60 protein-coding genes and 1 riboswitch (1 of these 61 only partly in view) are annotated in these 56,585 nt (G+C 68.1%); of the genes, 38 read left to right on the top strand and 22 right to left on the bottom strand.

The window, feature by feature from the left end:
- Positions 1–56 precede the first annotated feature (56 nt).
- The 3 genes from A5727_RS03230 to A5727_RS03220 all read right to left on the bottom strand — a co-directional run bounded on the left by A5727_RS03230 (position 57) and on the right by A5727_RS03220 (position 3,566).
- Positions 57–1,376, bottom strand: a complete 1,320-nt coding sequence (locus A5727_RS03230) for an MFS transporter (protein ID WP_068244344.1) — start codon at positions 1,374–1,376, stop codon at positions 57–59.
- Between the two features lie 62 nt (positions 1,377–1,438).
- Complete coding sequence (locus A5727_RS03225) at positions 1,439–1,813, bottom strand: hypothetical protein (RefSeq protein ID WP_068244341.1); 375 nt, start codon at positions 1,811–1,813, stop codon at positions 1,439–1,441.
- A gap of 31 nt (positions 1,814–1,844) precedes the next feature.
- Positions 1,845–3,566 carry an N-acyl-D-amino-acid deacylase family protein gene (locus tag A5727_RS03220; RefSeq protein WP_068244338.1) on the bottom strand — a complete coding sequence of 574 codons (1,722 nt, stop codon included), beginning with the start codon at positions 3,564–3,566 and terminating at the stop codon, positions 1,845–1,847.
- A 22-nt stretch (positions 3,567–3,588) separates the two neighbouring features.
- Here A5727_RS03220 and A5727_RS03215 point away from each other — a divergent pair, with 22 nt between their 5' ends.
- Positions 3,589–3,981 carry a VOC family protein gene (locus A5727_RS03215; protein WP_068244396.1) on the top strand — a complete coding sequence of 131 codons (393 nt, stop codon included), beginning with the start codon at positions 3,589–3,591 and terminating at the stop codon, positions 3,979–3,981.
- 19 nt (positions 3,982–4,000) lie between these two features.
- Positions 4,001–4,510, top strand: coding sequence for a mycothiol transferase (locus tag A5727_RS03210; protein ID WP_068244335.1), 510 nt, complete (start codon positions 4,001–4,003; stop codon positions 4,508–4,510).
- A gap of 8 nt (positions 4,511–4,518) precedes the next feature.
- Here A5727_RS03210 and mbtM read toward each other — a convergent pair whose 3' ends face one another.
- Together mbtM and A5727_RS03200 are read right to left on the bottom strand one after the other, a co-directional pair.
- A complete protein-coding gene (gene mbtM, locus A5727_RS03205) occupies positions 4,519–6,093 on the bottom strand; it encodes a long-chain-fatty acid--ACP ligase MbtM (RefSeq protein ID WP_068244332.1) in 1,575 nt (524 codons plus the stop codon).
- Positions 6,090–6,416, bottom strand: a complete 327-nt coding sequence (locus tag A5727_RS03200) for an acyl carrier protein (protein ID WP_286150014.1) — start codon at positions 6,414–6,416, stop codon at positions 6,090–6,092. Before A5727_RS03200 ends, mbtM begins: the two co-directional genes overlap by 4 nt.
- A gap of 417 nt (positions 6,417–6,833) precedes the next feature.
- Here A5727_RS03200 and ppk2 point away from each other — a divergent pair, with 417 nt between their 5' ends.
- Both ppk2 and A5727_RS03190 read left to right on the top strand, forming a co-directional pair.
- A complete protein-coding gene (ppk2, locus tag A5727_RS03195; protein WP_157521192.1) occupies positions 6,834–7,694 on the top strand; it encodes a polyphosphate kinase 2 in 861 nt (286 codons plus the stop codon).
- Positions 7,695–7,725: 31 nt separating this feature from the next.
- Positions 7,726–8,577, top strand: coding sequence for a hypothetical protein (locus tag A5727_RS03190; protein ID WP_068244326.1), 852 nt, complete (start codon positions 7,726–7,728; stop codon positions 8,575–8,577).
- 50 nt (positions 8,578–8,627) lie between these two features.
- Here A5727_RS03190 and A5727_RS03185 read toward each other — a convergent pair whose 3' ends face one another.
- The 4 genes from A5727_RS03185 to A5727_RS03170 form a co-directional block, all read right to left on the bottom strand.
- Positions 8,628–8,969 (bottom strand): hypothetical protein, encoded by a 342-nt coding sequence (locus A5727_RS03185; RefSeq protein ID WP_068244323.1) that lies wholly within the window; start codon positions 8,967–8,969, stop codon positions 8,628–8,630.
- A 37-nt stretch (positions 8,970–9,006) separates the two neighbouring features.
- Entirely contained in the window at positions 9,007–10,518 is a 1,512-nt protein-coding gene (locus tag A5727_RS03180) for a putative alpha/beta hydrolase (protein ID WP_068244320.1), read from the bottom strand.
- Positions 10,497–10,823, bottom strand: coding sequence for a DUF2563 family protein (locus A5727_RS03175; protein WP_068244317.1), 327 nt, complete (start codon positions 10,821–10,823; stop codon positions 10,497–10,499). The genes A5727_RS03180 and A5727_RS03175 overlap by 22 nt, the downstream gene beginning before the upstream one ends.
- Positions 10,824–10,884: 61 nt before the next feature.
- Positions 10,885–12,903: a prolyl oligopeptidase family serine peptidase gene (locus A5727_RS03170; protein ID WP_068244314.1), complete on the bottom strand. Its 2,019-nt coding sequence runs from the start codon at positions 12,901–12,903 to the stop codon at positions 10,885–10,887.
- Between the two features lie 35 nt (positions 12,904–12,938).
- Between A5727_RS03170 and A5727_RS03165 the strand changes: the two genes are divergently transcribed.
- The 5 genes from A5727_RS03165 (at position 12,939) to A5727_RS03145 (ending at position 16,660) form a co-directional block, all read left to right on the top strand.
- On the top strand, positions 12,939–13,430 hold the full coding sequence (locus tag A5727_RS03165) for a DUF779 domain-containing protein (RefSeq protein ID WP_068244311.1): 492 nt from the start codon (positions 12,939–12,941) through the stop codon (positions 13,428–13,430).
- A gap of 62 nt (positions 13,431–13,492) precedes the next feature.
- Positions 13,493–13,771, top strand: a complete 279-nt coding sequence (locus A5727_RS03160) for a putative holin (RefSeq protein WP_068244308.1) — start codon at positions 13,493–13,495, stop codon at positions 13,769–13,771.
- Positions 13,764–14,300 carry a hypothetical protein gene (locus A5727_RS03155; RefSeq protein WP_231991935.1) on the top strand — a complete coding sequence of 179 codons (537 nt, stop codon included), beginning with the start codon at positions 13,764–13,766 and terminating at the stop codon, positions 14,298–14,300. The genes A5727_RS03160 and A5727_RS03155 overlap by 8 nt, the downstream gene beginning before the upstream one ends.
- 57 nt (positions 14,301–14,357) lie before the next feature.
- Complete coding sequence (gene lpdA / locus A5727_RS03150) at positions 14,358–15,752, top strand: dihydrolipoyl dehydrogenase (RefSeq protein ID WP_068244302.1); 1,395 nt, start codon at positions 14,358–14,360, stop codon at positions 15,750–15,752.
- On the top strand, positions 15,752–16,660 hold the full coding sequence (locus tag A5727_RS03145; RefSeq protein ID WP_068244300.1) for a hypothetical protein: 909 nt from the start codon (positions 15,752–15,754) through the stop codon (positions 16,658–16,660). Before lpdA ends, A5727_RS03145 begins: the two co-directional genes overlap by 1 nt.
- A gap of 8 nt (positions 16,661–16,668) precedes the next feature.
- Here A5727_RS03145 and A5727_RS03140 read toward each other — a convergent pair whose 3' ends face one another.
- Both A5727_RS03140 and ramB read right to left on the bottom strand, forming a co-directional pair.
- Positions 16,669–17,217: a carboxymuconolactone decarboxylase family protein gene (locus tag A5727_RS03140; RefSeq protein WP_068244297.1), complete on the bottom strand. Its 549-nt coding sequence runs from the start codon at positions 17,215–17,217 to the stop codon at positions 16,669–16,671.
- Between the two features lie 22 nt (positions 17,218–17,239).
- Entirely contained in the window at positions 17,240–18,655 is a 1,416-nt protein-coding gene (ramB, locus tag A5727_RS03135; protein WP_068244293.1) for an acetate metabolism transcriptional regulator RamB, read from the bottom strand.
- Positions 18,656–18,791: 136 nt separating this feature from the next.
- Here ramB and A5727_RS03130 point away from each other — a divergent pair, with 136 nt between their 5' ends.
- The 4 genes from A5727_RS03130 (at position 18,792) to A5727_RS03115 (ending at position 23,191) form a co-directional block, all read left to right on the top strand.
- Complete coding sequence (locus A5727_RS03130) at positions 18,792–19,613, top strand: acyl-[acyl-carrier-protein] thioesterase (protein WP_068244290.1); 822 nt, start codon at positions 18,792–18,794, stop codon at positions 19,611–19,613.
- A 294-nt stretch (positions 19,614–19,907) separates the two neighbouring features.
- Positions 19,908–21,194, top strand: coding sequence for an isocitrate lyase (aceA, locus tag A5727_RS03125; RefSeq protein ID WP_068244287.1), 1,287 nt, complete (start codon positions 19,908–19,910; stop codon positions 21,192–21,194).
- A gap of 88 nt (positions 21,195–21,282) precedes the next feature.
- Positions 21,283–22,146: a 3-hydroxybutyryl-CoA dehydrogenase gene (locus A5727_RS03120; protein WP_286150013.1), complete on the top strand. Its 864-nt coding sequence runs from the start codon at positions 21,283–21,285 to the stop codon at positions 22,144–22,146.
- A 169-nt stretch (positions 22,147–22,315) separates the two neighbouring features.
- A complete protein-coding gene (locus tag A5727_RS03115) occupies positions 22,316–23,191 on the top strand; it encodes a cyclopropane mycolic acid synthase family methyltransferase (RefSeq protein ID WP_068244284.1) in 876 nt (291 codons plus the stop codon).
- Between the two features lie 54 nt (positions 23,192–23,245).
- On the opposite strand, the gene A5727_RS03110 is transcribed toward A5727_RS03115, so the two are convergent.
- Positions 23,246–24,103 (bottom strand): polyphosphate kinase 2 family protein, encoded by an 858-nt coding sequence (locus A5727_RS03110; protein ID WP_068244281.1) that lies wholly within the window; start codon positions 24,101–24,103, stop codon positions 23,246–23,248.
- A gap of 24 nt (positions 24,104–24,127) precedes the next feature.
- On the bottom strand, positions 24,128–24,829 hold the full coding sequence (locus tag A5727_RS03105; RefSeq protein WP_068244278.1) for a TetR/AcrR family transcriptional regulator: 702 nt from the start codon (positions 24,827–24,829) through the stop codon (positions 24,128–24,130).
- A 208-nt stretch (positions 24,830–25,037) separates the two neighbouring features.
- Here A5727_RS03105 and A5727_RS03100 point away from each other — a divergent pair, with 208 nt between their 5' ends.
- The 6 genes from A5727_RS03100 (at position 25,038) to deoC (ending at position 29,004) form a co-directional block, all read left to right on the top strand.
- Positions 25,038–26,336, top strand: a complete 1,299-nt coding sequence (locus A5727_RS03100) for a DUF445 domain-containing protein (protein WP_068244386.1) — start codon at positions 25,038–25,040, stop codon at positions 26,334–26,336.
- Between the two features lie 94 nt (positions 26,337–26,430).
- A complete protein-coding gene (locus A5727_RS03095; protein WP_068244275.1) occupies positions 26,431–26,847 on the top strand; it encodes a helix-turn-helix domain-containing protein in 417 nt (138 codons plus the stop codon).
- 60 nt (positions 26,848–26,907) lie between these two features.
- Entirely contained in the window at positions 26,908–27,555 is a 648-nt protein-coding gene (locus tag A5727_RS03090) for a heparin-binding hemagglutinin (RefSeq protein ID WP_068244272.1), read from the top strand.
- Between the two features lie 67 nt (positions 27,556–27,622).
- Positions 27,623–27,907 (top strand): DUF2516 family protein, encoded by a 285-nt coding sequence (locus tag A5727_RS03085; RefSeq protein ID WP_068244269.1) that lies wholly within the window; start codon positions 27,623–27,625, stop codon positions 27,905–27,907.
- A gap of 5 nt (positions 27,908–27,912) precedes the next feature.
- A complete protein-coding gene (locus tag A5727_RS03080; protein WP_068244265.1) occupies positions 27,913–28,311 on the top strand; it encodes a DUF2599 domain-containing protein in 399 nt (132 codons plus the stop codon).
- 9 nt (positions 28,312–28,320) lie between these two features.
- Positions 28,321–29,004 carry a deoxyribose-phosphate aldolase gene (deoC, locus tag A5727_RS03075; protein WP_068244262.1) on the top strand — a complete coding sequence of 228 codons (684 nt, stop codon included), beginning with the start codon at positions 28,321–28,323 and terminating at the stop codon, positions 29,002–29,004.
- Between the two features lie 9 nt (positions 29,005–29,013).
- Here the strand turns inward: deoC and A5727_RS03070 are convergent, their stop codons facing one another.
- The 3 genes from A5727_RS03070 to A5727_RS03060 are packed head-to-tail and all read right to left on the bottom strand — an operon-like array spanning position 29,014 to position 33,231.
- A complete protein-coding gene (locus A5727_RS03070; protein ID WP_068244259.1) occupies positions 29,014–31,374 on the bottom strand; it encodes an arylsulfatase in 2,361 nt (786 codons plus the stop codon).
- Positions 31,375–31,429: 55 nt separating this feature from the next.
- Complete coding sequence (locus tag A5727_RS03065; protein ID WP_231991934.1) at positions 31,430–32,419, bottom strand: LmeA family phospholipid-binding protein; 990 nt, start codon at positions 32,417–32,419, stop codon at positions 31,430–31,432.
- Complete coding sequence (locus A5727_RS03060; RefSeq protein WP_068244257.1) at positions 32,416–33,231, bottom strand: carbon-nitrogen hydrolase family protein; 816 nt, start codon at positions 33,229–33,231, stop codon at positions 32,416–32,418. Before A5727_RS03060 ends, A5727_RS03065 begins: the two co-directional genes overlap by 4 nt.
- Positions 33,232–33,621: 390 nt before the next feature.
- On the opposite strand from A5727_RS03060, the gene A5727_RS03055 reads away from it, so the two are divergent.
- Positions 33,622–34,947 (top strand): hypothetical protein, encoded by a 1,326-nt coding sequence (locus A5727_RS03055; RefSeq protein ID WP_068244254.1) that lies wholly within the window; start codon positions 33,622–33,624, stop codon positions 34,945–34,947.
- Positions 34,948–35,135: 188 nt separating this feature from the next.
- Here the strand turns inward: A5727_RS03055 and A5727_RS03050 are convergent, their stop codons facing one another.
- Positions 35,136–35,651 carry a MarR family winged helix-turn-helix transcriptional regulator gene (locus A5727_RS03050; protein ID WP_068244250.1) on the bottom strand — a complete coding sequence of 172 codons (516 nt, stop codon included), beginning with the start codon at positions 35,649–35,651 and terminating at the stop codon, positions 35,136–35,138.
- A 274-nt stretch (positions 35,652–35,925) separates the two neighbouring features.
- Positions 35,926–36,031: riboswitch (guanidine-I (ykkC/yxkD leader) on the top strand.
- 30 nt (positions 36,032–36,061) lie between these two features.
- On the opposite strand from A5727_RS03050, the gene A5727_RS03045 reads away from it, so the two are divergent.
- Positions 36,062–37,597 carry a high affinity choline transporter 1 gene (locus A5727_RS03045; protein ID WP_068244247.1) on the top strand — a complete coding sequence of 512 codons (1,536 nt, stop codon included), beginning with the start codon at positions 36,062–36,064 and terminating at the stop codon, positions 37,595–37,597.
- A gap of 73 nt (positions 37,598–37,670) precedes the next feature.
- On the opposite strand, the gene A5727_RS03040 is transcribed toward A5727_RS03045, so the two are convergent.
- The 3 genes from A5727_RS03040 to A5727_RS03030 are packed head-to-tail and all read right to left on the bottom strand — an operon-like array spanning position 37,671 to position 39,502.
- Complete coding sequence (locus tag A5727_RS03040; protein ID WP_068244244.1) at positions 37,671–38,444, bottom strand: class I SAM-dependent methyltransferase; 774 nt, start codon at positions 38,442–38,444, stop codon at positions 37,671–37,673.
- Between the two features lie 29 nt (positions 38,445–38,473).
- Complete coding sequence (locus tag A5727_RS03035) at positions 38,474–38,986, bottom strand: DUF2505 domain-containing protein (RefSeq protein WP_197507569.1); 513 nt, start codon at positions 38,984–38,986, stop codon at positions 38,474–38,476.
- 12 nt (positions 38,987–38,998) lie between these two features.
- A complete protein-coding gene (locus A5727_RS03030; protein ID WP_068244238.1) occupies positions 38,999–39,502 on the bottom strand; it encodes a DUF2505 domain-containing protein in 504 nt (167 codons plus the stop codon).
- A gap of 26 nt (positions 39,503–39,528) precedes the next feature.
- Between A5727_RS03030 and A5727_RS03025 the strand changes: the two genes are divergently transcribed.
- Both A5727_RS03025 and A5727_RS03020 read left to right on the top strand, forming a co-directional pair.
- Complete coding sequence (locus tag A5727_RS03025; protein WP_068244236.1) at positions 39,529–40,599, top strand: UDP-N-acetylmuramate dehydrogenase; 1,071 nt, start codon at positions 39,529–39,531, stop codon at positions 40,597–40,599.
- A gap of 48 nt (positions 40,600–40,647) precedes the next feature.
- Positions 40,648–41,961, top strand: coding sequence for a L,D-transpeptidase (locus A5727_RS03020; RefSeq protein ID WP_068244233.1), 1,314 nt, complete (start codon positions 40,648–40,650; stop codon positions 41,959–41,961).
- On the opposite strand, the gene A5727_RS03015 is transcribed toward A5727_RS03020, so the two are convergent.
- Complete coding sequence (locus A5727_RS03015; protein ID WP_068244230.1) at positions 41,942–42,688, bottom strand: SDR family NAD(P)-dependent oxidoreductase; 747 nt, start codon at positions 42,686–42,688, stop codon at positions 41,942–41,944. The two genes, A5727_RS03020 and A5727_RS03015, sit on opposite strands and share 20 nt — an antisense overlap.
- 230 nt (positions 42,689–42,918) lie before the next feature.
- Here A5727_RS03015 and A5727_RS03010 point away from each other — a divergent pair, with 230 nt between their 5' ends.
- The 7 genes from A5727_RS03010 (at position 42,919) to A5727_RS02980 (ending at position 49,640) form a co-directional block, all read left to right on the top strand.
- Complete coding sequence (locus tag A5727_RS03010) at positions 42,919–44,121, top strand: ROK family protein (RefSeq protein ID WP_502687648.1); 1,203 nt, start codon at positions 42,919–42,921, stop codon at positions 44,119–44,121.
- 56 nt (positions 44,122–44,177) lie between these two features.
- Entirely contained in the window at positions 44,178–45,479 is a 1,302-nt protein-coding gene (mshA, locus tag A5727_RS03005; protein WP_068244223.1) for a D-inositol-3-phosphate glycosyltransferase, read from the top strand.
- On the top strand, positions 45,476–45,976 hold the full coding sequence (locus tag A5727_RS03000; RefSeq protein ID WP_068244220.1) for a type III secretion system chaperone family protein: 501 nt from the start codon (positions 45,476–45,478) through the stop codon (positions 45,974–45,976). Before mshA ends, A5727_RS03000 begins: the two co-directional genes overlap by 4 nt.
- A 55-nt stretch (positions 45,977–46,031) precedes the next feature.
- Complete coding sequence (locus tag A5727_RS02995; RefSeq protein ID WP_068244217.1) at positions 46,032–46,787, top strand: phosphoglyceromutase; 756 nt, start codon at positions 46,032–46,034, stop codon at positions 46,785–46,787.
- Between the two features lie 140 nt (positions 46,788–46,927).
- Positions 46,928–48,112 carry a sensor histidine kinase gene (locus tag A5727_RS02990; protein WP_068244213.1) on the top strand — a complete coding sequence of 395 codons (1,185 nt, stop codon included), beginning with the start codon at positions 46,928–46,930 and terminating at the stop codon, positions 48,110–48,112.
- Between the two features lie 30 nt (positions 48,113–48,142).
- Positions 48,143–48,829: a winged helix-turn-helix domain-containing protein gene (locus A5727_RS02985; protein ID WP_068244210.1), complete on the top strand. Its 687-nt coding sequence runs from the start codon at positions 48,143–48,145 to the stop codon at positions 48,827–48,829.
- Positions 48,830–48,968: 139 nt separating this feature from the next.
- A complete protein-coding gene (locus A5727_RS02980) occupies positions 48,969–49,640 on the top strand; it encodes a class I SAM-dependent methyltransferase (RefSeq protein WP_068244207.1) in 672 nt (223 codons plus the stop codon).
- 3 nt (positions 49,641–49,643) lie between these two features.
- On the opposite strand, the gene A5727_RS02975 is transcribed toward A5727_RS02980, so the two are convergent.
- Positions 49,644–50,423: a DUF3109 family protein gene (locus A5727_RS02975; RefSeq protein ID WP_197507568.1), complete on the bottom strand. Its 780-nt coding sequence runs from the start codon at positions 50,421–50,423 to the stop codon at positions 49,644–49,646.
- Between the two features lie 110 nt (positions 50,424–50,533).
- Here A5727_RS02975 and A5727_RS02970 point away from each other — a divergent pair, with 110 nt between their 5' ends.
- The 8 genes from A5727_RS02970 to A5727_RS02940 form a co-directional block, all read left to right on the top strand.
- Positions 50,534–51,538, top strand: a complete 1,005-nt coding sequence (locus A5727_RS02970) for a Ppx/GppA family phosphatase (RefSeq protein ID WP_068244204.1) — start codon at positions 50,534–50,536, stop codon at positions 51,536–51,538.
- Positions 51,535–52,647, top strand: a complete 1,113-nt coding sequence (locus A5727_RS02965; protein ID WP_068244201.1) for an Rv0497 family membrane protein — start codon at positions 51,535–51,537, stop codon at positions 52,645–52,647. Before A5727_RS02970 ends, A5727_RS02965 begins: the two co-directional genes overlap by 4 nt.
- Before the next feature lie 14 nt (positions 52,648–52,661).
- Complete coding sequence (locus A5727_RS02960) at positions 52,662–53,507, top strand: sugar phosphate isomerase/epimerase family protein (protein WP_068244198.1); 846 nt, start codon at positions 52,662–52,664, stop codon at positions 53,505–53,507.
- A complete protein-coding gene (locus A5727_RS02955; protein WP_068244195.1) occupies positions 53,504–54,337 on the top strand; it encodes a thioesterase family protein in 834 nt (277 codons plus the stop codon). The genes A5727_RS02960 and A5727_RS02955 overlap by 4 nt, the downstream gene beginning before the upstream one ends.
- A gap of 53 nt (positions 54,338–54,390) precedes the next feature.
- Complete coding sequence (gene proC, locus A5727_RS02950) at positions 54,391–55,311, top strand: pyrroline-5-carboxylate reductase (RefSeq protein ID WP_286150012.1); 921 nt, start codon at positions 54,391–54,393, stop codon at positions 55,309–55,311.
- A gap of 150 nt (positions 55,312–55,461) precedes the next feature.
- Positions 55,462–55,710, top strand: a complete 249-nt coding sequence (locus tag A5727_RS02945) for a cell division/environmental response transcriptional regulator (protein ID WP_068244189.1) — start codon at positions 55,462–55,464, stop codon at positions 55,708–55,710.
- Positions 55,711–55,867: 157 nt separating this feature from the next.
- Complete coding sequence (locus tag A5727_RS26795) at positions 55,868–55,969, top strand: 30S ribosomal protein bS22 (RefSeq protein WP_003402602.1); 102 nt, start codon at positions 55,868–55,870, stop codon at positions 55,967–55,969.
- 96 nt (positions 55,970–56,065) lie between these two features.
- Positions 56,066–56,585 carry the beginning of an SDR family oxidoreductase gene (locus tag A5727_RS02940; RefSeq protein ID WP_068244186.1) on the top strand. The gene runs 551 nt beyond the window's last position, so 520 of the gene's 1,071 nt are visible here — the first part of the coding sequence; it begins with the start codon at positions 56,066–56,068; its stop codon lies beyond the right edge, outside the window.

Raw genomic sequence — 56,585 nt, 5'->3', positions numbered from 1 at the left:
GTCGAAAGGCCTGCGAAAGCGCACAGGACTTCAGCCATGGCGCCTGCCCGGTCTGATTACAGCTCGGCCAGGGGCCTGGGCCGCAGCGCCAACGTCGCGGCCACACTGATCACGGCCGTCGCCACCAGGTAGCCGCACGCGATCCACGGTGCACCGCCGCCCGCGGCGATCAGTGCCGTCAGGATCATCGGCGTGATCCCGGAGGCGAACACGCCCGACAGCTGATACACCGTCGACAACCCGGTGTAGCGGATACGAGCCGGGAACAGCGACGCGTACAGCGTGCCCTGGGCGCCGTAGAACAGCGCGTGGATGACGCCGAAGACCAGCAGCATCCCGATCGCGTACAGCCAGAGGTTCTTGGTGCCGAACAGCGCGAACACCGGGAACACCGCGACCCCGTAGGCCGCGATGCCCGCGACGTAGACGCGCTTGGGGCTGAACCTGTCGGCCAGCAGACCGGACACCGGCAGCAGCGCGGCCATCAGAAGGGCCGCGGCGGTGACGGCGATCAGGACGGGGACCTTCTCCAGCTTGAGCGTGCTGGTCGCGTAGGCGATCGCGAAGACGCCCCAGGTGTTGAACGCCGCCCCCTCGCCCCAACGTGACAGCATGCCGAGCACCGTGGAGCGCAGGGCCGGCGGCCGGAACACCTCACGCAGAGGCACGGCGGCCCGGTCGTCTGTGTCGCGCACCTTCTCGAAGGACGGCGTCTCGGTCGCCTTCAGCCGCACCACCACGCCGAAGATCACCAGCACGATGCTGAACAGGAACGCGATCCGCCATCCGTAGGTCAGGAACGCGTCGTCGGGCAGGGCGATCTGCAGCAGGGCGAAAACGCCGGTGCCCAAAGCCAATCCGAGTGCCAGCCCCACCTGCGGGATGCTGCCGAACAGGCCGCGACGCCGCGCGGGACCGTGCTCGACGGCCAGCAGCACCGCACCGGCCCATTCGCCGCCGAGGGCGAAGCCCTGCACGATGCGCAACAGCAGCAGCAGGATGGGTGCCAGCACGCCGATCTGCGCCGCGGTCGGCAGCACACCCATCAGGGCCGTCGCACCGCCCATCAGCAGCATCGTCATGGCCAGCGTCTTCTTGCGGCCGATCCGGTCGCCGATGTGGCCGAACACGAAGCCGCCGATCGGGCGCACCACGAAGCCCACCGCGAACGTCGCGAACGACAGCATCGTGCCGACGAACGTCGACTGATCCGGGAAGAAGGCGTGGTTGAACACCAGGCTCGCGGCCGTGGCGTAGAGGAAGAAGTCGTACCACTCGATGGTCGTCCCGACCAGGCTGGCCCACAGCGCGGTGCGGGCCTGAGCGGAGACGGGGGCGGAGGGGTCGGGTTCGACCGCGGTCGTGGTTACAGACACGTGGATCGAGTAAGCCGAACTCCGCGCATCATCGCCAGGGTTACGCGCAGCGTGATCCGAACTCAGTCCCTGACGGGCAGGCAGTCATGCAGGTGCCCTTTGGCCGCGGCCGCCGACTGCGGGGCGGCACGGCGGTGCAGCACGGCGCGGGCCGGCACGACCCGCAACCCCGTGTCGGAGACCTCGGCCTGCCCGTCGACGATCAACGAGTAGCCCCCGGCATCGGCGGGTGGCCAGATCACCGTGACGGCGGTGTGCGCCCCCGCGTTGCGCCGGGTGGTGTCGCCCACCGTCCCGACGTCGAGGGCCCCGTCCACCAGGACGGGGGAGACCGCCACGGTGTGCGCGCGGAAGTCGTCACCGACGGTGATCAGATACCCGAAGGGAAAGTCGGCCAGGGTGTCAGCCAGCTTGTCCACATCCACCTTGACGCTCATGAGCCGAGGATACGTCTGCGCCGTGAAGGGGTCACGCAGCCGGCGCGGGCTGCCTGCCCCGCACCAGACGGCCCGGGCGCGCCTCGGTGGGCACGCCGTGCTCGGCGATCACCTGTCCCGAGACGACGGTCGCGACGTAGCCGTCGGCGGTCTGATCCAGCCGGCGTCCACCGGCGGGCAGGTCGCTGACGACCACGGGGCGATGCAGGCGCAGGGCCTCGGCGTCGATGACGTTGAGATCGGCCTTGTAGCCGACGGCGATTCGGCCGCGATCGGCAAGCCCGGCCACCCGGGCCGGCGCCGAGGTGAGTTCACGGACGGCGTCGACCACCGACATGCGGCCGTGGGAGCGGTCGCGCACCCAGTGGGTCAGCAGATACGTCGGGAACGACGCGTCGCAGATCATGCCGTAGTGCGCGCCGCCGTCGCCCAGGCCCAGCACGACGTCGTCGCGGCGCAGCAGTTCGGCCACAGTGTCCAGAGAGCCGTCGCGGAAGTTGGCCAGCGTCACCAGCAGCATGGCGTGGCCCTCGTCGTCGAGGACCCGGTCGTAGGCCTCCTCGAGCGGGCTGACGCCGCGGGCGCGGGCGCGGGCCCCGATGCTGTCGGCCGGGTCGGGTTCGTAGTTCGGCTGCTCGCCCAGCGGGAACATCCAGTCCCACAACTGTGCGGCGAACATCAGCGGATGGCCGGCGCCGGGGGAGTCGGCCAGAATGCGTTGGCGCACTTCGGGTCTGCGCATCTGGGCGACCCGCTCGGCCAGCGGCAGGTGCGCGATCTCCTGATAGGACGGGTACAGCACGAAGGGGTTGCCCGACAGCTCCAGACCCAGCACCAGGCCGATGGGGCGCGGGAAGATCTGGGCGGTGATGTCACCCCCGTTTGCATTGGCCTTCTCGACCATGGTCAGTGCGTCGAGGAAGTATGGTTCGCCCGCGTTGCCGATCGCCAGCGTGAACGTGACGGGCAGACCGACGTCGGTGGCGACGTCGAAGACGGTCTGCAGAACCGGCTCGTAGTCGCCGGCCACCAGGTCGGGGACGAACTGGATCAGACCGCCGCCGGCGTCGCGGACACCGCGGGCGATCGCCTCGATCTCGGCCTGGTCGGCGTCGTAACTCGGGATCGGCTTGCCGCTGATGGTCTTGTGCAGCGTGAACCGCGACGACGCGAAGCCCAGCGCACCGACCTCGACGGCCTCGGCGGCCAGCTTGCGCATCTGCGAAAGGTCCTCAGGGGTGGCGGGTTCGCGGTCGACGCCGCGCTGGCCCATGACATACACCCGCAGCGGCGAGTGCGGCAGGAGGGCTGCCACATCGATGTCCCGCTGCCGCGACGCCACGGCGTCGAGGAACTCGGGGAAGGTCTCCCACGTCCACGGAAGGCCGTCGACCATCACCACACCGGGGATGTCCTCGACGCCGGCCATCACGTCGACGAGCACGTCGTGGTCGGACGGGCGGCACGGCGCGAAGCCGACGCCGCAGTTGCCCATGATCGCGGTGGTGACGCCATGCGCCGACGACGGGGTCAGCCGGTCGCTCCAGATGGCCTGGCCGTCGTAATGCGTGTGCAGATCGACGAAGCCGGGGGTGACCAGCAGACCGGTCGCGTCGATCTCCCGGGCGCCTGCCTGATCGACCGTGCCGACGGCGGCGATGACGCCGTCGGCAACGGCAACGTCACCGACGAACGGAGGACTGCCGACACCGTCGACGATGGTGCCGTTTCGGATGATCAGATCGAACGTCATACGTCGAATGTACGGTGGCGACATGATCGATCACCTGGGAATCAACTGTGCGGACTGGTCCGCGTCGCAGGAGTTCTACGACAAGGTGCTGGGGGTGCTGGGCTTCACGCGCCAGCTTGACCACGGCGTGGCCGTCGGCTACGGACGTGACGGCCATCCCGCGTTCTGGATCGCCGATGCCGCGGCGGGCGAGACCAGGGGACAGTCCAATCGCGAGGTGCACATCGCGTTCGTCGCCGACAGCCCCGAAAGCGTGCAGACCTTCTTCCGCACCGCGCTCGCACTCGGGGCCGAACCGCTGCATGAACCGCGTCTGTGGCCCGAATACCACCCGAACTACTACGGGGCGTTCGTGCGCGATCCCGACGGCAACAATGTCGAAGCCGTTTTCCATGGCGGGGGTCCCGCGCAGTAGCCCGGCGTAGCGTCGAGGCATGGCCACCAACGAAGCAGTTCAAGAACTTCTCCGCGACTTCTTCACGCGCCTGATCGAACACGTCGACGAGTTGACCGAGGACCTGTCCGAGGCCCAGGCGACCTACCGGCCCACCCCGGACGCCAACACGATCGCGTGGCTGATCTGGCACAGCGCGCGGGTTCAGGATGCGCAGGTCGCCGACATCGCCGGGGTCGATCAGGTGTGGACCAGCGAGGGCTGGGTGGACCGCTTCGGCCTCGACCTGCCCCGCGACGACACCGGCTACGGTCACTCCGCCGACGATGTGGCCAAGGTGGTGGTCGTGGCCGAACTGCTCGCGGGCTACCAACACGCCGTGCACGCCATGACGCTGGACTACGTGACGACTCTGACCGATGAGGAGTTGGCCCGCATCGTGGACCGCAACTGGGACCCACCGGTCACGGCATCAGCCCGCCTGGTCAGCATCATCGACGACTGCGCCCAGCATCTGGGGCAGGCCGCCTACGTGCGCGGCCTCCTTTAGCACTGAACTCAACCTGCCAAGGTGCGTTGCACCTCGAGGCGGCGCAGCTTGCCCGACGACGTTCGCGGCAGCGTCCCGGGTTCGACGAACAGCACCTTGGCCGGCAGCACGCCGCACTCCGAAGCGACCCTGCGCACCAGGTTGATTCGGGTCTCCTCCTCGTCGCCGCCCCGGAACTCCGCGGCGATGAACAGGCCCGGACGCGACGAGTTGGCCGTGCCGACCGCCACCACGCCACCGGCCCGCACGCCCGGCACCTGACCGGCGATCCGCTCGATCTCACTGGGGAACACATTGCGGCCCGCGATGTGGATGAGTTCCTTGACGCGTCCGCACACCACGAGCCCGTTGGGCGTGAGATACCCGAGATCGCCTGTGCGGAACCAGTCCTCGCGGTGAATCGGTGGTGATTCGAGGTAGCCGTCCATCATCGACGCGCCGCGGATCTCGACCTCGCCGACATCGCGGCCCACGGCCTCGGACACCGGGATGTCGACGGGGCGGATGCGCACCTCGATGCCGGGAATGGGTTGGCCCAGGATGGCGTGCCGACGCATCCGGCCCCCGTCGTGGGGCGCGTCGACGTCGACCTCGTCGAACTGCAGGCCGTCGCCTGGGCGCGTGATCGACACCGCGCACGTCGACTCGGCCATGCCGTAGGCCGGGCACATCGAGCGGGCCTCAAAACCGAACCTGGACATTGCGTCGCCGAATCGCTGCATACCGGCGCAGTCGACGGGCTCGCCCCCGTTGAGCGCGAATCGAACTGCGCTCAAGTCGGTTTCGGGAAGACGGCTGGCGTATCTGCCCAGCACGCTGAACGCGAAGTTCGGCGCGGCGGTCAGGGTGGCGTGACTGGTTCCAAGCCAGGTGAGCCAGCGGAACGGCAGCGCTGAGAACGCCGACGTCGGCGCCTGCCACATCGGCAACCCCGAGAGCGCGCACGTGAGCAGGAACGTCAAACCCATGTCGTGGTACAGCGGCAGCCAGGAACAGCCGACGTCACGGATCGGGTTGACCGCGATGCGCTCAGTGATGCCCGTGAGGTTGGCCAGGACGGCCTCCGCGGACAGGCACGCTGTCTTGGGTGTTCCGGTCGAACCCGCGGTGCCCTGCAGGATGGCGGGGCGACGGGTGTCGGACGGGGACAGTGACGTCGACCGGCGAGGAGGTGCTGCGGCACTGAGGTCGTGCACCGGCCCGGCGCCGACACCCCGCAGGTCACGCAGACGTTCCCCGTGACTGAACACCGTTGATACGCCGATGTTCTGGCATCGCTGCAGGGTTGCGGTGGCCCACTGGGCTGGGTCGGCACCGCGCACCGGACCGGGCAGCAGCGCCACGCTGGCTCCGGCCAGCCATCCACCGAATATCGCCGCGAGCAGTTCCACGGTCGGCTCGCCCACCAGTGCGATGGCGTCCGCCGCACCGGTGTCGTGGACGGACTCAGCGAAATTCTCTGCGCGGCAGTGCACCTCGCCCCACGGATGGGTGCGCCAGGTTTCCCCGTCGGAGTCGAGCACATACAGATCATGCGCGGAGGACGTCATCGCCGCCGACATCCGTCGCATCAGTACGCTCATCGGCGCCCTCGGCTTGTCGAGATCCTCTGCGTGAGCGCGTCATCGAGCTCGCCGATGGTGTCGACGCAGTGAAGTTCCGCTTCGGTCAGTGTGATGCCCCACCTGTCCTCGATCGCCACCGCCACGATTGCCAACGCGATCCAGTCGAGCCCCATATCGCTGACCAGGCGTGACTGGCGGTGAATCCGCGCCGAGTCGATATGCAGTTCGTGACAGAGGATTTCGACCATTCCGGTGCTCACCGTCAGATGTCCAAGGGGGTCCATGCCGGCGGACGCTACTGGGGATCCCGGGCGACGACCAGAGGTTCCTCGGCGCGACATCGCCGACAGCGAAGTGGTTCGCGGTGCTCGTAGGTGGCCTGGGCGTGTCGACATCGGCGGGCTGGAGGTTCACGAACACGGCCGGCGCGCGTGCGGCGGAGCCCCGAAACCAGACATGTGTAATGCCGCGGTCTCGAGAATGTCGCAATTGCCGGTCATTGCCGCGGGGTGAGGGGCGGGCGAGGTCATGAGCATTTCGTCCGGCGACCTCCACGGCGATTGCAAAGGTCAGGCGTTGGTCGCAGCGGCGTGACGCCACTGTTGAACTACGGCGCGTCGTCGAAGGGCCTGAGCAGAGCGGGGCGACCGTCGTCGCAGTCCCGGTGCACGACGCCGAAGCGCACATTCAGCAACAGAAAAACTTGATGTTCATCCTCTGGACAACCTCGCGTGCCCAGGCGCCGTTACCGTGTGCCGGTGCTGCACGTCGATCCCAGCCTCAGGTACACCGTCCGCGACGATGACGACGACGATCCGGTGCTTCTGCAGCCGGGTGGCGAGATTGTCGACACCTGGCGGGAGAACTACCCCTACGACGAGCGGATGAAGCGCACCGATTACGAGGAGCAGAAGCGTCTGCTCCAGATCGAACTGCTCAAGCTGCAGAAGCATGCTCAGAGTCAGGGAGATCGGCACGTCATCGTGTTCGAAGGCCGTGACGCGGCGGGCAAGGGCGGCACGATCAAGCGGTTCACCGAGCATCTCAACCCGCGCGGGGCGCGAGTCGTGGCACTGGAGAAGCCCACCGAGAAGGAGCGGACTCAGTGGTACTTCCAGCGTTACGTCGAGCATCTGCCTGCGGCCGGGGAGATCGTGCTCTTCGACCGGTCCTGGTACAACCGGGCTGGAGTCGAACGGGTGATGGGGTTCTGTACGCCCAAGCAGCATGCGGAGTTCATCCGGCAGGCACCGCTTTTCGAGCAGATGCTGGTCAACGACGGCATCAGCCTGACCAAACTGTGGTTCTCGGTCACGCAGTCCGAGCAGCGCACGCGGTTCACCATCCGTCAGGTGGACCCGGTCCGGCAGTGGAAACTCTCGCCGACCGATCTGGCGTCGCTGGACAAGTGGGACGACTACACCGCGGCCAAAGAGGACATGTTCGCCTGGACCGACACCGAGATCGCGCCGTGGACCGTGGTCAAGAGCAATGACAAGAAGCGCGCCCGGATCAACGCCATGCGGTACGTACTCGGTAAGTTCGACTACGACAACAAGGACTACGACGTGGTCGGTCATGCCGATCCGTTGATCGTGGGTCGCGCGCTCGCCGACTGAGGTGCCCCGCCCACGAGGGAGGGGACGCCCGATGCGTGTTGTGCTGACGGCGTTGTTGTGGCTGGTGGCCACGGCAGCGCTCGCCGTGGCGCTGCCGTCGGCGTGGGCGCAGAAGAACCTCATCGATCTCGATGGGTATGCGGCGTTCACCGAGCAGGCGGCCGCCGACCCGATGCTGCAACGTGCCGTCGCGAACGAACTGACCACCCAGGTGGTGAACCTCGGGTACACGGGTAACGAGCGCGCCATCTCACTGGTCGCGTCGACCTACACCGCGAGTTCGGCCTTCCCCGGACAGTTCGCACAGGCCAATCGGTTGGCCCACCGCTGGATGTTCACCGACACGGTGTCGTCGGACACCGACCCGCAGGGGCGCTGGGTGATCGACGTGGCGCCCATGCTGCAGGACTCGCAGTTCACTGAAACCCTGCAGCGGTTCAACATTTCAGTGCCGCAGAGCCTTCCGGTGCCGCTCACCCAGAACGCACCGGATTCTGTTCGGCCAGGCCAACTTCGGCCGGTCGCGACGTGGGCACCGTGGGTCAGCGTCGGCTCGGCGGTGCTCGCCGGGGTGTGCGCGCTGCTCACGTTGGCATCAGCGCGCTCAAAGGGCAGGGGCCTGGCCGCACTCGGGGTGTCGGGCCTGCTGGTCGGGGCCGCCGGCTGGGCGGGCCTGGAGGTCGGGCGCCGGCGCGTCGATTCGGCGCTGTCCGGCACCAGCGGGGACATCCGTCAGATCGCCGACGCCCTCCTGCGGCACGTCACCGACAGCATGCATCAGTGGCTCAACATCACGCTGGCGGCCGGGGGAGCGCTGGTGGTCCTGGGCGTGATGTTCGCTCTGCTGGGTGGTATCGGTCGGACGGTGCGCACGCCCAACTGATTCAGTCCCTGGGTGCGCGTGACGGTGGATCGTCGGGGTCACGAGTCCGTTCACAGCTCAGGCCTTTGGCGCCGCGACGGAGGGCGGTCAGGGCCGCGGTTCTCCGGCATCGCGAAGATCCTGCCGCGGAATCTGAGGTGGCTGGTGTACCGAACTGCGGTCATCAGCAGGAGCAGGCCCACGCACCCGCAGACGAACAGGCCGAACTGCCACGCCGGCCAGATGACGAGGAAAGAGAACACCACCGCGATCCCCGCGCCGGTCCAGAACAGGCGCCGCATGATGACATCTGGGGACAGGGTCCTCGACGGAAACAGCGGGAAGAACGCCGACACGCTCGCAAGTGCCAATCCCAGCCCGAACAGCGTCATGAACACGTCTTCTGCCGTCACCCGAACCACCTCCCCCTCGTGATGTTCTGTCGCATTGTCACGGATTGTCGAACTGTCGACCCACCCAGGCTCCGCCCATTCCGGCGAGGCCGTCCCAATCCCCGATGCCACCGAACAGGATGGTGGCGCCCACCGCGGCGACGGCCGTTCCAACCGGTCCGAAGAATGACCCGGCCGCCACTGTGGTACCCCAGCCCGCAGTGACTCCGCCGACAGACCTGCCCAGCTCGCGACCGAGATCTTCGGCGCTGCCGCCCGCTCGGTAATCCTGGACCGCGCTCCACGCCTGGTATCCGGTCAGGCCCACGCTGGCCGTCCCAGCAATTCGTGACAGGACCTTGGCGTCGTCGGGTGTGAGAAACCTCGGCGTACCGTGAACGCCGGGCGTGATGCCCTTGGTGTAGGCGTCCGTTCCTGTGGCTGTCAGCCCCCCGGGCGTCATGAGGTCCAATACCACCTGGTTGGCCCCGTCACCGGACATCCCGGCAGCAACCAGCCCGTTGCGGGTCTCGATCACCACCGCCGCCCGGGCGTCGCGTTCAGCGACGTTCATGAACTCGGTGGCCTGATCGGGTGTCATGGGCGCAACCGGGTACCGGCTGCCGTCGGGTAACCGGACCAGGCCCTGCTCGAGCTGGGCCTGCATGTCGAGGCGGTTGCGCGCCCGGACCCGGGCATCCGCACCGGTGAGCGGATCGACCGGCAGCGGCCCGACGAAGTTGGCCATCCGGAAATCGTCGAGGCGCTCCCCGGCCACGCGCCGCGCCTCGGAGTCGGCCGCGGGGTCGGTGACGGTGTCGAAGTCCCGCAACCGGGCCGCGGCGTCGGCCTTCTCCGGCGTCATCTCGCCGGGCGTGTTGACCAGCGCCTCATCCGTGGCGCGCTGGTTGGCCTCGTAGAACTGCTCGGCAGTGCGGCCGCGCTGTCCGGGGCCCGCCTCCGCGTCGCCGTCGACGTCCTCGATCGCGGCCGGGTCGTACCCGTGCTCGAGCCGCAGCGTCGCCTCGGCCCGCTGCAACCGGCTGCCATAGGCGTCACGGTGTCCTTGGATGGAATCGCAGGTGCTGCTGGTGTTCTCGATGGCTCGGTCCTCATACGCGGACACATCGGCATCGCCGTCGCGCGACAACGCGTCGCCGATCAGCATGTCCAGATACCCGAGCTGACCATTGAGCTTGTCGATCTTCAGGTCCGACATACGCTGCGCCTCAGCCAGATCCGCGGCGATCTTCTGCAGCGTGGTTGCGATGGCGGGCAGTTCGTCCTTCTGTATCCGCAGACTCAGCGCGACCCGCCGCAGCTCGGCCGAATCGTTGATGGGGAACTCGCCGTTCTCGCGGTTCCAGGACCGGTGGAAGCGCTCCGCGGCCGCGACGAACTCGGTCTCGGTCTCGACGAGGCAGTCGGTGGTGGCCCGGAACGCGCGCGCCAATTCAGCGATCTGGCCGGGATCACCGGCACGCAGGGTGGCGTCCAGCGCCCACGGGTCACCAGCGGCGGTGACCAGCTCGGGGACGCTGATGTGGGTCAGGGCTGGGTATTGGACCACAGCTGCGACCGAACCTGTTCCAGAACTGCACGGTTGCGCCGTTCCATCTCGTCGAACGACGACGCGATGACGTGTGTCTTATCGCCCAGGACACCCAAGCGCCTCTCCTGCCGGCGCAGTTGCTCGCCGTGCCGGGTGTGCGCTCCCGCCACGGACGCGCCGAACGCCTGAGCGCCCGCGAAATCGCCGAACATCCCGCCGGTCACGCGCGATCTCGTCAGCGCTGTCGCGCCCTCGTCGGCGAATCCGGCCGCGGCGTAGGAGTGCTGAGCCCCCGTCCGCATCTGCCCGGTGTGGACCTGCATGTGTCACCCCCTCGGTGCGAGAACGTACCGAGGTGAACCCTACTGACGGGGCGGGATCTGTCTATTCACCCGAGGTGAGCACGCGATGCAGGAAGGAGTAGCTCAGCGCCGACTTGAACGCGGTCTGCGCGTTGTCGGCCGCGCCGGCGTGCCCGCCCTCGATGTTCTCGTAGTACCGCACGCGGTGCCCGGCGGCCTCCAAGGCGGCCGTCATCTTGCGGGCATGCCCGGGATGTACGCGGTCATCGCGCGTGGATGTGGTCATCAGCAGCGCCGGGTAGTGCTTGTCGGACGAGATGTTCTGGTAGGGCGAGTACTTCGACATGAACTCCCAGTCCGCAGGCTCGTCGGGGTTCCCGTACTCGGCGACCCAGGAGGCTCCGGCCAGCAGCAGATGAAAGCGCTTCATGTCCAGCAGGGGCACCTGGCACACCAGCGCGCCGAACTGCTCGGGGTACTGCGTCAGCATGACGCCCATCAGCAGGCCGCCGTTGCTGCCGCCCTGCGCGCCCAACTGCCCGACGGTGGTGATTCCGCGCGTGACGAGATCCGCTGCGACAGCGGCGAAGTCCTCGTACACCTTGTGGCGGTTCTCGCGCATCGCCTGGGTGTGCCACTGCGGGCCGTACTCGCCGCCGCCGCGAATGTTGGCCAGCACGTACGTGCCACCGCGCGAGAGCCAGAGGCGGCCCAGCACCCCGTCGTACCCCGGGGTGCGGGCGACCTCGAAACCGCCGTATCCGCCCAGCAGGGTGGGCCGTGGCCCGGTGGCGTCCCGCGGGCCGACCACGAAGTAGGGGATCGCGGTCCCGTCCGCTGAGGTGGCGAAATGCTGTGTGACGCTGATGTCCTCGGCGTCGAAGAATGACGGCGCCGCCTTGACGACCTCGAGTGGTCCGTCCGCGGGGCCGCACAGCAGGCGTGACGGTGTGTCGAATCCACTGGAGTCCAGAAACACCTCGTCGCCGTCCGGGTCGGTGGCGACGATGACGGTGTTGGTGTTGTCCGGGATTCCCGGGACGGGCGTGCGGGTCCACGAACCCGGCGTGACCACCTCGACGCGGCTGGCGACGTCGGCCAGGGTCACCAGGACCAGCCGGTCCCGCGTCCAGGCGTAGTGCAGCAGCGCGGTGTGCGCATCCGGTTCGAACACCGTCGTCAACTGCGTTGTCCCGGAGATGAACTCGTTGTAGTCGGCGGCCAACAGCGCGCCGGCCGGGTGTTCGTCGGTGCCGACGAACCACGGACTGCGCAGTTCGATCAGCAGCTGGTCCCGGTGCACCGAGACCGACGCGTCGGTGGGTGCGTCGATCCGGATCAGCTCGTCGGCCCGCAGCTCGTAGACCTCATCGTTGAAGAAGTCGACGGCCCGGCGGATGAAGGTGCGTTCGAAGCCCGGCGTGCGGTCGACCGCCGCGGCGACGATGACGTCCTGCGGCGAACCGGAGAACAGCGTCTCGGCGTCGGCCAGCGCCTGCCCGCGCCGCCACCGCTTCACCAGGCGCGGATACCCCGAGTCGGTCAGGGACCCCTCGCCGAAGTCGGTGCCGATCAGCACGGTGTCGGGGTCGGCCCAGGTGATGTTGGTCTTGGCCTCGGCGACCTCGAATCCGCCGTCGACGAACTCGCGTGTGACCATGTCGAATTCACGCACCACCGCGGCGTCGGACCCGCCGCGCGAGAGGCTGATCAACGCGCGGGTCAGATCGGGCTCGATCACGTCGGCTCCGGCCCACACCCAGTTGGTGTCGTCGGCCGCGGCCAGCGCGTCGACGTCGATCAACACGTCCCACTCCGGCGAGTCGGTGCGGTACTGCTCCAGCGTCGTGCGGCGCCAGACACCGCGCGGATTCGCCGCGTCGCGCCAGAAGTTGTACAGGTGCTCACCGCGGCGCCGCACGTAGGGGATGCGGCTGTCGGTGTCGAGGACCTCCAGTGCCTCGGTGCGCATCCGCTCGAATTCGTCGTCGCACAGTTCGGCGAGGGTGGGGTCGTTGTGCGCGCGCACCCAGTCGAGGGCGGCCTCGCCGTCGATGTCCTCCAGCCACAGGTACGGGTCAACACCACTTCGCTCGGGCATCCCGCCATTGTGGCCGCGGCAGTACTGTGATGCGCATGGAGGTCCCCCCTCGTGTGCGCCTGACCCGGGCCGCCGCCGAACAGTTGGCACAGCTGCAGCAGCGCACCGGGCCGGTGATGTTCCACCAGTCCGGCGGCTGCTGCGACGGATCCTCACCCATGTGCTACCCCGACGGGGACTTCGTGGTCGGCGACCGCGACGTGCTTCTCGGCCTGCTCGACGTGACCTGCGAACCGCAGCCCGAGGGCGTGCCGGTGTGGATCTCCGGACCCCAGTTCGACGTGTGGAAGCACACCCAACTGGTGATCGATCTGGTGGCCGGCCGGGGCAGCGGCTTCAGCTTGGAGGCCCCCGACGGGGTGCGATTCCTGTCCCGGGGGCGGGCGTTCACGGCCGACGAGACCGCGCAGTTGGAGCATCTGCCTGCGATTACCGGCGCGCAGTTCGAGCAGGGGGTGCGACCGCCCGGGCCGCGTGGAGACGTGGTGGCCCACGCCGCTGACGCCTGTCCGATACCGAATCGGTAACTGTCCGGCCACGGCACGCGTGGGCGTGAAGTCCTCGGCGCGCAGCGTCGTACGGTGCAGGAGTGATACCCCTTCCGAGGGCTTGGCAACTGAGCGCCGCGACGCTGATCGGCGCGGCCGTCGGCGTGGTGCTCGGCGTCGCCGTGACGCTGTTGGTGCACGCCTCGGTCCGCCCGGACGCGGCGATCGCCGTCGTACTCGGAGCCCCCACGATCCTGGGGATGGCGCTGATCCTGACGTCGGGCCGGCGGTGGGTGACCGCAGTCGGCGCGTTCGTCGCGGCGATCGCGCCGGGCTGGTTCGCGGCGCTTGTCCTGATTCAGGTGGTGCATGGTGGCTGAGTCCAGATCACCGTGGTTCACCCCGTTCGACACCGAGTCGCTGCCGCTGACCGAGCCGCATCACGCGCCGATCTTCGACACCGGTCCGCATCCGGCACCGCTCGGCGGTGGCGACGTGCTCGTCGCCGAACAACCCGGGCCGGAAGCCGTCGATTCCGGGCCGCAGGACCTGCCCGAGGTCTCTGAGCCGATTCCTGTGCCGGTGCCGCCCGCGGTGGTGCCCGGCCAGTATCTGTACGTGAAATGGTGGAAGTTCCTGCTGGTCACAGCGGGTGTGTGGGCTGTGGCTGGGGCAGCCGGGCTGGGCTTCTACTACTGGTGGTTCCACGCGGTGGACAAGACGTGGCCGGACTTCTCAGTGCTCGTGTACGTCATCGCGTGTGTGGTGGCCGCGCTGCTGTTGTCGACCGCAGAGCAGAAGCCCCGGCTGGCCATGGCCTCGATTGCGGTGCTGACCGCGCCGTTCGCGTCGGGGGCCGCGGCCGCGGCGCTCTACGGCATGTACGTCTTCGGCTGGCTCACCCCCTGACCGCCTGCGACCAGGATCCGTCCGCGCAGCGTGGACCGCACCACTAGGCTGGTCGCCGTGACTCACTATGACGTTGTTGTGCTCGGAGCTGGACCTGGTGGATACGTTGCGGCGATTCGCGCCGCTCAGCTTGGCTTGAACACCGCGATCGTCGAACCGAAGTACTGGGGCGGCGTGTGCCTCAACGTGGGGTGCATCCCCTCCAAGGCGCTTCTGCGCAACGCCGAACTGGCTCACATCTTCACCAAGGAGGCCAAGACCTTCGGCATCAGCGGTGAGGCGACGTTCGACTACGGCGCGGCGTTCGACCGCAGCCGCAAGGTCGCCGACGGCCGGGTCGCCGGCGTGCACTTCCTGATGAAGAAGAACAAGATCACCGAACTGCACGGGTACGGCAAGTTCTCCGACGCCAACACCCTCGTCGTCGATCTCAACGAGGGCGGCACCGAGACAGTCACCTTCTCCAACGCCATCATCGCGACCGGCAGCAGCACGCGCCTGGTGCCGGGTACGTCGTTGAGCGAGAACGTCGTCACCTACGAAAGCCAGATCCTCTCGCGTGAGCTTCCGGGGTCGATCATCATCGCCGGGGCCGGCGCAATCGGTATGGAGTTCGCCTACGTCCTGAAGAACTACGGCGTCGACGTCACGATCGTCGAATTCCTGCCGCGGGCACTGCCCAACGAGGACGCCGAGGTGTCCAAGGAGATCGAGAAGCAGTACAAGAAGCTCGGCGTGAAGATCCTGACCGGGACCAAGGTCGAGAAGATCACCGATGACGGGTCGACGGTCACCGTCGCGGTCAGCAAGGACGGCAAGACCGACGAACTCAAGGCCGACAAGGTGCTGCAGGCCATCGGGTTTGCGCCCAACATCGAAGGTTTCGGCCTGGAGAACACGGGCGTGCAGTTGACCGACCGCAGGGCGATCGGCATCGACGACTACATGCGCACCAACGTGCCGCACATCTACGCCATCGGTGACGTCACCGGGAAGTTGATGCTCGCCCACGTCGCCGAGGCGATGGGCGTGGTCGCGGCCGAGACCATCGGCGGCGCCGACACCCTGGCGCTCGGCGACTACCGGATGATGCCGCGCGCGACGTTCTGTCAGCCCCAGGTCGCCAGCTTCGGTCTCACCGAACAGCAGGCCAAAGAAGAGGGTTACGACATCGTCGTCGCGAAGTTCCCGTTCACCGCCAACGGCAAGGCGCACGGTCTGGCTGACCCCACCGGTTTCGTCAAACTGATCGCCGACAAGAAGTACGGCGAACTGCTCGGCGGCCACCTGATCGGCCCCGACGTCTCCGAGCTGCTGCCCGAGCTGACGCTGGCCCAGAAGTGGGATCTGACCGCCAACGAACTGGCCCGCAATGTCCACACCCACCCGACACTGTCGGAGGCACTGCAGGAGTGCTTCCACGGATTGGTCGGACACATGATCAACTTCTGATGAAGACTCTTCTCCTCACCGCGGCGTCCGCCCTGGTCATGCTGGCCGGGGCGGTGCCTGCGGCGGCATCGCCGGAGGCGCCGAATCTGCGCGAGTACAAAGCGGTTCCGGTGGAACCGTTTCTCGACACGGCCGCCAACGGTGGTGAGGTGTACTTCCAGACGCCTGATGGCCTGCTGTGTGCCATCCGGCCCGCGCAGGGGAGGGCCGGATGTGACGGCGCCCTGCCCGGCGTGCCCCCGGCGGTCAACGAGATCGTGCTGGCCGCCGACCAACCCCAGCGCGGTCTGCGTGCGACGCCGAATCCGGGCTTCGTCAAACCGACGGGTGCGGCCGCGCGCGTGTTGACCGTCGGCCACAAGCTCACCTTCGCCGACTTCGAGTGCGCCGTGGGCGAGGGGGCGAAGACCGTGTGCACCAAGGGATCACCCGTGACGGCGTGGATGACGATCTCGCCCGACGGCACCGGCATCGGACCGCGCACCCCGGGCCTGCCCGCCGGGGTGCCCGACCCCAACGACTTCATCGGCAGCGACGACAGCTACACCGTGGGTGTCGGCCCCAAGAACATCTTCCCGGTGTTCACCGTCGGCGGGCTGACCTGCCGGATGGCGATGTACAGCGGCGGCGAGATCGGTTGCAACGGAAGTCTTCCGGGCGTCGCCGGTGGTGACGACGAAGTGTTCGTGCAGCTTCCGGGAGTGGCCGGAACGCGGAAGGCGGGCAGTCCGCCGTTCAGCACGCCGGCGTATCCCGGCGACATCCGCGAACTTCCGACCGGGCATCGCATCGACGCCTTCGGTGCGACCTGTATGGCGACCGAGGACGGCGGGGTGGCCTGCGTGGGCTCCGCGGGTGGGCCGATGCACGGGTTCGTCGTGTCGGCCGAGAGCGTGAAGACCTTCTGACCCCGCTGTCAGTCGGGGAAGTCCATCGGCAGCTTCAGGGTGTTCATGGTGGCCGCCAGACCGTCGTATTGTGCTGCCAGCAGACAGAATTCGATCAACTGGCGGCGGTTGAACTGAGCCGAGAGCGTGGCCCACGTCGGCGCGGACACCTCACGCTCGAGGATGAACTCGTCGGTCGCGCGGATCAGGATCCGATCCTTCTCGGACAACCCCTCCGCCTCCGGACCTTCGAAGATCCTCTGCTGCAGGTCCGCGTCGAGACCGCGGGAGCGGGCCAGGCGCCGGTGCTGCTGCAGTTCGTATTCGCACTGGCGCAGGTGGCCGACGCGCAGGATCACCACCTCGGCGTCGCGCCGCGACAGCCGCCCCCAGTACAGCAGAACTCCCGAATAGGGCAGCCAACTCCAGAACAGCAGGCTGTGCCGCGACATGGCGTTGAACAGATGGAACTGCGGCGCACGGATTCCGCGCGCACCGAGCGCGCAGATCGCCCAGTTGATCGGTCCGACGTCACGCAGCGTGCGGGTCACCGGGACCCGCGTGGGTTCGAGTGTCATCGCGCTCCACGGTACGGGTGCGTCAACCCCGCTTGACCAGATAGGGCGAGACCGTCGACCGGTGCTCGTCGAGATCGAGGGCGCGCCCCAGTGCGGGGAACGCCCGTTGCGGGCAGTTGTCGCGCTCGCAGACCCGGCATCCGGCGCCGATGGGGGTGGCGTTCTGGCCGGAGAGGTCGAGTCCCTGCGAGTAGACGAGTCGTCCGGCGTGCCGCAGTTCGCAGCCCAGCCCGATCGCAAAGGTCTTGCCCGGCTGGCCGTACCGCGCGGCGCGCCGTTCGACGGTTCGTGCGACCCACATGTAGCTGCGGCCGTCGGGCATCTGCGCGATCTGCACCAGGATCTTGCCCGGGTTGGCGAACGTCTCGTAGACGTTCCACAGGGGACAGGTGCCGCCGGTGGAGGAGAAGTGGAAACCCGTGGCGGACTGGCGTTTGGACATGTTGCCGGCGCGATCCACCCGGACGAAGGAGAACGGCACCCCCCGCATCGACGGCCGCTGCAGCGTCGAGAGCCGGTGGCAGATGGTCTCGTAGCTCGTCGAGTAGAAGGCCGACAGGCGCTCCACGTCGTAGCGGAAGTTCTCGGCGACCTCATGGAACTGCCGATAGGGCAGCACGACCGCGGCCGCGAAGTAGTTGGCCAGTCCGAGTCTGGCCAGGGTGCGTGACTCGGCGCTGGTGAACTTGCCCTCCTCCACGAGGCTGTCGATGAGGGCGCCGAACTCCAGGTGGGCCAGCTCGGAGGCCAGCTTGAACACCTGCTGTCCCGTCGACAGGTGGGCGCTCATCTCCAGCGTCTTGGTCTCCGGGTCGTATCGGTGCAGTACGGTGTCGCCGAGGTCGATGCGCTTGACGATCCGCACGCCGTGCAGCTGCGAAAGCCGCCGCGCGATGTCGCCTGCCATGTCTCCGCGGTGCAGGCGCATCCTGCCGGTGAGGTCCTCGGCCGCGGTGTCGAGTTCATGCAGGTAGTTCTGCCGTTGGTAGAAGAAGTCGCGAACCTCTTCATGCGGCATCGTGATGGCCCCACTTCCGCTGCCGTCGTTGAAGCGGTCCTCGGTCGCCACGGCCAGCTGCGCCGCGGTGAGGCGGTAGCGACGGTGCAGGTTGACCATGGCCTTGGCCAGGTCGGGGTGGGCATTGACCACCTCGGCGATCTCGGGCAGGTCCAGGTCGATGCCGAGGTCGCGGTCCAGCGTCACCTCGCGCAACTCCGCCACCAGGCGGGTGTCGTCCTGCGAGGCGAAGAAGGTCGCGTCGACGCCGAAGACCTCGGTGATGCGCAGCAGCACGGCGACCGTCAGCGGCCGAACGTCGTGTTCGATCTGGTTGAGATAGCTGGGCGAGATCTCCAGCATCTGCGCCAGCGCGGCCTGACTGAAGCCCCGTTCGCTGCGGAGTTGCCGGACCCGCGAGCCCACATACGTCTTGGACACCGAGGTCAGGGTACCGCGCTGCTAACGGGTGCTTCGCATGATTGGCAACGTGGCTGTGTCAGTCCACATTGGTTCGCAACGGCTGGTTTGGCATGATCGCGCCCAGGGTGGAGGACGCGGGGTTGAAGGGAATGCGATGGCTGACAGCAGTGCGACGACAACGGGACTGGGCAAGACCCTGATGCCGGTGCCGGACCCGCATCCGGACGTGTTCGACGTGGAGTGGCCCCTGCGGATGGCCGACGTCGACCGCGACGCCAGGCTCCGGTTCGACGGCGCCGCGAGGCACATCCAGGACGTCGGCCAGGACCAGCTGCGTCAACTCGGCTATGAGGACGTGCACCCGGCGTGGATCGTCCGGCGCACGATGATCGACCTGATCGAGCCCGTCGTCGGGCCGGAGATCCTGCGGCTGCGGCGCTGGTGTTCGGGAACGTCGAACCGGTGGTGTGAGATGCGGGTGCGCCTGGAGGGGAAGCGGAATGGAGGCCTCATCGAATCTGAGGCGTTCTGGATCCACTTCAGCCGCGAGACCCAGGGGCCGTCGCGCATCTCGGAGGACTTTCTGGCGGGCCTGCGGCGCACCACCGAGGTGGACCGGTTGCGCTGGAGGGCCTATCTCAAGGCGGGCTCGCGCGAGGACGCCGAGCAGGTGCGCCGGTTCCCGGTGCGGGTCACCGACATCGACCTCTTCGACCACATGAACAACGCCGTGTACTGGAGCGTGGTCGAGGACTTCCTCGCGACCACCCCGGAACTGTTGAAGGCTCCGCTGCGGGTCACCATCGAGCACGACTCCGCGGTGGCGCTGACCGACGATCTGGAGATCCTGCTGCACACCTATCCGCCCGGGTCGACCGACAAGTTCGGTGCCGAGCTCGTCGACCGGACTGTTAGAACGCTCACATATGTGGTCGGAGACGACGTCAAAGCCGTCGCAGCGCTCGTCGCGCTTTAACAGTACGTTTGTCCTGTGTTTTGGCGGGGTGACCTGCGTCGATGAAGTTACTGATGAGTAGCGACTGAACCGGTTCAGCGCGGCTGATCTTCGCAAGATTTGCAAATAATCCACTCGTCGTTGCCAAAGTTGGCAATCGAAACGGGTGGACCTGCGCATATAGACAGTGGCATCGTGGGTTCAGCACACCAGTGAAGCCGCTGGGGCGTTAACAAACCGGCGATCCCGGCAACGCCTCAGCGACTTGCAATCACGCAGAGTCGCACGTTTGAACGCTTCTTGAGGAGGCAGCCCATGTCCACCGTTGGCACCCCGAAGTCCCCCGAACAGATCCAGCACGACTGGGACAACAACCCGCGCTGGAAGGGCATCACCCGCACCTACACGCCGGCCGACGTCGTCGCGCTGCAGGGCTCCGTCGTCGAGGAGGCCACCCTGGCCCGCCGCGGCGCCGAGGTGCTCTGGAACCAGCTGCACGAGATGGACTTCGTCAACGCGCTGGGCGCGCTGACCGGCAACATGGCCGTCCAGCAGGTGCGCGCGGGCCTCAAGGCCATCTACCTGTCGGGCTGGCAGGTCGCCGGTGACGCCAACCTGTCCGGTCACACCTACCCCGACCAGAGCCTCTACCCGGCCAACTCGGTGCCGCAGGTCGTGCGCCGTATCAACAACGCGCTGCTGCGCGCCGACGAGATCGCCAAGGTCGAGGGCGACCGCTCGGTGGAGAACTGGCTGGCGCCCATCGTCGCCGACGGCGAAGCCGGTTTCGGTGGCGCACTGAACGTCTACGAGCTGCAGAAGGCCATGATCGCCGCGGGCGTCGCCGGCTCGCACTGGGAGGACCAGCTGGCCTCGGAGAAGAAGTGCGGCCACCTCGGTGGCAAGGTGCTGATCCCGACCCAGCAGCACATCCGCACCCTGACCTCGGCGCGTCTGGCCGCTGACGTCGCCGATGTGCCCACCGTCGTCATCGCCCGCACCGACGCCGAGGCCGCCACGCTGATCACCTCCGACGTGGACGAGCGGGACCGCCCGTTCATCACCGGTGAGCGCACCTCCGAGGGCTTCTACCGGATCAAGAACGGCCTCGAGCCCTGCATCGCCCGCGCCAAGGCCTACGCGCCCTACTCGGACCTGATCTGGATGGAGACCGGCACCCCGGATCTCGAGCTGGCCAAGAAGTTCGCTGAGGGCGTCAAGAGCGAGTTCCCCGACCAGATGCTGGCCTACAACTGCTCGCCGTCGTTCAACTGGAAGCAGCACCTGGACGACGCGACCATCGCGAAGTTCCAGAAGGAGCTCGGTGCGATGGGCTTCAAGTTCCAGTTCATCACCCTGGCCGGCTTCCACGCGCTGAACTACTCGATGTTCGACCTGGCCTACGGCTACGCCCGTGAGCAGATGAAGGCCTACGTCGACCTGCAGGAGCGCGAGTTCGCGGCCGAGGAGCGCGGCTACACCGCCACCAAGCACCAGCGCGAGGTCGGCGCCGGTTATTTCGACCGCATCGCCACCACCGTGGACCCCAACTCGTCGACCACCGCGCTCGCGGGCTCGACCGAAGAGGGCCAGTTCCACTGAGAAGTGCAGCACAGGCCCCGCCCAGATGTCTGGGCGGGGCCTGTTGCATGCTGTCCAGCATCAGACGAAGCGGTTGGGAGATCAGCAGGTGAGTACAGAACCGATCACGCGCGTGGGAGTCGTCGGCGCGGGCCAGATGGGCGCCGGCATCGCCGAGGTGACGGCGCGGGCCGGTGTGGACGTGCGGGTGTTCGAGACCAGTGAGGCCCTCGTCACGGCCGGTCGCAGCCGGATCGTCAAGTCCCTTGAGCGGGGCGTGAGCTCCGGCAAGATCACCGAGAAGGAGCGCGACCGTGCGCTGGAGAGCCTGAGCTTCACGACGGAGTTGAGGGATCTCGCCGACCGGCAGCTGGTGATCGAGGCCGTCATCGAGGACGAGGCGGTCAAGGGCAGGATCTTTGCCGAACTCGATGAGCTGATCACCGATCCCGACGCCGTGCTGGCCTCGAACACCTCCAGCATCCCGATCATGAAGATCGCGGCCGCGACGAAGAATCCGCAACGCGTCGTGGGTCTGCACTTCTTCAACCCCGTTCCGGTCCTGCCGCTGGTTGAACTCGTCAAGACTCTCGTCACCGCCGAGACCGCGCTCGAGCGCACCGAGAAGTTCGCCAGCGAGATCCTGGGCAAGCAGGTTGTGCGGTGCTCGGACCGCTCCGGTTTCGTGGTCAACGCACTGCTGGTGCCCTACCTGCTGTCCGCGGTCCGGATGGCCGAGGCCGGTGTCGCCACCGTCGAGGACATCGACAAAGCGGTGGTTGCCGGACTGTCCCATCCGATGGGGCCGCTGCGGCTGTCGGACCTGATCGGACTGGACACCCTCAAGCTGATCGCCGACAAGATGTTCGACGAGTTCAAGGAGCCGCTATACGGGCCGCCGCCGCTGTTGCAGCGGATGGTCGAGGCGGGTTTGCTGGGCAAGAAATCAGGTCAGGGATTCTATAAGTACTGACGTCGCGGAAAGTCGACGCGCTTTGGCGTGAAGCCGCCGAGTTGGTTAGCCTGTCGTGCGTTGGACTTTCGGGTCCGGGTCGGGGAGTGGGTGTCGGCAGACGCCCGCCTGTTGTCGGAGCTGCTAGCTCAGACCCGCGCATTTTCTAGAACAAGGAGTGTCACGGAGCATGTCATCGGTCGAACCGGACCTTGCGCCCTACTACGAGGAATCGCAGTCGATCTACGACGTCTCGGACGAGTTCTTCGCGCTGTTCCTCGACCCCACCATGGGGTACACCTGCGCCTACTTTGAGCGCGACGATATGACCCTCGAGGAGGCCCAGATCGCGAAGTTCGATCTGGCGCTGGGCAAACTGAACCTCGAACCGGGCATGACGCTGCTCGACGTCGGTTGTGGCTGGGGCGGCGCCCTGCGTCGCGCCGTGGAGAAGTTCGACGTCAACGTCATCGGCATCACGCTGAGCAAGAACCAGAGCGAGTACAGCCGCAAGCTCCTGGGCGGACTCGACACCAAGCGCAGCGTCGAGATCCGGCTGCAGGGCTGGGAGGAGTTCACCGACAAGGTGGACCGCATCGTCTCGATCGGAGCGTTCGAGGCCTTCAAGGCCGAGCGCTACCCGCTGTTCTTCGAGCGCGCTTACGACATCCTGCCCGACGACGGCGGCCGGATGCTGCTGCACACGATCCTGGCGCACACCCAGGCGTTCTTCCGCGAGAACAACATCAAGCTGACCATCAGCGACCTGAAGTTCATGAAGTTCATCGGTGAGGAGATCTTCCCCGGTGGACAGCTTCCGGCCGTCGAGGACATCGAGAAGCTGGCCGCGGATTCGGGCTTCACCCTGGAGCGCACCCACCTGCTGCAGCCGCACTACGCGCGCACGCTGGACATGTGGGCCGAGAACCTCGAGAACGCCCGCGACAAGGCCATCGAGATCCAGTCCGAAGAGGTCTACAACCGCTACATGCACTATCTGACCGGGTGCGCGGACTTCTTCCGCCGCGGCATCACCAACGTGGGTCAGTTCACGCTGGTCAAGTAGTCTTCAGCGCTTTCTTTCGCCGGGTGTCAGCCATGACACCCGGCGAAAGTGCTTTCAGGAGGCGGCAAGCCTCTTCTTCTCGGCCTCCACGTCGAAATCCGCTGGCGGCCAAGACAAGTCAAACGACTTCAACGCCTCGATCAGCAGTTCGGTCACCGCCAGCCGGCTGTACCACTTGCGATCGCACGGCACCACATGCCACGGCGCCCATTCGGTCGACGTCCTGTCCAGCACGGCCTGATAGGCCTCCTGGTAGGCCGGCCACAGCGCGCGCTCGTCGAGGTCGCCGGGGTTGTACTTCCAGTACTTGTCGGGCCGGTCCAGCCGCTCGGCGAGGCGCTGCTTCTGCTCCTCGAGAGAGACGAACATCGCGACTTTGACGATCGTGGTCCCGGCCTCGGTGAGTTCGCGCTCGAACGCGTTGATCTCGTCATAGCGGGCGCCCCACACGTCGGGCGGGACGAGGTTGTGCACGCGCACCACGAGGACGTCCTCGTAGTGCGATCGGTCGAAGACCCCGACCAGGCCGGGGCCCGGCAGCGCCCTGCGGATCCGCCACAGGTAGTGGTGTGCGCGTTCCTCGGCGGTCGGGACGCCGAAGCTGGTGTACCGGATGCCCATCGGGCTGCCGGCTCCCACCACGTGCTCGACGATGCCGCCCTTGCCCGCGGTGTCCATGCCCTGCAGCACCAGCAGCACCGAGCGGGTGTCGCCGGCGCGGCCGTTGGCGTACAGCATCTCCTGCAGTTGCGCGAAGCGCGCGTTGCGTTCGGCCTGCAGCGCCGGTGCGTCGGCCTTACTGCCCTGGAAGCCGGGGGTTGAGTTGGTGTCGATGTCGGAAACCTTGTCGCCGGGAGCGAACGCCAGGATGCGGTGTGGCTCGTGGGTCCACAGCGACGGGAGATCGGCCATACGACCGCAGCCTAGAGGACGGGCTCACACCATGGGCGGCGGCAGCACCGGCGGGGGATGGGGCATGCTGTTGAACCGCTCCAGGGACCCGCCCGCCTCGACGATGCCGCACAGCGCGTTCCAGGCCAGCATCGTCAGGTAGTCGATCAGCTCATCCGACGACATCCGCCGGTGCGACATCCAGGAGTGCGTGGCCAGCTGCACGCCACCGACGATCATGTACGCCCACGGCTCGACACCCTTGGTGTCCATGCCGACTCTCTGCATGCGGCGCCGGAACATCACGGCCAGCATTCCGGCGATGATTCGTTCGCTGTCGGCGATGACTTTGCTTTTGCTGGCGGAGCTGTTTGCGAAGACAAACGGATAGATTTCGGGCTCCGCGGCGACGGTCTCGACGTAGACCCGGATGATCTCGCGAACCAGGTCGTACCCGTCCAGATCGGTGGACAGCGCGGCGGCCATGTTGGGGATCAGGGTGGTCTGGGCGAACCGCATCATCACGGCCGTCGTCAGGTCGTTCTTGTCGACGAAGTAGCGGTACAGAACAGTCTTGGACACGCCGATCTCGGCCGCTATCTCGTCCATGCTCACGTCACGGCCGCGGGACCTGATGGCCTCAAGGGTGCCGTCGACCAACTCGTTGCGTCTGTCGACCTTGTGCTGATGCCAGCGCCGTTTGCGGCCGTCGACACGGACGGCGCCCGGTTCGGTTCTCTGAGCCACTGTGGTGCGGATCCGTTCGGTAGGTGCACTTCATAATACGGGCCGACCCGGTACGCGGTGAGTTCACAGTCACATTAACTGGTCCGGTCGATCTCGGTGTCGCGGCTCGACCATGGCGGATGATGGTGAGGTGGCACATCGACCGGAGTTGCCGGGGTCAAGGAACGGCGGATCCGCGCTGCCGTCGCTGTTGGCGGGCGCGACCGCGATGTCGGAGTCGCGGGGTTCGCTGGCGGAGTCGTTCGCGGGGGCCGATCCTGTCGCTGACGAGGAGAGGCGGCGCGCGCTGCGCCGGATGAAGCTCGTCGCACTGGGCTTCCTGCTGGCCGCCACGGTGATCTTCCTGGCCTGCACGTGGGCTCAGAAGGGCGGCGGGGCACCGGGCTGGGTCGGCTACGTGCGGGCCGCGGCCGAGGCGGGCATGGTCGGTGCGCTCGCGGACTGGTTCGCCGTCACGGCGCTGTTCAAACACCCGCTCGGAATCCCCATCCCGCACACCGCGATCATCCGGCGCAAGAAGGACCAGTTGGGGGAGGGTCTGGGGACCTTCGTCCGGGAGAACTTCCTGTCCCCCGAGGTGGTCGAGACCAAGCTGCGGGACGCCGATGTGCCCAGCCGGCTCGGCAAATGGCTCGCCGAGCCCGCACACGCCGCACGGGTGGCCAGCGAGGCCGCCACGGTGCTGCGGGTGCTGGTCGAACTGCTCAACGACGATGACGTTGCGCAGATCATCGACCGGATGATCGTGCGCCGCATCGCCGAACCGCAGTGGGGACCCCCGGTGGGGCGCGTGCTGGCTCAGCTGCTCGCCGAGAACCGCCAGGAGGCGCTCATCCAGCTGCTGTGCGACCGCGCCTTCCAGTGGTCGCTGAACGCCGGCGAGACCATCGAACGTGTGGTCACTCGGGATTCGCCCAGTTGGTCGCCGAGATTCGTCGATCAACTCGTCGGTGACCGCATCCACCGCGAGCTGATGGACTTCACCGACAAGGTCCGGCGCAATCCCAACCACGAACTGCGCCAGTCCGCCACCCGGTTCCTGTTCGAGTTCGCCGACGATCTGCAGAACGACGCGGCGACGATAGCCAAGGCCGAGAACGTCAAGGAGCAGCTGCTGGCCCGTGACGAGGTCGCCCGGGCCGCCGAGACGGCATGGAGGACCCTCAAGCGTCTGGTTCTCGACGGTGTCGACGATCCGTCGAGCACGCTGCGCACCCGCATCGCCGACTCCGTGGTGCGGATCGGTGAGTCGCTGCGCGACGATGTCGAACTGCGCGACAAGGTCGAGGCCTGGCTCGTGCGCGGCGCGCAGCATCTGGTCGGGCAGTACGGCGTCGAGATCACCTCGATCATCACCGAAACCATCGAGCGCTGGGACGCTGACGACGCCAGTCGCAGGATCGAACTGCACGTCGGCCGTGACCTGCAGTTCATTCGAATCAACGGCACCGTGGTGGGCTCGCTGGCCGGCCTGGTCATCTACTCTGTGGCACAAATCATATTCTGACCTGCGCTAGCAAGTGCTTGCAATTGTTAGCACCCGGTGTACAGTGGCAATTGTCAGGTTCTGACAGTCGCAACACGTACGAGGAGGGGGTGCCATGTCGCAGGACGAGAAGCTTGCCGCCGTGGTGACCAACGCCGCCTCCGACATCGGCAGCTTCATCCGGACCCAGCGCGAAGCCGCGCAGGTCTCGGTTCGGCAGCTCGCCGAGAAGGCCGGTGTCAGCAATCCGTACCTGAGCCAGATTGAACGCGGATTGCGCAAGCCCTCTGCCGAGGTGCTCAACCAGATCGCCAAAGCGCTGCGGGTCTCCGCCGAAGTGCTCTACGTCCAGGCCGGAATCCTCGAGCCCGGGCAGGGCAACGCGGTGCGGGACGCCATCGTCGTCGACGTCGCGATCACCGAGCGTCAGAAGCAGGTGCTGCTCGACATCTACAACTCGTTCCTGCAACAGAACGAAGCGGCGGTGGCCCCAGCCGAACTAGCCGCGGGTGAGGAGTCGACCACTGACTGATCGATGTCCCACCACCGCTGAATGAATGCCCGACCCGAGTTTCAATCGAAAGGAAACATCATGGCCGAGAACCCGACCATCGAAGAGCTGAAGGCTCCGCTGCTGGCTGCCGTCGGCGCTGCCGACCTCGCGCTGGCGACCGTGAACGAGATCGTGGCCGCCCTGCGTGAGCGGGCCGGCGAGGCCCGGACGGACGCGAACAGCGCCGTCGAGGAGCGTCGTGCCGCGCTGACCGCCCGCGTCGACGAGACCCGCGAGCGTTTCACCAAGCTGCAGGAGGACCTGCCCAAGGAGTTCGGCGAACTGCGCGACAAGCTCACCGCCGACGAACTGCGCAAGGTCGCCGAGGGCTACGCCGAGCAGGCGCAGAGCACCTACACCAAGCTGGTCGAGCGCGGCGAGGCCGCGATCGAGCGCCTGCGCAGCCAGCCTGCCATCGAGGACGTCGCCGAGCGTGCCGAGGGCTACGTCGACCAGGCTGTCGAGCTGACCCAGGATGCCCTGGGCACCGTCGCCACCCAGACCCGGGCCGTCGGTGAACGCGCCGCCAAGCTCGTGGGCGTCGACCTCCCGAAGAAGACCGAGGAGGCCGCCGAGCCGGTCAAGCAGGCCGCCGCGAAGGCTCCCGCGAAGGCTCCGGCCAAGAAGGCCGCCGCCAAGAAGGCTCCGGCCAAGAAGGCTCCGGCCAAGAAGGTCACCCAGAAGTAGGTTCACCCGGAGGCGCCTGGCGCCACCTGGAATCGACTGACCGATGACGCCCGCTTAGGCTGGTGAGGTGATACTCGCCAACCTAACGGGCGTCATCGCGTTGGTCATCGTGATTGCCGCCGCGGGCCTCGGGCTGTACGCGTTCGTCCACGCCGCGATGCAGCGCGCCGATGCCTACACGGCCGTCGACAAGCTCACCAAGCCCGTGTGGCTCGCGATCCTCGGCGTCTCTCTCCTGCTGTTGTTCCTCCTCGGCGGCATCTTCGGCGCGGCCATCTGTGCCTGCGCCGCGGGCGTGTACCTGGCGGACGTGCGCCCCAAACTGCTTGACGTCCAGGGAAAGTCCCGCTGACGGCGATGCGACGCACGCTTGCCGCGGCCGTCCTCGCGGCGTCCGCCATCCTGGCCGCCGCCCCCGCCCACGCCGACGACACCGCGCTCGTCGACCACACCGAATGGGTCAAATGGGGCGACCTCTCCAGTCTGCGCGTGTATCCCACGCCGGCCGCGCGGGCCGAGGCGGCCCAGTTGGGCACGCTGTCGATCGGCCAGACGGCCTGGGAACAGGTGCTGGCCCAGGCTCCCGACGCGGACCTGCCCGGCATGCGCGAACAGTTCCTATGCCACTGGCAGCTGGCGGAATTCGCCCAACCCGGCAAGACCAGCTGGAACCTCGAACCGTGGCGGCCAGAGGTGGACGCCGCCACGATGATCGAAACCGGCTGCAATCCCGGCGGCACCGAAGAACCCTTCTGAGAGTCATCGATGACTGAGTGGACCCGAAGCCGCGTCGCCGGCCTGGTCGATCACACCCTGCTCAAACCCGAGGCCACCCGGGACGACGTCCGGGCGCTGGCCGCCGAGGCTGTCGAGTTGGGCGTCTTCGCGGTGTGTGTGTCACCGCCCCTGGTGCCGACGGCAGTGACGGCGCTGACGGGCGCCTCCGTCGCCGTCGCGACGGTCGCGGGGTTCCCGTCCGGTAAACACGCGCCTGAGATCAAGGCCCGCGAAGCCGCCCTGGCGATCCAGGACGGCGCCCGGGAGGTCGACATGGTGATCGACGTCGGCGCCGCTGTCGCGGGGGAGTTCAACCGCGTTGCCGCCGACATCGCGGCGGTGCGGGCGGCGACGCCGGATGCGGTGCTCAAGGTGATCGTCGAATCGGCCGCCCTGCTGAGCCTTGCCGGCCCCGAGACGCTGACTCTCGCGTGCCGGGCCGCGGTGGACGCGGGCGCCGACTTCGTCAAGACCTCGACGGGCTTCCACCCCTGTGGCGGAGCCTCCGTGGCCGCGATCGAGATCATGGCCGACGCCGTGCGGACCGCGGGCCTGGGCGTGAAGGCCAGTGGCGGGATTCGCAACGCCGCCGACGCCGTCGCGATGCTCGACGCGGGCGCCACCCGGCTGGGGTTGTCCGGCACCCGCGCCGTGCTCGACGGCCTCGGCTGACGCCCGCGGCTACTGCGTTCCGAACGCCACCCGTATCTGCTGCGCGCGCTGCCGGGCGCGGTGGTCGGGGTCGATGTCGCCGGCGTCGATCTGCACCCATTCGATGCCGCCGGTGAAGCGGTTGTCGCCCGCGCGGTACTCCTCTGACACCGGAGAACCGGGGTCACGGCCCACCGCGCAGGTCTCGCTGGCCGAAAAGGCCGCGGGGACAGTGCGTTCCACGCGCCCGGACCCGACCTCGGTGCCGTCGACGAACAGGGTGGCGGTCCCGCCGCGGCCGACACCGCCGCCGTCGTAGGCGAACTCCATCCGCACCTCGTGCTGACCTGCGGGCAGGCGCTCGGAACTTCGGACGATTGCGGTGTCCAGAGTCAGGAAGTTGTAGCAGAACGTCAGTCGTCCGTCGTGCACGTACAGCGACCAACCGCCGGTGTGGCCCCCCAGTGCGATGATCACCCCGTTCGCGCCGCCGTCGGGCACTGTGAGCGGCGCGGTGATCGCGAACGACCGGTTCTTCGTGCTGACGGTGGTGGCCTCGGCGAAGCTCATGCCCGGATACATCCGCTGGCTGGTGCCGATGGTGAGTTCGGGCCGCCCCGCCGCCTCCGCGATGCCGCGGACGGCGGCGCGGTCGTCGATCGGGACGGCGTTGTACTTGACCGCCTCGATCAGCCAAAGTCGTTGCAGCTGGGCAAGTTTCTCCGGCAGCTCGGCGGCCAGATCACGGGCCTGGCTCCAGTCGGTGGTGGTGTCGTAGAGCTCCCAGCGGTCCTTATCGAAGGCGGGCAGGTCGACATCGCCGGTCTCCCAGGGGGTTCGGTGCTTGGTCACCGCGGTCCAGCCCTTGTGATAGATGCCACGGTTGCCCAGCATCTCGAAGTACTGGATGTCGTGACGCTCCTGTGCGTCGGGTTCGTCGAAGGTGTAGCACAGGCTGGTGCCCTCGAACGGGCGCTGCTGCACGCCGTTGACCGAGACCGGCTCCGGCAGGCCGGCCGCCTCCAGCACGGTGGCCGCGATGTCGTTGACGTGTCCGAACTGCGGGCGTACGCCGCTGCCCTTGATGCGCGCGGGCCAGTGGATCACCATCGGGTTGCGGGTCCCACCGAAGTGCGACGCCACCTGCTTGGTCCACTGGAACGGGGTGTTCATCGCATGCGCCCAGGACGCCGCATAGTGATTCGCGGTCCCGGGCAGGCCGAACCGGTCCTTCGCCGCGATGATCATTTCGGGCGTCTCGAGTTCGGGCATGCCGTTGAGCGTGATCATCTCGTTGAGTGAACCCTGCAGTGTCCCCTCGGCGCTGGCGCCGTTGTCGCCCCAGATCAGGATGATCATGGTGTCGTCGAGCAGGCCCTGCGCCTCGATCTCGTCGACGATCCGGCCGATGTGGTGATCGGTCTGCTCCATGAACCCGGCATAGACCTCCGCCTGGCGGACCAGCGCCGGTTTGAGCGCGTCGTCCATCTCATCCCAGGCGGGCAGGCCCGCACTGCGTTCGGTCAGCTCGGTGCCCTCCGGGATGGTGCCCAGCTCGATCTGGCGGGCCAGGATCCGTTCGCGCAGCGCGTCCCAGCCGTCGTCGAACACCCCCCGGTAGCGGTCGGCCCACTCGGGCGGAACATGGTGCGGGGCGTGCGTGGCGCCGGGCGCGTAGTACATGAAGAACGGCCGGTCGGGTGTGAGTGCGGCGCGCCGGCGCAGGTAATCGATGGCTTTGTCGGCCAGCTCCTCGTTGAGGGTGTAGCCCTGCTCCGGGGTGCCCGACGGCTCGACCGGCGTGGTGTTCTCATACAGCGACGGGTGGTACTGGTCGGTCTCGCCGCCGATGAACCCGAAGAAGTACTCGAAGCCGCCGCCCGGGGTCGGCCAGTGGTCGAACGGGCCCATCGGGCTGGTCTCCCACACCGGCACCTCGTGACACTTGCCGATCTGGGCGGTGGAGTACCCGTTGAGTTTGAGGATCTCCGGCAGGGTCGCGCAGGTGTTGGGCCGTGCCGAGGTCATGCCGGGGGCGGAGGTGGCGATCTCGGTGATGGCGCCCATGTTCACCGAATGATGGTTGCGTCCGGTCAGCAGTGACGCGCGCGTGGGCGAGCACAACGCCGTGGTGTGGAACTTCGTGTAGCGCAGGCCGTTGGCCGCAAGCCGCTCGAGGGTCGGGGTGTTGCAGGGGCCGCCGAACGCGCTGGACGCCCCGTATCCCGCATCGTCGATCAGAACGAGAAGGACGTTCGGTGCGCCCTGGGGCGGACGCAGCGGTTGCAGCGGCGCAAACCGGGAATCGGGATCCTTGGCGTCGTAGGGGGTGTACCCCGGGCGGACGATATCGGCGATCGGCAGGACCTGCCGTGACGGTTGCTGCGACACGAGGGAATGGTTCCACGTCCCGGCGTCGTGAACTCCTGCAGGTACAGCCCGGCGTCTACAGTGCCGAGAAGCAGGGATCCTCGGTGCCCGGCGGAATGGTCGAGTTCTGCGACGAGAGTTGGGCGACGATGCCGCTGTCGGTGACCTCCACGCTGTCGGCGTGGATGTCCATCGGGTAGTTCTTGGTCAGCTCACCGGTGAACATGTCCAGCGCGGGCTGCACGGTCTCCCGCGGCAGCGTGAAGCCCAGGCCGCTGACGTTGACGACCTCCATGGCGAATCCGCCGTCGACCACGTCCGGTCTGACCGTGACGCTGCCCAGGCCCGCATCCAGGGTCAGCGTGCCCGCGCTCGGATCGGTGGTGACATTGGAGATGAACCCGCCGAACAGCGGGATGGCGTTCTGCACGGACTGCTTGATGCCGTCGGCGGACCAGTCGATCCGGGCCACCATTGAGCCGACGGTGCCGCCACCGGTGTCCGGGTTGTCGGACAGCCGGATGTCGCTGATGTCGATGTCGAGCTTCATGCCCTTGGCATCGCGGACCTGGTTGCCCTCGGTCTTGATCGAGAGGTTGGTGTAGTGCTTGTTGGCGTGCTGCCACAGGAACGGCGGCACCACGCCGAACGACGCCGTGGCCTTGTCCTGCACCACGCACGACACGATCTTGGAGACGATCGAGTCCGCGCGGTTGCGGGCATACAGTTCTCCGCCCAGCACACCCGCGATGACCAGAGCCACCACGATCACCAGCACCAGCACGATCGACAGCGGGTCCTTGAACAGCCGGCCCAGGGCGCCGCCCTTCCGGGGTTCCTCCGGGGGAGGCACGGCGCCGGGGGCGGGTGGCGGCGGTGCGTCCTGGCGCGGGATGTGAGCGGTGGCGGGGTCGACGGCGTCTGGGCGCGCGATGCGCTCGGTCGGCCGGGCCTCGGCGCCGGGGACCCGCTCAATGCGCTCGGTGGCGCCGATGGGCTGTGCAGGGTTGGCCTGGGTGGGGCGGGACCACATCGAGGGGTCCTCACCCTGTGGCGGATTCGTCACCTGCGCGATTCTGCCTTATCCCGCGCCGTGAAGTCTGACCGGTTGGTCAGCACGCCCAGCGTTTCCCGGGCCTGACCTGCGGCGTCGACGTCCACATCGCACACGATGAGTTCGGGATCTGCGCCCGCCGACGCGAGCACCTGGCCGAACGGGCCCACCGCGGCGCTGCCGCCGACGCCGGTGGGGCCGCTGGCGGCGATCTCGTCACCGGGATAGGCCTGATCGACGGCGATGACGAAGCTCCCGGTGTCGACCGCGCGCGCCCGTGTGAGCAGCGTCCACTGGTCGAGTTTCCCCGGCCCGGCGCCCCACGACGCACTCACCGTCATCACCTGGGCTCCGCGGTCGGCCAACTCCAGATACAACTGCGGGAACCTGATGTCGTAGCACGTGGTGAGTCCCACCGTGACGTCGTCGACCGAGATCGTCACGGGGTCGAATCCCGGTGCGACGGTGCTGGACTCGCGGAAGCCGAAGGCGTCGTACAGGTGGATCTTGTCGTAGTGCGCGTCCACGTCGGGACCGACGGCCAGCAGCGTGTTGGTGACCCGTCCGTCGGTGGTCGGGCAGTACATTCCCACGACGACGGTCAGCCCGCAGTCCTCGGCGACGCGGCGCACCCCATCGGCCCAGGGGCCGTCGACGGGTTCGGCCACCGACGTCAGCGGAACGCCGAAGCGGCACATCGTCGCCTCGGGAAACACCACCAGGCGGGCGGCGTCGTCGGCCGCGCGCCGAGTGAAGTCCACCACCGTGGCGAGATTGGCGGCCGGGTCGGTGCCGCTGGTGATCTGGGCGAGGGCGATGCGCATACGGCCAGGTTAGCGGGATCCGGCGAGAGGGCCGCCCTGCAGAATTGACACATGTTTCACTTTGTTGACCTATGTGAAGCATCGACCGGTGCGTTCATGCAGGTGGGAAGCTGAGAAAACGGAGCCTGCGGCCCGATGGTTCTGACTGGAACACGTGTCAATTCCTACACTTTGTGTGTTTGCCCTTTGAAAGGTCAACAACCTGCCGATCGGTTTGCTGTGAACCCGGTCTCAGTGCCGTCTGTATGTGATTATGAGCCGACAGTGGGATAGCTTGCCGGACGTCGCGCCCAACGAGTCGCTGTCGAGTTCGTCAATTTCTCAGGCCTCTCAGCTTTCTCTCAGTTAACTTTCGTCCCGTTCGATCACTTGCTTGCGAAAGGAACCACCTTGCACGTCTCAGCCCGCTCGTATCTCACCGCCGGGGTCGCCCTCGTCGGGGCCGGCGCGATCGCCCTGACTCCCGTGGCCCCGCCGCTGCCTGACATCCAGGTGCCGTCGCTGAACGCCATCTCCGCCAACGTCGCGCTGGCGACCAACCCCGTCGACCGGTGGATCGAGGTCTTCCAGGCCACCGCGATCAACGTCGAGGAACTCATCGCGTATGTGGCCAGCGCCCCGGCGCCGGTCGCCGGGCAGCTCCTGGCGAACGCCGTCGGCAACGTGCAGCACATCGTCACCGGCTTGGGTGTGGCGGCCGAACAGATCGTCGGCGGGATCGCCTCGGTCCCGGCCGCGCTGCAGGCCGCGGTGGCCAGCCTGGCCGACGGCAACATCGAGGGCGCCGTCACCGAACTGCTGAACCCGCTGCTGGGTGTGGGCCTCGGTGCGCTGATGGTCCTGCAGCCCTTCCTCGAGGTCGGCATGAGCGTGGTCGACAACGCCGCGGCCTTCATCAACACGCTGATCGACCCGGTGACGGTGCTGTACCTGTCGCTGGCCCTCGGCGGCGCGCTGATCTCGCCGATCAACGCCCTGGCGCACACCGCGCAGGAGGTCTGGGAGGGAATCACCACCCTGGATCCGATGCGCGCCATCAACGCGGTGCTCAACGTTCCGGCCGATCTGTTCAACGCGGTCGTCAACGGGTACGGCGTCATCAACTTCATGGGCATCGAGATCCCCGCGCCGGGCCTGCTGAACACGACCGATGGCCTCAGTGGCGGCTTGGCCTCCACCCTGCAGCTGCTTCGCGAGAATCTGGCGATCGCCATCGGTTGGGACCCGGCCCCGGCCGAGGAGCCTCCTGCTGCGTTCGCGGCCAAGGTCGCGGTGGACGAGGTCGCCGGAGTGCCGGACCTCACCACGGCGGCGGTCACGGTCAACGTCTCCACGGAGTCCGAGGGAGCCACGAGCGAGCCTGCCGCCGGTGACGTCGAAGCGCCGGCGCCCGCGGCGGACGCCGACGAGCTCGGTGCCGGCAGCGGCGAGGGCAGCAGCGAGGGCTCGTCCGACAGCGGTTCGGTCGGCGGCTCGGACAGCGGCTCGGTCGGCGGCGGCGAGGCTGAGGCCCCGGCCAAGGACCTCAAGGCGGAGCGTCAGGCCCAGCGTGAGGCCGCCAAGGCGGACCGCGACGCCGTCAAGGCCGAGCGTCAGGCCAAGCGCGACGCGGCCAAGGCGGAGCGTCAGGCCCAGCGTGACGCGGCCAAGGCGGAGCGTCAGGCCAAGCGCGACAACGCCGGAAGCCAGGCTGACACGGCAGACGCGGCGGCCTGATCGCTGACACTGCCTGATCACTGACTCGGCCCCGCACTCAGCGCCCCTCGTCTGAGTGCGGGGCCGATCTCCGTTTTCGGTGAAGCCGTCCATCGGCGTAGTGAAAGGCGTAGTGAAAGGCGTAGTGAAAGGTGCCCCGCACTCAGCGTCTGAGTGCGGGGCCGATCTCTGTATTCGGTGAAGCCCGCCTAGCGGGAGTTACCCCGCAGTGCGTCGCTGAGGCGGCGGCAACTGTGACCCAATGCGGTCACCTGCTGCCGGGTCAGCTGGTTGAGATACAACGCCCGGACGACATGGGCGTATGTGCGATGCGCCAGCGCCAGGCGTGCCCTTCCGTGCTGGCTGATGTGGGCGAGCACGCACCGCCGATCGTCCGGGCAGGGGCGCCGGCTCAACAATCCGAGCGATTCCAATCGACTGACCTGTGCTGTGACCCGGCTGGGGATGAGCGCCAATTCATTGGCCAGGTCGCTCATTCGGGCTGCGCCGCCCTCAGACTCGGCCAACAGGCCCAGGAGCAGGACGTCCGTCAGGGTCAGCTTGTGCATCCGTTTGAGGGTGCGATCCAGCGTCTCCAGCATTCGGGTCGACGAGTCCAGGAAGTGCTGCCAGGCGCGTTGCTCGGCCTCGTCGAGTCCGGGGAGGCCGCTCGACCGCTCAGCGGCGGCTGTGCTGCCGGAATCCGGCGACACCGTGTCGTCCATCGAGTTCTGACTCCGTTCTAGAACACGTTATTGCTGTTTGAACAATGGGCGCTATCAAGATCAAAAACGCATTGTAGTCAATAAATTGCAAATAGACGGTCGATCGATAGTTTATAAAATGTCGAAATGAACTAATGACAGTAGTCAAGTTTTCCGGCTTGGGGAGGCGCCCGCCGTGGTGACCGCGGAGAGGATCCCGCAACACACCGTTAACGCGCGGAGGCGAGCCCCGTAACGATTCCGGGTTTGGCTGGGCAGCGACTCACGCCGATGCGTGAGGCGCGTCTAGGGTTCCGCCGCATCCGCGGGTCTGGTCCGAGAGACGCAGACGACCGGCACCGTCGCCAGTCGTTCCACGGCGGGGGAAAAGCCCGGGAGACTCCAGGTTCGTTCAGGAGGCTCTTGCCGAAATGATTCTGTTGGGCGTTGCGTTGAGCATCGCGGTCGTCGTCGCCGTCGGTTTCCTCGTCTCGAAGCGCATCGAGGGTGACAGTTCCAATTTCCTTGTGGGCGGCCGAATGCTGCCGTTCTGGCTCGTCGGCGGTGCCCTCATGGGCGCCGCGGTCGACACCAACGCCACGCTCGGAAACACCGATCTGGCTTTCGAATTCGGGTTCTGGGCCGGCGCCTGCCTGCCGCTGGGGCTGGCGCTGTGCCTGTTGATCACGGGCCTGTTCTTCGCCAAACCGATGAACCGGATGGGGCTGACCTCGTTCCCCGACTACTACCGACTGAGATTCGGCCGGTCGGTCGAGGTGGGCGCGTCGATCCTGCTGGCCGTCGCGTTCTGCATGCTGGTGGCGGGCAACCTGGTCGCCGGCGGATTCCTGTTCAACTACTTCCTGGGCATGCCCTATTGGCTCGGCGTGGTGCTGATCGCGGCAATCGCGGTGGCCTACACCGGAACCGGCGGCCTGATCGCCGACGCCTACACCGCCATCATCCAGATGGCGCTGATCCTGGCCGGCGCGATCGGCCTGCTGGTGTGGATGGCCACCAGCCACGGCCTCGACATCGCCGAGGGCACCGGACCGTTCGCGCTGGGACAGATGTCAGATCCCGCGCAGGGGGCCGTGATCAACTGGGCGACGCTGATCGCCCTGGGCATCGGTGACATCGTGGCCATCGACTTCATGGCGCGGGTCTTCTCCGCCAAGAGCCCCGAAGCGGCCCGTAAGGCCTGCTTCACGGCCGCGGCGGGCACCGTCGCGATCTGCGTGCCGTTCGGACTCGTCGTGCTCGCCGCGCACTCGATCCTGCCCGAGGAACTCGGCGGACCCGTGCTGTTCGTGCTGCTGGACCAGTACGCCCCGATCGGCCTGACGATCCTGGTGCTGTGCGGCCTCGTCGGCGCCTCGATGAGCACCGCCAACGGCGCCATCCTGGCGATCTCCAACGTGTGTGTCCGAAACCTCGGCGGGGTGCGTCGCGTTCACGTTGCGGGACAACGTGATCCACTGCTGCGGGCCACCCGAATCGCGATGGTGCCGATGACGCTGTTCGCGATCACGTTCGCGATCTACGTCAAGCAGACCGGCATCCTGCTGACTCTGGCGTTCGACCTGATGCTGGCCTGCCTGGCGGTCCCGTTCATCCTCGGGTTGGTGTGGCGCCGCGGCACGACGCGTGCCGCCGTCACGGCGATCATCGCCGGCCTCGTGGTCCGCCTGACGCTGTTCGCGCTCACCCCCACGATGTACGGCGTCGAGAACACCATCCTGTACATCCCCAATGATCTCGTGAGCCCGTCGTTCGACGGATGGCCGACCTTCATCGCGTTCGCCGTGGCGATCGTCACCTACGTCTCGGTGGCGCTGGCAACCCCGCCGGCGACCCTGCGCGGACTCGACATCCGGACGGCGCAGGACCTCGACGACGTGCTCGACCGGGCCCCGGCGGAGACGGCACCCGCGGTGGCGAACCGGCGCGAGCCGGAACCGGTGTAGGCCCGGCCTGCGTCGAGATCGACCTCAGGGCTGTTGAATCCGTGCTGACACAGCCCTGGTGTCGATCTCGGCGCTAAACGGGCTCAACTACACCCCACGGCACCGTCAGCACCGCGTCACGACCCATCCGGCGCTGCGGTTCGACGGGCAGACCGTCGTCGCGAAGCGCGGTCAGCATCGCGCGCCATCGGGCGCGGGGCCCGAACACCCCATGCCCGGCGGCCGCGGCCCAGGACCGGTCGGCGTCGGTGAGCAGCCGATGGATGGGCTGGCCTGAAACGTTGTGGTGGATCAGCACTTTCGGCAGTCGCTCGGCCAGATCGGACGGCCGCTCGATGTGTGCCGGGTCGCAGGCCAGCGTCAGGCTGAGCGGACCCTCGTGATCCAGCAGCACCCAGCACGCGCGTCTGCCCAACTCATCGCACGTCCCGTCGAGAATCAACCCGCCGGGGGACAATCGGGCCTGCATCGTCGACCAGGCTCCGGCGACCTCTCCCTCGGGATACTGCCGCAGCACGTTGAACGCGCGCACCAACACCGGCCGCAGGCCCGCCAGCTCGAAGCCGCCGACCGCGAACCGCACCCGGTCATCATCGGCCACGGCGCGTGCGACGCGGACTCGGTCGGGGTCGATCTCGAGGCCCACGACTCGAACCCCCGGGTACACCGCGCGCAGGCGGGATGCCAGTTCGAGCGTGGTCACCGGCAGAGCACCGAACCCCAGGTCGACGACGAGCGGGTCGGGCACGGCCGTCAGCGCCGCGGCGACCCGCGGGGACTGCACCAGCCAACGGTCGCCGCGCCGCAGGCGATTGTGGCCCGTGGTACCGCGGGTCGGCTGCCCGATCGGTCGGAAAGAGATGGTGGCCTCCCGCGTCAGCGCTGCGCGACCCAGTCCGCCATGAACTGCCGTTCGGCGTCGAAGAGCATCGTGATGTTGGACAGGATGAGCTGCTCGAGTGTGCCGCCGATCAGCGGGATGCTCACCTTGCAGACGCTGGCCAGCCGCATCTGCGTGCCCGACTCGCCCTCGGTGAGCAGATACTGGCCGCCGAAGTGACCCGGCCCGCGCGGCACGGTGGCCCGGTAGCTGCCCGTGACTCGGCGCTGCGCCGCGTCGAACGGATCGAAGTGCTGTTCACGGGTGATCACCATGTCGACCGGCATCACCGACCGGGCGATCGGGGGCAGTTCGGACCGCGGCAGCAGTTGCCGGAACACGATGTCGGTGCCCGAATCGCTGCTGGAGAAGTGGGTGACCTCGGACTGCGGCGTGAGCCATCCGTAGGCCGCCATCAGGCTGTCCCAGAACGTCCTGCTGGTGAAATCCGCGTACACCCGCTCGACCGGAACGTCGAAGGTGACCGTGTAGTCCATCCGTCGACTCATGGTTGCTGGAGTCTAGTCGCGTGCGATCCAGGAACTGGTGAAGCGCTGCTCACTGACGAGCAGCTCCACCAGTTGAGTGCCGATGAAGCCTTCGACCTTCCCGCCCACCAGCGGAATCTTCACCTCGACCTCGACCCGGAAATCCGCCTTCGAACCCGTCGCGGTGCCCTGCAGCCGGCCGCTCCCGGTCACCGACACCGGCGCCCCCGGGATGGCCGCGGCGATCGTGGCGGTCGACGTCCCGCCGGTCACCGGGGACCACACCTCCTGACGGGTGATCCTCAGGTCCCCGCGGTGCAGCTGGGTCACCAGGCCGGGCAGCCGGTCGGCGCGCAGCACCTGCGTGGTGGCGACTCGCAGGCCCCCCGCGGCGCCGACGGTCAGGGCGTCCAGGACGGCGTCATCCGCGCCGGAGTCCGCGAGCCTGGACAACCAGTACTGCCTGTCGCTCAACGCCGAGTGCACCTCCGCGACGCTGCCCGGGTACTCGGCCGCCAAGTCGAATGAACGGGCCATAGCCGCAGACGCTACCGTTACGGCCCGTGGCGAGTTCACGGTTCGCGGGTGCCGCGGTGGCTGATCGAGTGCCACTTGCGCCGCTGACGACGCTGCGTGTGGGGCCGGTCGCGCGCCACGTCATCACGTGCACCAGCACCGACCAGGTGGTCGCGGCGCTCACCGAACTGCGGGACGAGAATCCACTGGTCCTCGCTGGCGGATCCAACGTCGTCCTCTCCGATGACCTCGACGATCTGGTCGTGGTGCGCATCGCCAACACCCACATCACCGTCGAGGGGGACACGGTCCGCGCCGAGGCGGGCGCGGTCTGGGACGACGTCGTGGTGACGGCATTGGAGGCGGGTCTGGGCGGGCTGGAATGCCTGTCGGGGATCCCAGGGTCCGCGGGCGCCACGCCCGTGCAGAACGTCGGCGCGTACGGCGCCGAGGTGGCCCAGGTGATCAGCCGGGTCAAGCTGCTGGACCGGCGCAGCGGTGAGGTGACGTGGGTGACCGGCGACGACCTGGGATTCGGGTACCGCACCAGTGTGCTCAAGCACGGCGAGTCCGCGGGTGCGCGCTGCGTCCTCGAGGTCGAGTTCACGCTGGACCCCAGCGGCCGCAGTGCCCCCCTGCGCTACGGCGAGTTGGCCACGACGCTCGGCGCCGACGCCGGTGACCGCGTCGAGGCGTCCGCGGTCCGCGAGGCCGTGCTGAAGCTGCGCCGCGGCAAGGGCATGGTGCTCGACGCCACCGACCACGACACCTGGAGCGTCGGCTCGTTCTTCACCAATCCAGTGGTCAGCCGCGAGGTGTTCGAGGCCATCGAGCGCGATTTCTCGGCGCGCGGTCGGTCCGTGCCGCACTACCCGGCCGGGGCCGAGGTCAAACTGGCCGCGGGGTGGCTGGTCGAGGCGGCCGGCTTCGGAAAAGGCTTCCCGGGGGCCGGCGAGCCCGCGCGGCTGTCCACCAAACACGCCCTGGCGCTGACCAACCGCGGGAACGCGACGAGTGCCGACATCCTGGCGCTGGCGCGGCGTATCCGCATGGGCGTGCGTGACGCGTTCGGCATCACCCTCGAACCCGAACCGGTCATCGTCGGCGCTGTGATCTGAGCCGCTGGATTCCCGGGCCCCACGGACGTGTCCGTACCCTGGATTCACGTGAGACCTCCCCGCGACCCGGCCGACGGCCCGCCGCTGTCCCGGCGCACGGCATTGGCCGCGTTGGCGCTGGGTGCGGTGGCTCCCGGAGTGCTGGCCGCCTGTGCGGGCCGATCCGGTGGGCCGCAGGCCGACAGCGGGCCGCCGCCGTCGGCCGACCTGTCGTTCACGCCCGCCAAGGGCGCCACCGACGTCGTGCCCACCGATCGGGTCAGCGTGAAGGTCAGTGGCGGGCATCTGCAGAAGGTCAGCCTGACCAATCCCGACGGCCGGGTGGTCGCGGGCCGGCTCGATCGCGAGCGCACGATGTTCGAGACCACCGAACCGCTGGGCTACGGCGTCGAGTACACGTGGGCCGGTTCGGCGGTCGGCGCCGACGGCAACGCGGTGCCCATCGAGGGCAGCTTCACCACGGTGTCGCCCACCCAGACCGTCAGCGGGCAGTTCCAGCTGTCGGACGGCCAGACCGTCGGCGTGGCCGCACCGATCATCCTGCAGTTCGACGCCGCCATCGCCGACGAGGACAGGGCGGCCGTCGAGCGTGCGCTGACCGTGACGACCGAACCCCCCGTGGAGGGCGGCTGGGCGTGGCTTCCCGATGAGGCCGCGGGATCCCGTGTGCACTGGCGGACCAGGGACTACTACCCGGCGGGCACCACGGTGCATGTGGACGCCAAGCTCTACGGCGTGCCGTTCGGCGACGGAGCCTATGGCGCAGCCGATTCCACGCTGGACATCACCATCGGGCGGCGGCAGGTCGTCAAGGCCGAAGCGTCCAGTCACCGAATCCAGGTGATCACCGACGAGGGCGTGATCATGGACTTCCCGTGCAGCTACGGCGAGGGCGACCTGGACCGCAACGTCACCCGCAGCGGCGTCCACGTGGTCACCGAGAAGTACGAGGACTTCTACATGACCAACCCGGCGGCCGGCTACGCGAACATTCGCGAGCGGTTCGCGGTGCGCATCTCCAACAACGGCGAGTTCATCCACGCCAACCCGGCCAGTTCGGGTGCGCAGGGCAACAGCAATGTCACCAACGGGTGCATCAACCTGTCGCTCGAGGACGCCGAGCAGTACTTCCACTCGGCGCTCTACGGCGACCCCGTCGAGGTGACGGGCACCCGAATCGAGCTGTCCTACGCCGACGGGGACATCTGGGACTGGGCGGTCGACTGGTCGGAGTGGACGGCGATGTCGGCCCTGAGCGACCAGGACAGCCCGGCCTCGCTGCCGAGCACCGCGCCGGTCACCCCCAGCGGCGCGCCGACCCTGTCCGGCACGCCCACCAGCACTACTGAACCCGGCGGTTGAACCGTCCGTTCGGGGCCTGATCCCGCGGCCTGATCACGATCTGATCGAGGTTGACGTGCGACGGCCGGCTCGCGACGAACCCGATCACCTCGGCGACGTCCTCGGCCACCAGTGGGGTGATGCCCGCATACACCGAGTCGGCGCGCTGCTCGTCGCCGTCGAACCGGACCAGCGAGAACTCGGTCTCCACCGCACCCGGGGCAATCTCGGTCAGCCGCACCGGCTTTCCCAGCAGCTCGCCGCGCAGGGTGCGGTGCAGCGCGCCCTGGCCGTGCTTGGCCGCGGTGTAGCCCGAACCGCCGTCATAGGTCTCGAACGCCGCGATCGAGGTGACAGTGACGATCAGGCCGTCACCGGAGGCCACCAGCTTGTCCAGCAGCGCGCGCGTGACACGCAGCGTGCCCAGCACATTGGTCTCCCACATCCACCGCCAATGGTCAAGGTCGGCGTCGGCGACGGATTCGAGTCCCTTGGCGCCGCCGGCGTTGTTGACCAGCACGTCGACGCGGTCCAGACGCTGCGCCAACGCGGCCACAGACACGTCATCTGTGACGTCGGTCACGATGGCCTCGCCGCCGATCTCGGCGGCCAGGCGTTCGATCCGATCCGCGCGGCGTGCCGCGACGACGACATGAAAACCAAGGGAGGCAAGTGTTTTCGCGGTCGCTTCGCCGATACCCGAACTGGCTCCGGTGACCACTGCCGTTCTCTTCGATGCGTGCGTCATCGGAACAACTCTAGTGACTGTGCTAAATTCGCCACGTGTCCAAGCGGTACATGGGAAGCACGAGTGCTCCGCACGCTGTCGCGTGTGGCGTGCTGTCGTGTTGTTGTCCCGGTTCCTGCCGCGCCTGACGAGTCCTTCCCTCCGTCGGTTGACGCGGCCCTCAGTGCCCCAACCGAATCGGACCCAAGGACAACCCTGTGCGTACCAACACCATCACCGCCGTCTCCCACATCCACCCGCTGCGTTCGCGCCATCAGATCGTCGTCCCGGCGCTGAAGGTCGCCGACGGCGCCGCCGCCTCGGTCTTCGCCGCGGTCCGGCAGCGCGGCCCGGTTGCCCGCGACACCATCGCCAGCGCCACCAAGCTGTCGATCGCGACCGTCAACCGCCAGGTCACCGCGCTCCTTGACGCGGGTCTGCTGCGTGAGCGCGCCGACCTCGCGGTCTCCGGTGCGATCGGGCGGCCCCGCGTTCCGGTCGAGGTCAACCACGAACCGTTCTTGACCGTCGGCGTGCACATCGGCGCCAGAACCACCAGCATCGTGGCGACCGACCTGTTCGGGCGCACCCTCGACACGGTCGAGACGCCGACCCCGCGCGGTACGCAGGCCACGGCGCTGGCGACCCTGGCCGGCAGCGTGCAGCGTTACCTGAGCCGCTGGCACCGCCGTCAGACTCTGTGGGTCGGCGTGGCCATCGGTGGGGCGGTCGACAGCGCACGCGGCGTCGTCGACCACCCCCGGCTGGGCTGGAGCCAGGCGCCGGTCGGCCCGGTGCTGGCCGACGCGCTCGGCCTGCCGGTGTCGGTCGCGGCCCACGTCGACGCGATGGCCGGCGCCGAACTGCTGCTGACCGGACGCCGTCAGTCGGCCACCAGCCTGTATGTGTACGCGCGTGAGACGGTCGGTTACGCCTTGGTGATCGACGGCCGTGTGCACAGCCCGTCGAGCGGGCCGGGCACCATCGCGAACCTTCCGGCCAACTCCGAACTGCTCGGTGGCACAGGCTCTTTGGAGTCGACCGTCAGCGACGAGGCCGTCGTCTCGGCGGCCCGCAGGCACGGAGTCCTGACGTCGGAGGTGTCCACCGTCGCGGCGGTGGTCACCGCGGCGCGCCGCGGCAGCGAGGTCGCACAGCAGCTTCTGGCGGAACGCGCCCGGGTGCTCGGCGAGTCGGTCGCGCTGCTGCGTGATCTGCTCAACCCCGACGAGCTCGTGGTCGGCGGGCAGGCGTTCACCGAGTACGCCGAGGCGCTGCCGCTGGTGGAGTCGGCGTTCGCGGCGAAATCGGTGCTGCCGGCTCGGGAGATCCGGTTGACCGGCTTCGGCAACCGCGTGCAGGAGGCCGGTGCCGGCGTCGTGTCCCTCGGTCCGCTCTACGCCGACCCGCTGGGTGCGCTGCGCCGCGCGAGCCGTCCGCGGGCCACCGCCTGAACCACGCCCGTCCAGGCGCTTCCCGGTCCCTGCGGCCGCTGGTGTAAGCATGAGGGGTGCGTGTCGCGGTCTTGTCGGTCCATACGTCGCCGTTGGCTCAACCGGGCACCGGCGACGCCGGCGGGATGAACGTCTACGTTCTGCAGACCGCACTGCATCTCGGGCAGCGTGGCGTCGAGGTGGAGATCTTCACCCGGGCCACGTCGTCGGCGGACGAGCCGGTGGTCCAGGTGGCGCCCGGCGTGACGGTGCGCAATGTCGTCGCCGGGCCGTTCGAAGGGCTCGACAAATACGATCTGCCCACGCAGTTGTGTGCGTTCACCGCGGGTGTGCTGCGGGCCGAGGCCACACACGAACCCGGGTACTACGACATCGTTCACTCGCACTACTGGCTGTCGGGTCAGGTCGGTTGGCTGGCCCGCGATCGCTGGGCCGTCCCGCTGGTTCACACAGCGCACACACTGGCCGCGGTGAAGAACGCCGCCCTCGCCGAGGGCGACGCCCCGGAACCGGCACTGCGCGCGGTCGGTGAGCAGCAGGTCGTCGACGAGGCCGATCGCCTCATCGTCAACACCGACGACGAGGCCCGCCAACTGGTTTCGCTGCACCACGCCGACCCGGCGCGCATCGACGTCGTGCACCCCGGCGTCGATCTGGCGACGTTCACCCCGGGTGACCGCGACGCCGCGCGCCGCGCTCTGGGTCTTCCGGACGAACCCACCATCGCCTTCGTGGGCCGCATTCAGCCATTGAAGGCGCCTGACGTGCTGCTGCGTGCCGCCGCCAAACTTCCGGGGGTGCGCGTCGTCATCGCCGGCGGGCCGTCGGGCAGCGGACTGGCGGCGCCCGACGGGCTGCTGCGCCTGGCCGACGATCTCGGCATCAGTGACCGCGTGACCTTCCTGCCGCCGCAGTCGCGGGACAACCTGGTCAACGTCTACCGCGCCGCTGACCTGGTGGCCGTCCCCAGCCACTCCGAATCGTTCGGCCTGGTCGCCATCGAAGCCCAGGCCTGCGGCACTCCCGTGGTGGCCGCCGCGGTCGGCGGGTTGCCCGTCGCGGTGCGCGACGGGCAGTCCGGGGCCCTGGTGCCCGACCACGACCCCGACCACTGGGCGGCCGTGCTGGGCGACCTGTTGGGCCAGGACCGCGCGCGCCGCGACGCCATGGCCGCGGCCGCCGTGCGGCACGCCGCGACGTTCTCGTGGGACCACACCGTCGACTCGCTGCTGGGCGCCTACCGCCACGCGATCGCCGACTACGCGCGCACGCACGAGGGCGCGACCACCCGTGACTCGCTCGCGGTGCCGCGGAGGACGGGGCTGCGCTGGTCCCGGCGTCGGGGAGTGCGGGCATGAACGCCCAGCAGGTCATCGAGGAGGCCCTGCGGGAGCGCGAGCTGACCTACAGCCTGCACACGGACACGCACGGCGGGCTGCCGGCACTGGTCGTCGAACTGCCGGGCGAACGCAGACTCAAGACCAACACCCTGCTGAGCATCGGCGAGCACTCGGTGCGCGTCGAGGCTTTCGTGTGCCGACGACCCGACGAGAACTTCGAAGAGGTCTACCGCTTCCTGCTCAAGCGCAACCGCAGGCTCTACGGCGTCGCCTACACCCTCGACAACGTCGGCGACATCTACCTCGTGGGACTGCTCGCGCTGGAGTCCGTCACGGCCGACGAGATCGACCGGATCCTCGGGCAGGTGCTCGAGGCCGTCGACGGAGACTTCAACACGTTGTTGGAGCTGGGTTTTCGCACCTCAATCCAACGGGAGTGGGCCTGGCGGGTCTCCCGCGGGGAGTCGCTGAAGAACCTCGAGGCGTTCGCGCACCTGATCGACGACGAGGCCTGACGCCCACGGTCGCCGCCCACGCGCGTCCCAGTGGAGGCATGAGAGGATTCCAGGCATGGCTGACTCCACCCTGGTCCTGCTCCGTCACGGCGAGAGCGAATGGAATGCGCTCAACCTCTTCACCGGATGGGTCGACGTCGACCTGACCGACAAAGGCCGCACCGAGGCCGTGCGCGCCGGGGTGTTGATGGCCGAACAGGGTCTGCTGCCCGATGTTCTGTACACCTCGCTGCTGCGCCGCGCGATCACCACCGCGCACCTCGCGCTCGACGCCGCCGACCGGCTGTGGATCCCCGTGGTCCGGGACTGGCGGCTCAATGAACGGCACTACGGCGCGCTGCAGGGCCTCGACAAGGCCGAGACCAAGGCCAAGTACGGCGAAGAGCAGTTCATGGCGTGGCGGCGCAGCTATGACACCCCGCCGCCGCCGATCGAGAAGGGCAGCGAATTCAGCCAGGACGCCGATCCGCGTTACGCCGGCATCGGCGGCGGCCCGCTGACCGAGTGTCTGGCCGACGTCGTGGCCCGGTTCGTGCCCTACTTCGAAGAGGCCATCGTGCCCGACCTGCGGGCGGGCAAGACCGTGCTGGTCGCCGCGCACGGCAACTCCCTGCGCGCGCTGGTGAAGTACCTGGACGGCATGAGCGACGAGGACGTGGTGGGCCTGAACATCCCCACCGGCATCCCGCTGCGCTACGACCTCGACGCGGACCTGCGGCCCAAGGTGGCGGGCGGCACCTACCTGGACCCCGAGGCCGCCGCCGCCGGCGCCGCGGCCGTGGCCAGCCAGGGGGCCAAGCAGGCGCACTGACCCGCCCAGGGTGAGGGGCGAGCAAACGGCAGTTGAACGCGGGTTAACGGCGCGCGAACACCTGCTCGGGATGCTGTGACATGTCCCGCTTTGGCCGCACGCTGCTGGGATGACGTTCACCGGATGCGTACGCTTTTCGCGTGAGTGTCGTATCGGCGCTGATCCTCGCCGGGGTCGCCTCTGGGCTGGCGCTGGTCGTGGGCGCGGTGATCGGCGCGCAGTTGTGGCCGATGATCGTGGAGCGACGGCGTCGCCGCGCCGCGGAACTGGCCGGTATCACGGTGTCCCAGATGCTCAAACGCATCGTTGAGCTCTCCCCGCAGGGGATCGTCGTCGTGGACGCCTTCCGTGACGTGGTCTTCGTCAACGACCGCGCCCGGCACGGCGAACTGGCACTCGTGCACGACCGCCTGCTCGACGACCGGGCCTGGGCCGCCGCGCAGCACACCCTGGAGACCGGTGAGAACACCGAGGTGGACCTGACGCCGGCGCCCAAACGGGCCGCCGCGGGACGTTCGGGGCTGTCGGTGCGCGGCCACGTCCGCCTGCTGACCGACGATGACCGCCGGTTCGCGGTGGTGTTCGTCGACGATCAGTCCGACCACGCCCGAGTCGAGGCGACCCGGCGTGACTTCGTCGCCAACGTCAGCCATGAACTGAAGACGCCCGTCGGCGCCATCGGCGTCCTGGCCGAGGCGATCCTGGAGTCCGCCGAGGACCCCGAAACCGTGCGCAGGTTCGGCGCCAAGGTGCTCGCGGAATCCAAACGTCTTGCCGACATGGTCGGCGAACTGATCGAACTGTCCCGCCTGCAGGGCGCCGAGAAACTGCCCGACCTCGACGCGGTGGACGTGGACAGCGTTGTGGCCGAGGCGATTTCGCGCAACAAGCTGGCCGCCGACAACGCCGACATCAGTGTCACCGCCGACGCCCCGTCCGGCCTGCAGGTGCTGGGCAACCCGCCGCTGCTCGCGACGGCGCTGGCGAACCTGATCTCCAATGCCATCGCGTACTCGCCGCACGGCTCGACGGTGTCGATCAGTCGGCGTCGCCGCGGCGCGTACGTGGAGATCGCGGTGACCGACCGGGGCATCGGAATCGCCAAGGCCGATCAGGAGCGCGTGTTCGAACGCTTCTTTCGGGTCGACAAGGCGCGCTCGCGTGCCACCGGCGGGACGGGTTTGGGCCTGGCGATCGTCAAGCACGTCGCCGCCAACCACAACGGGTCGATCCGGCTGTGGAGTCAACTGGGCACCGGATCGACCTTCACGCTGTCGATCCCGGCCTGCAACGACGCCGACGACGGCGAAGAGTCACCTGAGTAGGACCCCTGTGAGGAGAGGACGATTACGTCAATGACCAGTGTGCTGATCGTGGAGGACGAGGAGTCGCTGGCCGATCCCTTGGCCTTCCTGCTGCGCAAGGAGGGATTCGAAGCCACGGTGGTGGGCGACGGTCCGAGTGCATTGGCCGAGTTCGACCGGTCCGGCGCCGACATCGTGCTGTTGGACCTGATGCTGCCCGGGATGAGCGGCACCGATGTCTGCAGGCAGCTTCGGGCCCGTTCGGCCGTGCCGGTGATCATGGTGACCGCTCGCGACAGCGAGATCGACAAGGTCGTCGGCCTGGAACTGGGCGCTGACGACTACGTCACCAAACCGTATTCGGCGCGCGAGCTGATCGCGCGGATCCGGGCCGTGCTGCGCCGCGGCGGCGACACCGACGAGGGCGGCGTCGACGGCGCGGTCCTGGAGGCCGGCCCCGTCCGGATGGACGTCGAACGGCACGTCGTGAGCGTCGCGGGAGAGTTGATCACTCTGCCGCTCAAGGAGTTCGACCTGCTCGAATACCTCATGCGCAACAGCGGGCGGGTGTTGACCCGCGGTCAGTTGATCGACCGCGTCTGGGGGGCCGACTACGTCGGGGACACCAAGACCCTCGACGTCCACGTCAAAAGGCTGCGATCCAAGATCGAGGCCGACCCGGCCAACCCGGTGCGGCTGGTGACGGTGCGTGGCCTGGGTTACAAGCTGGAGGGCTGACGCGCACCCGCGCCGACTTGTAGGGTGGAACACCTTGGGGATGTCGGGGGTGGCGCCTCAAGGTGTGTCGACGTGGGGGAGTTGGATCGTGCACGGTGGGGCGTTTTGTCGAGCATGCGGATCGCGTGCCGTTCAACGGGTGATCGACCTTGGCAGTGTCGCACTGGCGCTGTGCATCGAATGCGCACTGGCCCAGCTCGACGGTGACAGCTCGAACGCGACCCACCCGTGTCTGGACTATCCGGAGCCCAGGGCCGACGAGGTCACTCAGATGCTGCGCACGGCCGACGCAGCCGAACTTCTGGTCGGCGACACGGTCCGGCAGTTCGGGGGCAGGCACGGCGGCAGCTGGCTGCCGCTGCTGACGCAGATGGGCTTCACCCCCGTCTTCGGCGGTCAGGCCGACGTCGTGGTCGACAACTTCGGCGCCGTCCACGACCCCGACCAGCGATCGGCGTTCCGGATGCTGGCCGAGTCCACCGCGCCCGGGGGAGTGCTGCTGCTGCAGTTCGACTCGATCGCCGACCTGGTCCGCTGTGGCCGGTGGGACTCGCTGTCGCCGAACCACTTCGCCTACTACTCGCTGACCGCGCTGATCCGGATGCTGGCCGATGTCGGAATGTCCGTGGTGTCGGTGTGGCGGATCGACCCCGTGCGCGGCACCACGATGGCTGCGGCCGTGCACGCGCGGTATTGGCCGGCCGACGCGGGCGTCGAACGGATGCTGGCCGACGAGCATCAGCTCAAGATCACCAGCACCGAGGGATTCACCGCGGGCAGCGTGTGGGCCGAGGCCAACCGGGTGCGCTGAGGGTCACTGCGCCGCGCGGGTCGCGGGGTGCACGGCGATCAGGCCGAGGGCGCTGCGGCGTCGGCACATCGCCGCCAGTTCGGCGTACGCCTTCTCGCCGAGCAGTTCGGTCAACTCCGGCGCGTAGGACTCATAGACCGGCTTCGCACCGACGTGTGCGGCCGGGTCGCTGGTGCAGTACCAGTGCAGGTCCGCGCCGCCCGAACCCCAACCGCGGCGGTCGTATTCGGTGATCGTGGTCTTGAGGATCTCCGTGTCGTCAGGCCGCTTCACCCATTCCTGGGTGCGCCGGATCGGCAGCTGCCAGCAGACCTCGGGCTTCATCGTCAGCGGATTGACGCCGAGCTTGAGGGCCTTGCTGTGCAGCGCGCAGCCGATGCCGCCGGCGAAACCGGGACGGTTGAGGAAGATGCACGCGCCCCTGTACTTCCGGGTGCGCAGGTTCGGCTCGTCGTCATAGGTGTCCATCTCGAGATACCCCTTGCGACCCAAGCCTTTATCGCGGTACTGCCAGTCCTCGTCGGTCAGCTGTTTGACCGCGTCGTCGAGTTTGGCCCGGTCGTCGTCGTCGGACAGGAAGGCGCCGTGTGAGCAGCAGCCGTCGTCCGGCCGGCCCTCGACGGTGCCCTGACAGGCAGGCGTGCCGAACACGCACGTCCAGCGGGACAGCAGCCAGGTCATGTCGGCGGCGATCAGATGCTCGTCGTTGTCGGGGTCGTAGAACTCGACCCATTCACGCGGGAAGTCCAACTCGACCTCACCCGGATACACACCGCCTGCCACAGGATTCCACGGTAGACGACATCGCTCGGGTTCACCGCCCAGCGGCGCGCCGAACGCCTTCTGCGCGGGCGCTTCCGCGCACCCCCGGCCGCCGCGCTAGGTTGACAGACGTGCGATTGGGCGTGCTCGACGTGGGAAGCAACACAGTTCACCTGTTGGTGGTGGACGCACGTCGTGGTGGCCATCCCACCCCGATGAGTTCGACCAAGGCCGCGCTTCGACTCGCCGAGGCCATCGACAGCTCCGGCAAGCTCACCCGCAAGGGCGCCGACAGGCTCGTCGCCACGGTCGACGAGCTGGCCAAGATCGCCGCCAGTTCGGGCTGTGCCGAACTCATGGCGTTCGCCACCTCCGCCGTCCGCGACGCCACGAACTCCGAAGAGGTGCTGGCCCGCGTGGCCGCCGAGACGGGCGTTGCGCTGCAGGTGCTCTCGGGCCGCGACGAGTCGCGCCTGACCTTCCTGGCGGTCCGGCGCTGGTACGGCTGGAGTGCGGGTCGCATCATCAACATCGACATCGGCGGCGGCTCACTCGAACTGTCCAACGGCGTGGACGAGGAGCCCGAGGTGGCCCTGTCGCTGCCGCTGGGGGCGGGACGGCTGACCAGGGAGTGGCTGCCGGACGATCCGCCGGGCCGGCGCCGGGTGGCTATGCTGCGTGATTGGCTGGACACCGAACTGGCGGACGCGCGCAAGACCGTGCTGGCTGCGGGCAGCCCGGATCTGGCGGTGGCCTCATCCAAGACGTTCCGCTCCCTGGCTCGGCTGACCGGTGCGGCACCTTCGGGCGCCGGACCGCGGGTCAAGAGGACGCTGACGGCCAACGGTCTCAGACAACTCATAGCGTTCATCTCTAGGATGACCGCGGCTGATCGTGCGGAATTGGAAGGAGTCAGCGCCGAACGGGCCCCCCAGATCGTGGCGGGTGCCCTGGTGGCGGAGGCGAGCATGCGAGCGCTGTCGTTGGAAGTCGTGGACATCTGCCCGTGGGCGTTGCGGGAGGGCCTGATCCTGCGCAAGCTCGACAGTGAAGCGGACGGTTCCGATCTGGTGGAGACGCAGATGGGGGATGCTGACAGAGTCGGGCAGACCCGGCCGGGAGGCAACAGACGATGACTGGACCAGAGAACGGCGCCAACGGCACGCGCCCGATCTCGGTGGCCGAACTGCTGGCCAAGAACGGCACGATCGGCGCACCGCCCGTCGGTGGCCGCCGCCGGCGCCGCCGCGGCAACAGTGACGCCGTGACGGTCGCCGAACTGACCGGCGAGATCCCGATCATCCGGACCGGCGAGATCCCCGTCGTCCGCGATGCCGAGGAGGAGCAGGACGATGCGGCCGACGCCGAGGAGGCTCCCGGTCCTGAGCCGCAGGAGGCGGCGGCCGAGGCTGCCCCACGCGTCGCTCCGCGGCCGGAGCCCGCGCCCGCGCGCGGCCGGAACGGCGCACCCCCGGCGCGGCCCGTCGCCGACGAGCCCGTTCGGGAGCGCAGGACACCGCCGGAACGCTCGGAAGACCCCCTGCCGCGCCGGGGCCGCCCGGCGACCCCCGAACGCAGCCACTACCCGCGTCCGGTGCGCAGGGTTGAGGCGGGGCCGCTCGACGGCCGTCGGCGCGACGAGGGTGCGCCGGCCGAGACCATGAGTCCCGACCCGATCGATCTCGAGGACTCCGAGACCGAACTCGACCTCACCGCCGACACCGGGTTGGCCGACGTCAATCTGATCCCCGACGAACTCGGGATCGGCGACCCGTCGTTCGCCGACGCCGACGACACCACGCTGTTCGGCGGCGAGACCGTCGCCGACGACCTGGCGCGCCGCCGGTCGAGCGCGCTCGACGACGACGATGTGGCGGCCGAACTCGACGGCTTGGCCGAACTCGATGACGTGGCCGAACTCGACGGCGTCGACGAGGACGACGAGGACATCGAGGGTGACCTCGACGAGCCCATGACGCGCCGTCAGCTCGTGATGCACGGCGCCTCCATCGCGCTGCAGTCGATCGTCGCGGTCGCCTTCGGCGCCGGCCTGTTCATCGCCTTCGATCAGCTCTGGAAGTGGAACAGCCTGGTCGCACTCGCGCTCGGGGTGCTGATCATCCTGGGCCTGGTCGTGGGTGTCCGGATCGTGCGCAAGACCGAGGACATCGGCAGCACGCTGACCGCCGTCGCCGTGGGTGCACTCGTCACCTTCGGACCGCTCGCGCTGCTGCAGGCGAACTAGGCACCCTGGCTTTCGTGCGCCCCGCCATCAAGGTCGGCCTGTCGACAGCCTCGGTGTACCCGCTGCGCACCGAGGCTGCGTTCGAGTACGCCGCGAAGCTCGGCTACGACGGAGTCGAACTCATGGTGTGGGCCGAGACGGTCAGCCAGGACATCGACGCCATCGAGGAGCTTTCGCGGCGGTATGAGGTCCCGGTGCTCTCGGTGCACGCCCCGTGCCTGTTGATCTCGCAGCGTGTGTGGGGCGCCAACCCGATCGCCAAGCTCGAGCGCAGCGTGCGGGCCGCCGAGCAGTTGGGTGCGCAGACGGTGGTCGTGCATCCACCGTTCCGGTGGCAGCGGCGTTACGCCGAGGGCTTCAGCGAGCAGGTCGCCGAACTGGAGGCGGGCAGCGACGTCATGGTCGCCGTGGAGAACATGTTCCCGTTCCGCGCCGACCGGTTCTTCGGCGTCGGGCAGACGTCGATCGAGCGGATGCGCAGGCGCGGCGGCGGGCCCGGTGTGGGGATATCGGCGTTCGCGCCGTCCTATGACCCGCTGGAGGGCGGTCACGCCCACTACACGCTCGACCTGTCCCACACCGCCACCGCGGGCACCGACGCGATGGAGATGGCGCAGCGGATGGGCGACGGACTGGTGCATCTGCACCTGTGCGACGGAAACGGCGCCTCGGCCGACGAACACCTGGTGCCGGGGCGGGGCACCCAGCCCACCGTGGAGGTGTGTCAGATGCTCGCCGGCAGCGACTTCAGCGGCCATGTGGTTCTCGAGGTCACGACCTCGGGCGCGCGTTCGGAGGCCGAGCGTGAGGAGCTGCTGACCGAGTCGCTGCAGTTCGCCCGGGCCCATCTGCTGCGATGACCGAATCGGCGAGTTTCACCCGGGCGATGGCGCTGCACCGGGTGGCGGACGGATCTTTCTCCGGTGACCCGGTGTTCGTCGGAGAACTGAACCTGCACTGGACGATCGGGCCCAAGGTGCACGGCGGCGTGATGCTGGCGTTGTGTGCGAAGGCCGCGCGGCTCGCCATGGGCGGCGACGGACCCGAGCAGCCTGTCGCGGTGTCGGCAGGCTTCCTGACCGCACCCGACCCGGGCCCTGTGCGGCTGGTCACCGCGGTCCGCAAACGCGGTCGCCGGGTGAGCCTGGTCGACGTCGAGTTGACGCAGGGCGACCGCGTGGCCGTGCGCGCCACGGTCACCCTGGCCCATCCCGAGCACGACGCACCACCGCTGCTGGCGGTCGACACCGCACACGCGGACATGCCCGTCGAACCCCCGCCGGAGATCGGCCCGATCGAACCGGGTCACCCGCTCGCCGAGATCAATCACCTCGCCGCGGGCTGCGACATCCGGCCCGACATGTCCGGGCTGCGCACGGTCGCCGCCGGGCAGTCCCCGAAGACGCGCATCTGGGTGCGCCCGCGTCACGACGAGCTCGACGTGCTGTTCGCGCTGATGTGCGGTGACATCTCCATGCCGGTGACGTTCGCGGTCGGCCGGACCGGCTGGGCACCCACGGTGCAGCTCACCGCCTATCTGCGCGGCGTACCCGCGCCGGGTTGGCTGCGCATCGTCGCCTCCACCATGCAGATCGGCCAGGATTGGTTCGACGAGGACCATGTGGTCGTCGACAGCACGGGCCGCATCGTCGTCCAGACCCGCCAGCTGGCGCTCGTTCCCGCGCCGTAGCCCCCGTTGGGTGGGCCGGACCCGGTTCGGCCCGCCACGATCGTCACAGGGCCGTGCAGAGGCACCGCCCCGCAACCCGGGCGCTAGGGTCTCTCGTCATGGCCAGAATCGCGATCATCGGCGGCGGAAGTATGGGTGAGGCTCTGTTGGCGGGCCTCCTGCGGTCCGGTCGGCAGGTGAAGGACCTCGTCGTCTCCGAGAAGTCACCGGAGAGGGCCAAGCAGCTGTCGGAGAAGTACTCGGTGCAGGTGGCTTCGGTCGCCGACGCCGCCGAGCACGCCAACTTCGTCCTCGTCGCGGTCAAGCCCGCCGACGTCGAACTGGTCATCGGCGACATCGCCGAGGCCGCCGCCAAGGCCGAGGCCGACAGTGCCGAGCAGGTCTTCGTCAGTGTGGCCGCCGGGGTGCCGACGTCGTTCTTCGAGTCCAAGCTGCCGGCCGGGGCCCCCGTCATCAGGGTGATGCCCAACGCGCCCGCTCTGGTGGGTGCCGGAATCAGCGCGCTGGCGCCGGGCAGGTTCGCCACGGCCGAACAGCTCCAGGCCGTCTCCGACGTGTTCGGCTGCGTCGGCGGGGTGATCACGGTGGTGGAGAGCCAGCTGGACGCGGTGACCGCGGTGTCGGGGTCGGGCCCGGCGTATTTCTTCCTGATGGTCGAGGCGCTGGTGGATGCGGCCGTCGCCTCGGGGCTGTCGCGGCCCGTCGCGACGGATCTGGTGGTGCAGACCATGGCGGGTTCGGCCGCGATGTTGCTGGAGGGCATGGACCAGGGTTCGGGGGCCGATTCCGGGCGCCGATCGGGCACCGGTGTGGACACCACAGCGGCGCAGCTCCGGGCGACTGTGACGTCCCCGGGCGGCACCACCGCGGCCGGGCTGCGCGAGTTGGAGCGCGGTGGTTTGCGGGCAGCGGTGGACAACGCCGTGACCGCGGCGAAAATCCGCTCTGAGCAGCTCGGAATCACATCAGAGTAATTCAAACGGGTTCCGCGAATTTTCGACGGATTACCCCACACCCGTCGCAGCAACCCCATCTGCCCCGCTATTCTCCTCGTTGTATGCACGCGTTCGTGCCAGCGGAGGGGAAGCCGCTGGGACTGGCCGTGCCTGATTGATTGGGTTGCGATGACGTCTATGAACGGGCCATCGGCCGGTGGAAAGCGGGACTCTGGATCTGCGGACGGCCAACCGGCCGCCAGGACCCAGTTCCTCACTGTCGCCGAGGTCGCCAGCCTCATGCGGGTCAGCAAGATGACGGTGTACCGGCTCGTGCACAACGGTGAACTTCCTGCCGTTCGCGTGGGCCGGTCGTTCCGTGTGCACGCCAAGGCCGTGCACGACCTGCTGGAGACCTCGTACTTCGACGCCGGCTAGATCGGCGCACGCCGGTACTGGCTGGGCCCGGCCAGCCTCGACCGTCGCGGCAGCCCCCATTTCGGTTTGGGGGCCTGCCTTCGGTAAGGTGGCCGGGTTAAGTCGTGTCGGCGCGCCCCTCGAGTGCGGCGCATCCCTTAGGTAGGCAGCGGAGTTCATGGGTTCAGTCATCAAGAAGCGGCGCAAGCGTATGTCGAAGAAGAAGCATCGCAAGCTGTTGCGTCGGACCCGGGTGCAGCGCAGAAAACTCGGTAAGTAATCCGAGACTGGGCGCGTCCTGGGGAAGCGCTGGCGACCTGCCCTCGGCAGGGTCGTCGGGCATGCCCAGGCGCCGCCTGACCGGTAGCCTGTCCAAATGGAATCGGGCGACCCCAAGGACACCCCTGCACCGCCCAAAGTTGTTCTGGTCACCGGAGCGTGCCGATTCCTCGGCGGCTACCTGACCGCGCGGCTGGCGGCCAACTCCTCGATCGAGAAGGTCATCGCGGTGGACGCGGTGACCCCGAGCAAGGACCTGCAGCGCCGGATGGGCCGCGCCGAATTCGTTCGGGCCGACATTCGAAACCCCTTCATCGCCAAGGTGATTCGCAACGGCGATGTGGACACCGTGGTGCACGCTGCGGCGGCTTCCTATGCCCCTCGCAGCGGTGGTCGGGCCACGCTCAAGGAATTGAACGTGATGGGCGCGATGCAGTTGTTCGCGGCCTGCCAGAAGGCTCCCACGGTTCGGCGGGTGGTGCTCAAGTCCACCTCCGAGGTCTACGGGTCCAGCGCGTTCGACCCGGTGATGTTCACCGAGGACAGCACCAGCCTGCGTCCACTCGGCGAGGGTTTCGCGCGCGACAGCCTCGACATCGAGGGCTATGCACGGGGTC

Source organism: Mycobacterium sp. ACS4331 (genome assembly GCF_001667265.1).
GTDB lineage: Bacteria > Actinomycetota > Actinomycetes > Mycobacteriales > Mycobacteriaceae > Mycobacterium.
The sequence above is the reverse complement of the archived record's forward strand: the minus strand, read 5'-3'. Positions and strand labels throughout refer to the sequence as shown.

Coding starts and splice junctions, on each gene's coding strand:
- A5727_RS03165 (WP_068244311.1), top strand. CDS start 12,939: ATGGAGGTCCCCCCTCGTGTGCGCCTGACCCGGGCCGCCGCCGAACAG.
- A5727_RS03210 (WP_068244335.1), top strand. CDS start 4,001: ATGGCCACCAACGAAGCAGTTCAAGAACTTCTCCGCGACTTCTTCACG.
- A5727_RS03015 (WP_068244230.1), bottom strand. CDS start 42,688: ATGACGCACGCATCGAAGAGAACGGCAGTGGTCACCGGAGCCAGTTCG.
- A5727_RS03035 (WP_197507569.1), bottom strand. CDS start 38,986: ATGAGTCGACGGATGGACTACACGGTCACCTTCGACGTTCCGGTCGAG.
- A5727_RS02965 (WP_068244201.1), top strand. CDS start 51,535: ATGACTGGACCAGAGAACGGCGCCAACGGCACGCGCCCGATCTCGGTG.
- A5727_RS03045 (WP_068244247.1), top strand. CDS start 36,062: ATGATTCTGTTGGGCGTTGCGTTGAGCATCGCGGTCGTCGTCGCCGTC.
- aceA (WP_068244287.1), top strand. CDS start 19,908: ATGTCCACCGTTGGCACCCCGAAGTCCCCCGAACAGATCCAGCACGAC.
- A5727_RS03000 (WP_068244220.1), top strand. CDS start 45,476: ATGAACGCCCAGCAGGTCATCGAGGAGGCCCTGCGGGAGCGCGAGCTG.
- A5727_RS03190 (WP_068244326.1), top strand. CDS start 7,726: ATGCGTGTTGTGCTGACGGCGTTGTTGTGGCTGGTGGCCACGGCAGCG.
- A5727_RS03110 (WP_068244281.1), bottom strand. CDS start 24,103: ATGGCCGATCTCCCGTCGCTGTGGACCCACGAGCCACACCGCATCCTG.
- A5727_RS03215 (WP_068244396.1), top strand. CDS start 3,589: ATGATCGATCACCTGGGAATCAACTGTGCGGACTGGTCCGCGTCGCAG.
- A5727_RS03200 (WP_286150014.1), bottom strand. CDS start 6,416: ATGTCGCGCCGAGGAACCTCTGGTCGTCGCCCGGGATCCCCAGTAGCG.
- A5727_RS03030 (WP_068244238.1), bottom strand. CDS start 39,502: ATGGCCCGTTCATTCGACTTGGCGGCCGAGTACCCGGGCAGCGTCGCG.
- A5727_RS03225 (WP_068244341.1), bottom strand. CDS start 1,813: ATGAGCGTCAAGGTGGATGTGGACAAGCTGGCTGACACCCTGGCCGAC.
- A5727_RS03140 (WP_068244297.1), bottom strand. CDS start 17,217: ATGACACTCGAACCCACGCGGGTCCCGGTGACCCGCACGCTGCGTGAC.
- A5727_RS03115 (WP_068244284.1), top strand. CDS start 22,316: ATGTCATCGGTCGAACCGGACCTTGCGCCCTACTACGAGGAATCGCAG.
- A5727_RS02955 (WP_068244195.1), top strand. CDS start 53,504: ATGACCGAATCGGCGAGTTTCACCCGGGCGATGGCGCTGCACCGGGTG.
- A5727_RS03080 (WP_068244265.1), top strand. CDS start 27,913: ATGCGACGCACGCTTGCCGCGGCCGTCCTCGCGGCGTCCGCCATCCTG.
- A5727_RS26795 (WP_003402602.1), top strand. CDS start 55,868: ATGGGTTCAGTCATCAAGAAGCGGCGCAAGCGTATGTCGAAGAAGAAG.
- A5727_RS03050 (WP_068244250.1), bottom strand. CDS start 35,651: ATGGACGACACGGTGTCGCCGGATTCCGGCAGCACAGCCGCCGCTGAG.
- A5727_RS02945 (WP_068244189.1), top strand. CDS start 55,462: ATGACGTCTATGAACGGGCCATCGGCCGGTGGAAAGCGGGACTCTGGA.
- A5727_RS03170 (WP_068244314.1), bottom strand. CDS start 12,903: ATGCCCGAGCGAAGTGGTGTTGACCCGTACCTGTGGCTGGAGGACATC.
- A5727_RS03145 (WP_068244300.1), top strand. CDS start 15,752: ATGAAGACTCTTCTCCTCACCGCGGCGTCCGCCCTGGTCATGCTGGCC.
- A5727_RS02995 (WP_068244217.1), top strand. CDS start 46,032: ATGGCTGACTCCACCCTGGTCCTGCTCCGTCACGGCGAGAGCGAATGG.
- deoC (WP_068244262.1), top strand. CDS start 28,321: ATGACTGAGTGGACCCGAAGCCGCGTCGCCGGCCTGGTCGATCACACC.
- mbtM (WP_068244332.1), bottom strand. CDS start 6,093: ATGAGCGTACTGATGCGACGGATGTCGGCGGCGATGACGTCCTCCGCG.
- A5727_RS03220 (WP_068244338.1), bottom strand. CDS start 3,566: ATGACGTTCGATCTGATCATCCGAAACGGCACCATCGTCGACGGTGTC.
- A5727_RS03130 (WP_068244290.1), top strand. CDS start 18,792: ATGGCTGACAGCAGTGCGACGACAACGGGACTGGGCAAGACCCTGATG.
- A5727_RS02985 (WP_068244210.1), top strand. CDS start 48,143: ATGACCAGTGTGCTGATCGTGGAGGACGAGGAGTCGCTGGCCGATCCC.
- A5727_RS03175 (WP_068244317.1), bottom strand. CDS start 10,823: ATGCAGGTCCACACCGGGCAGATGCGGACGGGGGCTCAGCACTCCTAC.
- A5727_RS03100 (WP_068244386.1), top strand. CDS start 25,038: ATGTCGGAGTCGCGGGGTTCGCTGGCGGAGTCGTTCGCGGGGGCCGAT.
- A5727_RS03060 (WP_068244257.1), bottom strand. CDS start 33,231: ATGCGCATCGCCCTCGCCCAGATCACCAGCGGCACCGACCCGGCCGCC.
- A5727_RS03095 (WP_068244275.1), top strand. CDS start 26,431: ATGTCGCAGGACGAGAAGCTTGCCGCCGTGGTGACCAACGCCGCCTCC.
- A5727_RS03090 (WP_068244272.1), top strand. CDS start 26,908: ATGGCCGAGAACCCGACCATCGAAGAGCTGAAGGCTCCGCTGCTGGCT.